This is a genomic window from Roseovarius bejariae, from assembly GCF_009669325.1.
Taxonomy (GTDB): Bacteria; Pseudomonadota; Alphaproteobacteria; order Rhodobacterales; family Rhodobacteraceae; genus Roseovarius; species Roseovarius bejariae.
Window position 1 is genome coordinate 1 of sequence record NZ_SZWE01000001.1, and the last position, 56,917, is coordinate 56,917.

Sequence of the window (56,917 nt, forward strand, 5' to 3'; positions counted from 1 at the left end):
GTGACGGCCTGGACGAGATCCTTCCATCCCGATCCCATCTGTGAGAAGCGCTCGACACCCGTTCCGGGGTGGTTCAGGAAGCGAAGCACCTCGTTGAGAAGGAATGTTTGTTCGCGATCCTCGACAGCTTTTTGGACGGCCAATATCTCGCATTGTGTCGCAAGCCAGGTCCAGGACCAGTGGTATAAATCAGTCTTGCGGAGAAGATTCTTCGGAATCGAAACTGGCGAATGATCAGCCCGTGCAACAAACTCGTTGGAGATGGTAATGACTGCGTCGATACCATTGGCTTTTGCCATCTCGACATAACGCTGCACCTGATCCGCCCCGAGCTTTGATTTGCCGATCTTCGCCTCGATCAATGCACTCCAGGTTGTTTTTCCAGTGGAGACGATCAGGANTTTTTGGACGGCCAATATCTCGCATTGTGTCGCAAGCCAGGTCCAGGACCAGTGGTATAAATCAGTCTTGCGGAGAAGATTCTTCGGAATCGAAACTGGCGAATGATCAGCCCGTGCAACAAACTCGTTGGAGATGGTAATGACGGCGTCGATACCATTGGCTTTTGCCATCTCGACATAACGCTGCACCTGATCCGCCCCGAGCTTTGATTTGCCGATCTTCGCCTCGATCAATGCACTCCAGGTTGTTTTTCCAGTGGAGACGATCAGGAGACCATCAGGACGATCGTTCGTGTCACTTCCTTCCTTGAGAACAACCTCTGTGAATGCTTCGATCGTGGTTCTCTTTCCGACCCTCATACCGACGGTGCTCAAGACCGCCGTTGCCAAGGGCGGAATCTGGGGGAGAAGCGAGAGAAAAATGGATGCTATCCTTTTCTCGCGACTGGTGTCGGCCAGGACCGGGAAGAGGCGCGCAGGTTCCCCTTGCTTCAAAAAATCAGGTAAATCGGCCATTTTTATCTCCTAAAGGTTGTTTTGACCCTAAATAGACAAACGGTCGTGCGTCAACAAAGCCGCGGAAGCTGAAGGTGTCGACATGGCGTTTGGAACGCACCGCTATGTCTGTGAAAGCCTGATCCGGAGCGCTAAGCTGCGTAGCGTGGATACCTACTTCCACAAATTCAGGCCCGATGTCTGGTTTGCATCGCGTCCGGCTATCTCGAGCGGGAATTTATGCAGGCATTAGCGCTACCAACGGGAGCGGCGCCAGTTAAAAGGGTCTCCTGTACCCTCTGGGATTTCCATGTAGAAGTGATCCTGGTGCTCAAGTAGGTATTCCCAGACTGTCTGCTGGACCATGTATGGCCATTGCAGAGCGCTATGCGTGCCGCTCAGTTTTATGACCAGACCCTTCGACTCGAGCGGAGCAAGTCTCTGATCATTGAACTCGGCTGCGAAAGCTTGGCGCCGGGACGAAACAAGATATGCCAGGATTGCGCGCTCCTCTTCGGGCGCTTCCTCGACATTTCGGATCAGCCGCTCGCGCCGCGCCTTTTGCGCCTTACGCTTCTTTAGGATAGCCCACACCTTGACGGGCACGTATGCGATATTCGCCGTCAAAATGCTGAAGGAAAACACGCTTGTTACAACTGCCGCTGTCAAAACGATATCCGGGGTTGCGCTTAGATATGGCAGATCATAGAAGTCTCCGGCGATAATAATAGAGCAGCCGACCAGCGCCGCGAGCGCGGGGAACCAGCCCGCTTGCATTGCTGCGACAAAATCCTTGAGTGAAGGCATAGGGAGTCCTTGCAGCCGTAGGCGATTAGACTCAGGAATTAGGTCCATCTAACACCACAGGGAAAGCCCAACGTGCATCGCCGCGTGCTTTCAACATTTGCCGTAAGGAGTTTGTGGGGCGTTGCGCAGACTATCGCAGCACGATTCTTTGTTGATTTCTTTGCTTTCATACCATTTAAGCAGTGAAGGGCGACAGACCGGCTGAAACAGCGTCCACCCACCTCTACGGTTTTCGCGCGAGCGGATGGCAAGTGGCAAGTCGGATCCCAGGACTGCCTTCGGTCAGCCCTCTAATTTTTCAGATTCGTTTTTTGAGACATCTCAGCGGTTTGCGAAGACCAGCGGCCGCTCCATGAAAACCGTCTGGATCAGAACAGGGAAACGAACCCTATTCGGTCTGTTGGGAGGAGCGTAGGGAGATTCTTCCATGTCGCAAACGCCGCCGTCGAGACCATCCGCTGTTTAGAACGAGATCCCCATCGCCTCTAACGTTGCGCGGTCCGGCGCGCCGGTCGCGGGCAGATCGTTGGCTTCCTGGAACGCCTTCATCGCGCTCTGACTACCGGATCCCCAGACGCCGTCAGGCGTACCGGCATTGAAACCAGCATTGTTCAGAAGCGTCTGGATGGCGCGATAGTCATCGCGATCGAGATCCAACAGCGATACACCGCACGCCGCCGCGACCGCTTCGGCCGACGCCCTTACGCCGGCCAGATCGAAACGCGCGTCATATTCCCGACCACGTTTACCCTCGGCACGAAGAAAGAGTGTCTCGGCGTCGTAGAGACTGCGAATGAAGCGCAGACCGCGCTCGCCGAAAAGACCGCCGCCCTTGTTGTTGGTCAGTTGGCTCCAACTCTGGTTTTCAGCGGCGGCATCATCAATTCGGACAACCACCGGGATCGTGTTGCTCTGGAAGTCCGAAAGGATGATGTCGCCGGTGTCGTAGACGACCGAGGGAGTTCCCTCGACGCATTGCAGAAGAAGGCGCCTCTGGCCGGAGAAGGCTTTGGTGTCGAAAGCGGAGAAGTTGATAGCGAGAACCTTGGGTGAGTCATCGACAGCCGCGCGTGTCTCCTTGATGGCAAACCAACCCTTGAAGCGGAAATCACTCTCGGCGAGGGATGGAAACGGCTCGGCGGCGTAATCGATCTCGGGATGATCCGGGTCGGCCCAGGGCACATCGGACGCTACTCCGGCATCACCATCTTCGGGCGTGCTGTCCGGGCTCGCCACCTCCGGCGGTGCGCCTGCCGTGATTTGTGGCGTTGCGATACCGTATTGTGCCTGAAGCCATGCCAGCCGCAGCTGTGCAAGCGTCAGTTTTTCGGTTTCGAGGCGCGACAGGGCAAGGGCCTGAACAAGGCCGCCGGAGGTTTCTGCCTCGCGCCGCGCCGTCTTGATAGCACGCTGCTGGTTTTCGATGTCAGCAAGAATCTCCGCAGCCCGATCAGGGTCGGGTTCCACGGAAGGAACGACCAGCTCGGGCGTAAGACCTGCCGCATCGCCGAGGGCGCGATTCTCGATCAAGGCACGGTTCAGCCGAAGAACTTCAAGGCGGTATTGCGCCAAGGATTGAATGGCACCGCCGTCAAACTGAGCGATGGTTTGCTGTGCTTCCGCGATCCGATCTTCGATCGCGGGTAGCTCGGAAACGGGATCTGCCTGTTGCGCGAATGCGGGCAGGGACGCAATCGCTGATGTAAGGACCAGTGCTCCAAGGCAGCGACGGTGTTTTCGTATAGTCATCCTGTCCCCAATTGATTGCCGATGTGAACACGTTTCTTAAAACACAGCTCACACGTGCATTCAAAGGCTCATAAACACGCAAGCCAGAGCGGGAAAAGAAATTCGGCATTTGAGTGCGATTCCGCGCGTTGGTTTTTCCACGCGAGAGATAAGGCCCGGCGCTCCCACCCAAGTGACAGGCTCTCCAAACCATACGCATCAGACATTCTCAGAACATCAGGCTCAATTCGCGTGGCGCGGACCTCCTGCATGCGGTCGTTGGCAGCTGCCAACGGCAGGAAACTGAGGGTTCAGCTTTCCATCGTCGCGACCAGTTCGCGTAGTTGCGGTAGGGAGGCTGGATACTCCGGGGCAACCAGGTCGGATCGGATCTCGCGAACAACGCCACGCAGAACCTGGGTTTTCTTCAGCCCCGAGATCTTCGCGAATGCGGCGAACTCCTCCTCGAAATCATGGGATACCTTGAATGACAGGCGCTTGCGGGGAACCTTCACTTTCGCTTTCGGCTTGGCTGCCTTGGCCTCCAGAAACAGTTGCTTGATCCGTTCAGCGCCCTGCGGGTCACGCGCCATCTTCCGGACGTAAAACGCCAGAAGAAATTTGCGATGCCGCACGGACGCGCGCTCGGAAATCCGGGTCGCGGCGGCGTCGAGGATCTCGATGTCCGATGCGGGCACTTGGGCCTCGAGAGAGACCTCGACCTTCTCTCGCGCACGCCGGATTGCAGGTAGGGACTGGGCGGGGATGGCCACGACCTCGCCGCAGCGATCGCAGACGGAGGCCAGGATATCCTTCACTTTTCCGGTTCCGTCATCGAAAGGGACATCACGGTAGAGGAAGGTCGTCTCGACCATGTCCTGGCAGGTCTCGCATATTGCCTTGGATTTGTCGCCGGCACTGTAGAGTTTCATGGTGTGTCACCTATGGACGCTGAGAAAGAAGGTTTCCGGATCGAGGAAGTAGAACTTGATGTACCAACCGTCCTTGCGAAGGATGTGCACATCGACCGTCTTGACCATGTGGTGCGGCTGCATCTCATGATCCTGACCGCGGCACTTAATGATGATCTCGATGACATCTTCTTCGGAAACGGTATTGCCATAGAGCAGGTTCTTGGTCTCGATCTCCTGACGCTCCTCGATCTGGTAGGTCTTGTTGCGCAGGGCTTCTATCGCGCGCCGCTTTGCCTCCTTGAATCCAACCTTCTTGGTCAATATACGAACTTCCTCGTAAAAATCAAGTTGTCAACTCGAGCAACTCTTTAACCTGCCGCGCACTTCCGCGAAAAGCATAATGATTTCCCGGACAGCCTTCGATCCTGGTCGATCGAACTCTGTGATCGCCTGGCCGGAGATCAGTGCCTGCATGAACGCCTTGCGTTGACCGAGCTGCGCCTTGGCCACCGGCACGTCCGGGTACAGGTCCTGCAGCACCGAGGTGGTGTCGTCGGCCTCCGGGCCAACGGCCGGAACCTGGCTCAAGACGAAAAGACCTGGACGTTCGGCCTGCTTCAAGATTTCCACGGTGCCATCCGCCGCTTTGATGTCGAAAGGGCCGGGCCGAATGGGAATGACCACGAGGTCCGCCGCGCGGATCGCCGCGTCGATCGTGCCGCCGGCATGGGGCGGCGTGTCGATCACCACGTAGTCGGCGCCGTCCTCCTGCGCCTGAGAGAGATAGGCAGAGAGGTTGCCGGGCATGGCTTGCAGGACGATTGGGTCCTCGAGTTCGCGGAGCTTTGCCCAATCTGCGACGGACCCCTGGGGGTCGAGATCCAGCAGGATCACCTCGGCATCCTTCTTCGACTGCATCGCCTGGACCGCAAGATGGATCGAGATCGTGCTTTTGCCGGCGCCGCCCTTCTGTGTCGCGACGGCGATGACTTTTGTTTTCCGGGTCATTCGCCCTCCTGATGGTCATTCACTGCGTCGCTGATGTCCTCGACCATGCGGTGGGACTCGTATTCCCGCAGCATCTGCACAACGAGCAACTCTCCGTTTTTGGCAAGCCAGTCGAGAAACCCGGGTTTGAGGTCCGTGCGAAGAGCCAGCTGGAGCCCGGTCCCGCCACGCTTGATCGTGCCCACGGGCCTTTCGTGGGACGGCAGGCGGACTTCCCGCGTGGCCGGTGTTGGCGTCTCCTTCCGGGCAACCTGAGGCTCGGACCGAAAGGCAGCGTCGTTGAGATGGGAGAAGCGGGCATCGGAATCGCTGAGGCTGTGCCCCTCGGTGTTGGCAGCTGCCAACGCGTCGCGCATCCGGGGCAGCGCCGTCTCGTCGGTCGCCATGTGGGCCACGAGCTTCTCCCAGCGGGGTCGTCCGATCCCGGGGGCCTTGCCCACAAAAGAGAGGATGTCGTCCGGGACGCCGCGGCCGATCTTCAGATACCGTGATCTGTCTGTCTTTCCGCAGGAAAAAGCGGCGTCGATATCTGCCGGGGATATGTCGGCCTCATCGACCATGCGCGCCGCGAGCTTCGCGCGCTCGATATAGGTCAGGTCTTCGCGCGCGATGTTTTCGATCGCCTGGCCCATTACCATGGACTTGTCGTCGAGATCCTGGATCTCGGCGCGCACGTTGATCCCGGCGTGGTGGCAGGCCGCGAGACGCCGACGACCGGCAACGATCTCGTATTCACCAGGCTTTTCGGGATGCGGCCGCACCAGGATCGGCACTTTCTGCCCGGCATTCCGCAGGCTCTCGGCCAGGGTTGCGATCTCAGCCTGACCAACATCAAGACGATCCGCGAGGCCGCCGGCATGGACCAGTCCCGGGTCAAGTTCGACGATCCGGCCAGATGCCGGGCCGGTGTTGGCAGCTGCCAACCTGGGTGTTTTCGATCGTGTGGCCAAGTCCCGTAGAGAATTCCTGCGTCGGGGCATGGGGCGTTTCCTTCTATGTTTGCAGCCGTCGCTTGGGAGGAGATCTGCGGATCATATCTTCCCTCCAATCGGTCCCGTCATTCGGGATTTCTGTTCGTAGATGTCTTTCTGGACGATCCGGCAGGACCCCGAATAAGGGCAACTCGCACAGCTCGGCTCATCCTCGCAGTAGCGCAGCGCGTGCCGGGGGTCGTCGCCAGGGTAGGGGGCCGCAACGGGCTCGCCGGCCTCGGCCTTATCCTGCAGAACACGCGCCACGAAACCCGGGCTGAGATCATACCAGCGGTTATAGCCGCCGGGCAGGCGCAGGCGCTTGCTCTCGTTGGTGCGTCGGATTTCCTGGGCGAGAAGTGTTTTCCCGATCCAGCGCGTGTCCTCGAGCACGGCCAGATCGTCGGGTTGCGCGGGCGACCCCATCATCGCCTCCGGCATCAGGGCAAGTTCCAGCCGGATTTGTTCGGCGCTGACATAATGGCGGGCGCCGCGCGCCACGGCCTCTGTCGCAGCTGCGACAAGCAGGTCGATCGGCGTGACATCTTCGGCCCGCCGCGCGCCCTGGCGCTCGATCGCCTGTTTGAGCTGTGCGGAGAAATCTTCATTGCCCGCCATCTCCGCGATCACTTCAAGCGGCGCCGCGATCTGCTTGGCGCGATCCCCGAGGGTGGCCATCCGCTCCTCGTAGATCTCCCGGGCGGTGCGGGCCTGGGCCATTCCCCAGGCGTGCAACTCCTGGCGCAGCTCGTCGCAGCGCTCGCGGTTGTGGCCCTTGATGCGGCCGGAAAGGGCGACATCGAGCGGCATCGGCCGGCAATGTATCGTGTAGGTCCGGCTTTCATTGACCGGGTCCAGCCCGGAGATATTGGTGATGACCTTGGGTCCGTAGAAGACCAAGCGCTGGTTGTTCCCGTTGGAGTCGACGATCGTCTTCACCCCGGTCTTTTTGTTGTAGGAGACCTTGAGGATCTGGTTGATGTCGTTGAACTCGGCGGCGCCCTGGCGGCCGCGCCGCTGGCCGACCTTTTCGAGATCGTCGAGCACCAGAAGGCCGCGGCCCATATCGACGAAACGGATCATCGCCTTCTCGGACCCGGCGCCGAGGACATGACCATTGTAGCTCAGATCCGCGATCGCCTCGGCCGTCGTGGATTTCCCCGATCCCTTTTCGCCGTTCATCAGGAGCATCGGGATCGCCTCGAAGGCGTTATAGACATAACTCATCGCAACATAGGCAGCCATCAACGCATAATCGGGCTCGTGGGGCAGCCAGGTGGTCGTGCGCAGGTGGTCGAGGAGATCACCCATAATCTCGCCGAAGGGGCGGTGCGGCTCCTGGTTTTCCCGGACCTTGGCGATATAGGCGTTGATGCTTTCTGTGCGCCAGGTCGCATAATCCTCCGGCCGCGGAATCGAGGTAATGATCGTGCCATCTTCCAGCGCGATGATCCGGTCCTCATCCGCCGTCCCGGCAGGCGACGGCATTTCTTTCGGGGTCAGCACATCGCCATCGGAGCGCACGATCTGCGTGACCAGGACGTGTGTCTTCTTCGGGACCTTGATCCGGCGGCCATCGGGAAGATGCTCGAGCACCTCGACGGTCTCGGTCCGGCGCACCCGGAACGGGTAGTAGAGCTGACCTTTCTGGAAGGCGCCGTTGATGTTGATCCGCTCGATGGCGTATTCGCCGTCGTCGTCCGCATCGAGCGGGCGATCCGGTTTGGCCTCCTCGATCCTTGCTTCCAGCCGTGGCGCCTCAGCGAGCAGGGCCTCGAAGTCGGTGAGCCGGGCGCCGGACTGGAAGTAATCCGTCCAATCAGCCCCCTCGACACCGGGAGGCCGCATTCGGCGCACATCGCGCATTGCCAGCCGGCGGCATTTCTGCGCCATAGCCTGGCCGGCCGGATCAGCATCCTGACCAAGAAATATCTCGTCCCAGGGCGCCCAGAACTCGGGGTCCTTCCACTCCTCGGGAATCCCGGAGCCGTGGGTCGATGTGAGCAGGGCCATTTCGCTGCCAAGCCCCGTGCCCTGGATCTCCTGGGAGAGACGCCAGAGGTCCTTCATACCTTCTGTGACAAAGAGCCGGGTCTTATGGCCGATTTTCCCGTCCCAGTAGGATTGCGGATTCCCGTGACACCAGCCCTTGGCGTCCCGGGGATTGGTGGTGAGACCGGGAATGGTGGTCTTGGGCATCCGCCCCAGGAACCGGCCCCGGCGGTCCACGATCGGGGAGGTGAGGGCACAGCGTGTCTGTTTGTCTTTCGGGGCGTCGTGAGGGTAGGGCGGCGCGATCCCGAGGCCGAAGCGCTCGATCGTACCCCGGTTCAGGCCGCGCCCTTCCAGATAAGCGATGGCCCGCGGCTCCCGGTCCAGAAGCGACTGGTAGCGTATCAGGGTCTCGGGGTTGATCGGCTGCAGGTCATCGTGGGTCTTGGATGCGGGTGGCTTTTTCGGTGTCTCCACGCTTTGCAGGCGTGGCGCTTCACCGAGAAGCGCGCCGACATGGGCCAGGGCCTCCGGGAAGGACAGGCGCCGGACTTCCATCACCGCGTCGATGAGGTCCCCGCTTTCGCGCGTGCCGCCGGGATTGAAATCCCGAAAGCGGCCGGCGTAGGTGCCGGAGAGCTGGATCTTGCAGCTTTCTCCGCTCCCCCCGAGGACATCGGCAATGGTGATCACCTTGCTGCGGGCATCATAGGCCGCATCCGGGCCATAGAGATCGTCGATCACCCGTCGGATATTGCCCTCGCTCTTGAGGAGTTGCCGGATCCGATCGGCATCGTAGTGACCGTTACCCGCCATCGAAAACACCTCCCGACACCCGGACTCGTCCGTCCGGGTTTCGTGCGAACGTCACGATCTCCATCAGTTCGCCCGTTTTCTCTTCCGGCGCCGCGGTTCGACGGGATCATCGAAGGCCTCCGAGTAACCGGCATCGGCATCCTCGAATTTCTCCTCGGCGGTGTAGTCGGCATAAGTTGTGATGATCTGCTGAACAGAATCGAACAAGCGCGCAGCGGCCGCGTCGTACTCCACGACCTTTGCGAGATGCGTGGCGACGACATGGCGTACAGATTGGATGCGATGAATCCCGAGGCCCCGGATGGCCCCGGCTCCGGTGTAGGGATTGTAGACGCCGAATTTCCGGATCGCGTCGAGGAAGAGGTTCGACAGCTCATCTGCATCGAGCGGTTCTTCCGACTTGCTGTTCGATTGGCTATTGTCCTTGACGATGAATTGCCCGTGGTCCGGCCCATCACCGAGAAGGACCTTTCGGGCCTCAACGTAGCGGTCGATGCGATCGTAGAGGTCGCGCCAATTGACCAGCGCGACATCGATATCGCTGGTGGCGGGGCTTCCGTGGTTCTTGAATACCGTCTTGGGTTGGCGGAACCGCCATTTGCCGTTTTTGAAGTAGACAACCCCGTGATTGCGCCGTGTGAGGGAGGCGAAGCTGGGAGGTGCGGCGTCTTCGTCGAGTAGGATCAGAGATGCCAAGTCCTTTCGGCGTAGAGGAAGAACCTCCAGCAGATGGATCAGCATAGACCGACGCTGGCACCGCGCCCATTCCAACTCCTGGACTGCGCGTGGCGGCGTGCGGGCGTCGATGTGCTCGACGATCATGTGATAGGCGTCCAGTGGATGGTCATCCCTGAGGATGACATCGACGGCCCTGAAGCTACTGCGTCCGGCGGTGATCTTATCCATCCACGCGCCGTGCTCAACGTATAGGCTTTCGACCGTCTGCTGACAGAACCGGGTGAGATCATCCTCCTTGGGCATCCCCGGGAACCGATCGCTGAACACCTCCCGGTGTTGGACGACGAAACCATCGTCCGGGTTGAAAAGAGCGATGAGCGCATTCAACACCGCTATGATGGTAGTGGTCGGCATACCGCGCCGCGCGACAATGAATTCAATGACCTTCCGGACCTGCGCTTCGTCGGCAGCATTGAGGAAGCTCATCATGTCGCCCGGCATATCCGGAGCCACTTGGCGCAGCGCACCGAAGAAAACCTCGAAGGCTGTGGTCCGCGCTGAGATGGTGCCGTCACGCCACGCGACCCCACGCTTTTTGCCGATGGGAGCAGGGTATGAGGTCTTGAACTCGATGAGCGCGTCGTATTCCCGCTGAAGCCCGGCAGGGGCGAGAAAGGCGCCGTCACGAACGTCTGGGGTCCCGTTCCCGCGATCGAACTTGCACCGATAGGGCGATCGGTCTCCGCCATCGTCATCCTCATCGCGCGGGATCCGCCAGATGTTATCCAGACACCAGGTGACGATCTCCTCCTGCTCGGGGCGGGATCGGGCATCGAAGTCATCTGGCAGGTGGCTGCGGACAATCGCCCAGACGTGTTTCGTAAGGCCGAAATCGCTGTAGGTGGCCGTCATGTAACGATACACGCCGTCGGTGTAGTGCAGCAGTGTTCCCTTGGGCAGCTCGAGGACCTGTTCGACCCGGGCCAAGTGGGCCACGGTATCATCGCGGCGCGGGCGGCAGTCCTTCTGAAGCCAGGTCAGGAGCGTGGTGAAGCGGACGCCGGCAGCCTGCGCGAGCCCTTTGGCCGTCCAGCCACGCAATTCGATAAAGTGCTGCAGCGCCTCCGTCAGTGTGTCGAAGCTGGGAAGCCCGGCCTGTATCTTGTCGCGTGTGCGGGGGCCATTGACCAGCAGCATCAGCGTGCCGGGAGCCACCTGGAGAGCACGCTCAAGCGCGACGAGGCGCTGCAGGTTCTGAGCCGTGGTCGGCAGGATCTCATAGTTGATCCAGCCGCGCAGCGTGTTGATGTGCAGCCCGACCTGGTTGGCCAGCTCCACGTCGGTGATCTTGCGCAGCTGCATGTGATACTTGAGCGTCTCGGCGAGTGAGGCGTAGCTGCCGGCCTTGCGTGCCAGGTCAAGCGCGATCGGGCGCACATGCTGTCGCAGCTGCGACCGCATGCCATCATGGCTGGTCTTTTTGAGCTGCCGCAGCGTGCGCCGAAGGACCCTGTCATTGGTGGGCTTGTGCAGGATCCGATCATCGAGCGGCTCGTCGATGAAGATACCGCCGGCCTCGGTGAACCTGTTGAAGGCCCAATCGAACTTCGCCAGGCCCGTGTTGATCTGCTCCGGCGTCCGTCTCGCGTGCTCGAGACCCGCGCGCCGCGCGGCTCGAGACACCTGGAACAGGCGCCCGTAGGACGGATAGATCCGATCGGTGGACCACACCGGGTCCTTTTCGACGCTTTCATTGAATATCGCTGTGTCTTTTGCACACATGACGAATCCCCCTTGAACCGGGGACACCCGGAGGGTAAGTTCGTCATCGAGATGTGGCGAATGTCTCGATGACTTTTGGGCCCTGACGAGCTGCAACTCGTCGGGGCCTTCCTATTTCAGGTGTCCTACATCAGTCGTTGTTGTTGCTCCGTTGTTCTGATCACACGCCACCCGGTGGAGGTCAGTTCAGCGTTACGGTGCTTCGCCGTCGTCTTGCGGACGAGGCTCTTGCCGATCAGTTGCCGGATATAGCCGGACATGTTCGAGCTGTTCACACCCATCGCCTTCGCGATCTCCCTTTGGCTGGGCCATTTGCCATGGGCCGCGTGGTAGTCCGCCATGAAGCCGAGAAGCTCGAGCTGCCGCTTTGTCGGTGGCACCGGATTCTGCATTTTCACGACGTCCCCCTCGTGGTCCGTGATCCTAAGTATCGGGGTTCTGCATCGCGTTTCAAGCGCGCAGTACGCATGGTGCGGTTGCGCGATTTCAGCCCAACCACAATATGTTGTGGTCGGACCCGCGGGCGGAAGTGCCCTCGGTCGGGACTGCGCGATAGGTGATCCGCCTGTTCTCAAGCGGCGCCGGCCTCGTTGTTGAAGATTACGTGCACAGAGGCGTTCTGCTGCACGGTGGGCCGGTAACTCCCTTATATCCAAGGGGTTTTCGACGTTCAATTGAATGTTCACCAATTGTTCTGTTAGACGGGTGCTGCACGCTCATCTGCACAGCTGCTGCACACCTTGCTGCACAGCCCTGTGCCGCGTGCCAATCTCTCTCTTTTTAACGAAATAATAATAGGTTACGCCGTTCAGAGCACGGCGAGACCGGCTGCGCGCCAAATACGTGCTGCACAGCGCTGCTGCACAGTCTAATGCATTGAAAAAACGCCTTTTTTAGAAGGCCTGTGCAGGTAAGGGGCTCAAAATCGCCGATTTCACAGCGTCATGGAATTGAGCCCGAAAAACGGAAAAATATCGGCTTTCCAAGCCGATGGCCCGAATTTCTTTCCAAAAACGGGCCATCGAACAGGTTAAGTTATTGAAATCGTTAAATTATTGAGCCGCTTGGCTGATAAGGTCCTGGAGCTCGGACACCCACGGTGTATTGAATTCGGTCCGTCATATGTCGATCTGGCAGCGTGGAAACCACCATATCCGGTGCCTTACAGGGAAAATCCGTGTGGGAATCCTAACAGCCTACCTGTCCTTGGCTATAAGAATTCTAACGGACAAGGAGGCTCGCACGGCATGTTCATAGGCTAAGTAACCTAACCGGTACGGCGGGGATACGGCTACAGAACGCCGCTTGGCCTCGCATTGCAGATAAAAAATCCAGTTTCGATGATGGGTTTTTGCGCTTTAGCCAAGCTTCTCTTCATGAGTACAAGCGCGACATATCCCAAGCCCTTCACCCTCGCCGAAGTTGCAGACATACTTCGTGTCGATTACCATGTAATTTACCGGGAAGTTCGTAAGAAAAGGCTTGTAGCCCAGAAGGTTGGGAAGGAGTATCAAGTGCATGTTGAAGCACTTGATAGGTATCTTCTCGAACCATGGCAAAACCCGGCCGACGATCCAAAGGACCGCACCTCTGGATGCGCAAAGACGATGAGCGGTGGCTCATCCTCGACAATGGAAAACAGATTTCCACCGGGCTACGCGGTCGGGGCAGCGAGGAAGCTGCTAAACTCGAGGTAGCGCGCTACCTCCTTCACACCCAAGCCGATGAATTTGACAGACCGGAGTCGTTGGAAGCCTTGTCGGTTCAGGGCGCCCTTGGGTACTATATCGAAAATCTGCGAACGGATATGGCCGACCCTAAGCGTCAAGGCTATGCCGTTATGGCGTTGATACAGTTTTGGGACGGGAAAACCTGTGCTGAAGTCAACGCGAGAAACTGCGAATTATATTGTAAAACAAGGCGTTCTGCGTCGACGGCCCGTCGGGAGCTCGGTGTCCTTCGGGCTGCACTGAACAAGGCACACAAAGACGGGTTCATACCCTCAGCTCCGCAGGTTCACCTGCCGCCGAAAAGCACCAAAAAGCCCGTCTCGCTGACCCGTGATGAGGTCGCGCGCGTACTCTGGCAACTGTGGAGACGAAAGCGCACCCAGCATGCGGCACGGTTCCTGGTTTGCATGTTCTACACGGGCTCGCGCCCGCGAACGATTGCCTACACAACATGGGAAGAACGTCCCGACGGTCCTTGGGTGGATCTCGAGGATGGCATCTGGTGGCGCGCAGGTGTCGAGGAACGGGAAACGGTCAAGATGCGCCGCCCTCACGGAATTCCGCGAAGGCTCGATGCGCACCTGCGTCGCTGGCGGAAAATGATGCTGCGGGAGACCGCTCAGGGGCCCGGGCGAGGCGGGAAATATGTGATCGAGTATCCATCCCGGCCCAACCAACCAGTGAAGGACATTGGAGGCTCGCTGGAGCGTGCCTGCGAGCGTGCCGGCGTTCGTCGGATTACCCCGCATGTGCTTAAACACACGGCCATAACGAACGGTATCAGGTCGGGCATGAGCATCACGGAAGCTGCGGACTACTTCTCTACGAGCACCCAGACGATCGAGGACGTCTACTGGTACCGCAGTCCACACCATCAAAAACGCGCACGGGACATCATGGATCGTTCGGGGAAATCGCAATGAAATGCAATGATATGGGCGCAAATGAGTGCAACTGAGCGCAAATAAGATCAAAGAAATTCAATAAAATAAGGGGTTTGGGCTTATCCCTGCTGCCCTCCGAAGGCAGAGGCCATAGGTTCGAATCCTATCAGGTGCGCCATTACCAATCTTGAAATTCGTAAAATTGCAGGGCCTCGATGAATGGCCCTCGGGCAACCGTGCCTTATCGGCCATCGAAGCGGTTTAGGTGATGAATCTGCAGCATTGCATTTGACGCAATGGTATTGTGCACGGATCGGAAACACTGCACCACTTGAAATGGCCATTTATCCTGTAGCGGGTTTGACAAAGAATCTCCGAGATGGTTCTGTCATGCAAGGAGGTCTCGGATTTCCATTCGGAAACACATTGGATTCTTTAGATTTACAGAAGGGGTTACCGTATGTTTCGGTCTTTGGTCTTAGGCACAGTATTGGCAATCGGCTGCTCGGCAGGTGCAAACGCCGCGGTCGTACAATCGCAGGACGTCACAGTCGACGGCGTTGAATGGCGGGTTTCGATTCAGGAGGCGGATTCGTTCCTGAATCAAAGGGGACTGCTGGAAGACCAGACATGGTGGGGCTTGGAAGCGTTGGCCTACGATTTCGCGTCCAGTTTCGGGAGCAGTGACGATCATTTGAATTCGGGTTTCGGTGCTTACTTTGCCTACGCTTATGATGAGGGTGTCAATCAGGTGTACAACCGAGCATGCAGGGGCACATATTGCTATTACACGTATTTCCAAGATTCAGGCACCGTCGATCGCTATTACGCAACTGCGGAGCAGATATCACCGGTGCCACTTCCAGCGAGTCTGCCGCTTCTTCTTGCCGGAGCTGCCGGGCTGGCAGGCATCGGTCGATTTCGCAAAAAACGAGCTGCACAGGCCTGACCGACCAAAATAACCTCGGATTCTCCTATGCATCGGGCGCTAGCAGGGGCGGCAGGCCTGTTTCAATGGTGTCGGCTGCACCTTTGAAATCGGGGCCACTGCCCTGTGCCGGATTCTCTTGTCGTATCTGGGAAACGTCGCATTGGACGGCTGTATCTGACCATGCCGGGGAGGGTTCGGAGCGCCGACTGGGTTGGTGATCCGTTCGGCGGCTGATCGTCTGGTTTATCACATATGGTCGCGCAGGCGTCTCACCCCCCTTGAATTCCAAGGGCCAGTCTATGAAAAAGCCGCGGACCGTCACGTTTTATCCAAGGCCTTGCGCGCTCATGCCATCCCATTCCGAAAGCCGCCCGCTGCCGTATTCGGCGCAACAGATGTATGACCTTGTGGCCGATGTGGGCAATTACCCCAAGTTCTTGCCATGGACGGCGGCGGCGCGGGTGCGCAAGGTGACCGATCAGGCGGATGGGTCGAAGGTGATGGAGGCCGACCTGGTGATCAGTTTCAAGGTCTTCCGCGAGCGGTTCGGAAGCCGTGTGGTCCTTTGGCCCGAGGATAGGAAGATCGAAACCGAGTATCTGGACGGGCCGTTCAAATACATGCGGTCGAACTGGCGGTTCGAAGAGGATGGCGACGGCTGTGTCGTGCATTTCGACGTGGATTTCGAGTTCAAGAACATGATCCTGCAAAAGGCCGCGGGCCTATTTTTCTACGAGGCCATGCAGCGGATCGTGCGCGCCTTCGAGAGCCGTGCGAAGGAGCTTTACGGATGACATTGGCGCGTGACATTGCGACGTTTGTGGTCAGCGCGAAACCGTCGGCGGCGGCGCGCGAAATCATGGTGCAATCGCTTTACGATTGGATGGTCTGCGGGATGGCAGGTGCGTCCGAGCCGGTGGCCGGCATCATGCGCGCGCAGGCGCTTGAGGATGGCGGCACCTCGCAGGCGGCGATGTTCGGCGGCGGGCAGGTGCCCGCGCGGGCGGCGGCGCTGGTGAATGGCACGATCAGCCATGCCCTGGATTATGACGATACGCATTTTGCCCATATCGGGCATCTGTCCGTGGGCGTTCTGCCCGCTGTCATGGCCTGCGCGCCCAATGATGGCGCGGCGCTTTTGGAGGCGGCCTGTATCGGTTTCGAAGTGGCCACGCGGGTCGGCCTTTGGCTGGGCCGGGCGCATTACCAGGCGGGGTTCCATCAGACGGCCACGGCGGGGGCCTTCGGGGCGACTGCGGCGGTGGCGCGCTTGCGGGGCTTTGATGAGGGACAGGTGGCCCATGCGCTTGGCTTGGCTGCAACGAAGGCCGCTGGCCTCAAGTCGCAGTTCGGAACCATGGGCAAGCCGATGAATGCGGGGCTGTCTGCCGAATCCGGGGTGGTCTGTGCCGATCTGGCCGCGCGTGGTTTTATCTCGAATCCGGAGGCCATTGACGGCGCGCAGGGCTTTGGCCAAACCCATGCAGGGGAGGCCGTATCCTCGGCTTGGAAGGGGTTGGGTGAAGAGTGGAAAATGCAGGAGGTTTCGCACAAGCTGCATGCCTGCTGTCATGGGCTACACGCGATGATCGAAGCCCTGTCCCCCCTCAAGGTAAACCCTGCGGAGGTGCGCGCGGTGCGCATCACCACGCATCCCCGGTGGTTGACCGTCTGCAACCAGCCCGCACCCGAGACCGGCCTTGGGGCGAAGTTTTCCTATGCGCATGTGGCGGGTATGGTTCTGCATGGCTGGAACACCGCAGATATCGGCAATTTCTCGGACGCCTGTGCGCAAGACCCTGCACTTGTGGCCTTCCGCGACAAGGTGAGCGTCACGGCCGACGACGCCCTTTCTGAGACCGAAACCCATATCGTGCTTGAGATGGCAGATGGAACGCCCCTGCAAGGCCAGCATGACCTGATGGCCGATGTGGACCCGGGTCAGAAATGGCAGGCCCTGCGCCGGAAAGGGCGGGCCCTAGTCGGAGACCGCGAGGCGCAGATCTGGCAGGCGGTGCAAACAGAAAGGGCGCCCGCCCCGGACGCCCTTTCGGAGTTGATGCAGGTTTAGGCTTCAGCTGGCGTGGTCATAGGCCCGTTCGCCGTGCAGTTCGATATCAAGGCCATTGTACTCGGCCTCTTCATCCACACGCAGCGGCACGATGGCGCGGCAGATGTAGACCAGCGCGATGCTGATCACCAAGGTGAAGACGCCGACGATGGCAAGACTGCCCAATTGCGCGGCCCATGATCCTGCGCCGAAGGCGGCGATCATGACGGTGCCGAAGATGCCGCCCACGCCATGCACGGCAAAGACATCCAGCGTGTCGTCGATCTTGAGCTTTTCACGGATGAGGTTCACCGCCTCCTGACAGAGGATGCCCGCCACCGCGCCGATGATCAGCGCTTCGATGGGGCCGAAAAATCCGCTGGCCGGGGTGATCGAGGCAAGGCCCGCGATGGTGCCGGTGACCAGACCCACAAGCGAGGCACGGCCGAATTTCACCCGCTCCCACAGCGCCCAGGTGAGCGAGGCCGTGGCGGCGGAGATATGCGTGACGGTCAGGGCCATGGCCGCACCCCCGTCAGCGGCTAGTTGCGAGCCGCCGTTGAAGCCGAACCAGCCGACCCAAAGCATCGCCGCACCGATCATCACGTAACCGGGGTTATGCGGCGGCGAGGTGCGGTTCTTGCGCGGGCCAAGTGCGACGGCGATCACCAGCGCGGCAAGGCCTGCTGTTTCGTGCACGACGATGCCACCGGCGAAATCCTTGACGCCGGTTTCGCCAAAAATCCCGCCATCGGCCAGGAAGCCGCCGCCCCAGATCCAGTGAACAACAGGCGCATAGCACAACAGCATCCAAAGCCCCGAGAAAAGCAGGACGAAGCCAAAGTTGATGCGCTCCACATAGGCGCCGACGATCAAGGCCGGGGTGATGATGGCGAAGGTCATCTGGAAGGCGAAGAACAGGACCTCGGGCAGGGTGCCCGACAGGCTGTCACTGGTCACGCCATTCAGGAAAGCCTTGCCCAGACCGCCCCAATAGGCCCCGCCGTCGCCAAAGGCGATGGAATAACCCAAGGCGAGCCAAAGAACGCTCATCAAACAGGCGATGGCATAGCACTGCATGAAGACGCTGAGCACATTGCGCGCCCGGACAAGGCCGCCATAGAAAAGCGCGAGGCCCGGTAGTGTCATGAAAAGGACCAGCGCCGTGGCGACGATGATCCAAGCTGTATCCGCTCCGTTCATTTTTTAACCTTTCCGTCCCGGTTTCGGGCAGAAAACGGATTCCGTATGCAAAAAGAAGCGGCATAGCGATCAAATGCCGGGCAATTTGCGGAGTGCTGGAATTATAGGCTGTTTTTGGACTTGATGCCCGCGATTTGAGCGAAGTCAGGTTAACGCGCGTTTGAGCAGGGCAAGGGCGTGATCCCGCGACAGGCGGCGCACGTTGTCGCGGCCCTGCGCGCCAAAATCCCTGGTTTCGGTGACTGTTCTGAACCCTTTGCGGGCCAGGCCGAAACAGACCCGGCCCTCGGGTTTGTGTTCAGAGGCTCCGGGCCCTGCAATGCCGGTGACAGACACGGAAAGATCCGCATGAGAGTGGGCCAGCGCGCCCTCAGCCATTTCACGGGCCACCTGTTCGGACACGGCCCCATAGGTCGAAAGGCTTTCTGGCGTTACGTCCAAATCCTCTTTTTTCGCATTGTTTGAATAGGTTACGAAGCCGCGTTCAAGTACATGAGATGAGCCGGGCATATCCGTCAGGGCCACCGCGACCATGCCGCCGGTGCAGGATTCGGCGGTGGCGATCATCACGCCCTCGGCGCGGGCGAGATCGAGGATTTCTTGTGCGCTCAAAGCCCCAGAACCCCATGCGACAGACCTGCCAATAATACCACACCGAGGCCAGCGAAGATACCGGCGATAATGTCGTCCAGCATGACGCCAAGGGCATCTCCGCGGCGGTCGGCCCAGCCGACAGGGCCGGGTTTCCAGATGTCGAAGAGGCGAAAGAGGATGAAGGCCGCAACCCAACCGGGCCAGAGGGCCGTAAGGGCGGCACCGACATGGGCGGCGCCGATGGAGACCGGCAGGAAGGCAAGCCACTGGCCCGCCACCTCGTCAATCACGATCTCGGAAGGGTCGTGATCAGATTTCCCCTTTGTTTCCAAGGACGTGGCCCACCATCCTAAAGTGAACGAAAGGATAACGCCGAGCCCGAGAAGAATTGGCCCCCCCAGCATGTGCAGGCCCCAGGCAACAGGAATGGCGGCAAGCGATCCCCAGGTGCCGGGGGCGGGGCGCAGGTGTCCGATCCAGAAAAACGTGGCAATACAATGTGTTATGGTCATGACTTCACCAAGGTTGCTGTGGCTTGGGCGGCAATGCCTTCCTCGCGGCCAGTGAAACCCAGACGTTCCGAGGTGGTGGCCTTGACGGAAATGCGGGAAGGCTCAACACCCATGATCCGCGACAGAGCCTCTTGCATGGCCTGCGCATGGGGGCCGATTTTCGGGCGCTCGCAGATAAGAGTGACGTCTACGTTGCTGATTTCAAACCCTTTTTCTCGGGCCAAATCAACCGAATGACGCAGGAAGATATGGCTTTCGGCGCCTTTCCATTGCGGATCGCTGGGGGGGAAGTGGCGGCCTATGTCACCCTGCGCCAAGGCCCCATATATAGCGTCGGTCAGGGCGTGCATCCCGACATCTGCGTCGGAGTGCCCTTGCAATCCACGGGTATGCGGGATGCTGACCCCACAGAGGACAACATGGTCACCATCGCCGAAACGATGCACGTCATAGCCATTGCCAAGGCGTATATCCATTTGATAATCCAGTATTTTTTCGGCGCGGGCAAAATCGCCGGGGTGGGTGATCTTGAGATTGTTCTCGTCGCCGTCAATGATACGAACGGACAGACCGGCAGCGCGGGCCACCTCCACGTCATCAGCGGCGGGGGCATCATGGGCGCGGTGTGCCTCCAAAATATCACCGAAAACAAAGGCTTGCGGGGTCTGCGCGCGAAAGAGGCCCGTTCGGTCGCGGGTGCCCGCGACCTCACCATCCCGCCCGATCCAAAGGGCATCGGTAACCGGCAAGGCCGGGGCGACGGCGCGCTGCGGACCGCGCGAAAGTTCGTACAAAACGTACGAAACGTACGCCGGTTTCGTACAACTTCGGGCCACATCATGGATGGCAACGTACGAGTCGTACGAAAACCCGGTCTCGGAAAGGTATTCGAGGCCCAGGCGGACCGAGTCGGCGCGTTCCGCGCCGCCGGTCGTGACCTCGACCCCGGCGGGCGGATCATAGCGATCGAGGTCGTCGGGATGCAGGACCACGACAATGCGGCTGATTTCGGGTGTGGCCTGAAACGCGGCCACGGTCCAATCGATTACACGTCGCCCGGCAAGGGGCTGCCATTGCTTTGGCTGATTTCCCCCGGCGCGGGTGCCGCGCCCGGCGGCAACGATGATGGCGGCGCTTTGCATGGGGGAAGGAATAGGCGGTGGTCACGGTAAGCGCAATCCTCGAACCATGCGCCTAAAAAATAAGCAAATACCCATATTGCGGTGCCAAAACTCCTCGCAATCGTTGTTGAATTGGGGGTAAACGCATAGAGAGAAGGCATTGCACAAGGATTAAGCACAATATGCTGCCCATCGCGGATCGCACTTTGACACCTCCGGTTCTACTGGCCCCACTTGCGGGAATCACCGATTTGCCATTTCGGAACCTCGTCGCGCGGTTCGGCGCGGGGCTTGTGGTGAGCGAAATGGTCGCCAGCCAAGAGATGGTGCAGGCCAAGCCGGGTGTGCGCGAGCGGGCCGAACTGGGCTTTGGCGTGGAAAATACCGCCGTGCAACTGGCTGGCCGGGAGGCACACTGGATGGCCGAAGCGGCGCGGATGGTCGAGGCCAATGGCGCGCGGCTGATCGATATCAACATGGGCTGCCCCGCCAAGAAGGTGACGAGCAGCAGCGGCGCGGGGGCCAGTGGCTCGGCCCTGATGAAAGACCTCGATCACGCGCTGAGCCTGATCGAGGCGGTGGTTGAGGCGGTCAAGGTGCCTGTGACGCTCAAGACCCGGCTGGGCTGGGATGACACCCTGATGAACGCGCCGGAGCTGGCGCGGCGGGCCGAGGCGGCGGGGGTTCGGTTGATCACCATTCATGGCCGCACCCGGTGCCAGTTCTACAAGGGCCACGCAGATTGGGCGGCCATTCGGGCGGTGAAAGAGGCAGTGGATATTCCCGTGGTGGCCAATGGCGATATCGTGGACCCCGAGGCGGCGAAACGGGCATTGGCGCAAAGCGGCGCCGATGGCGTGATGATTGGCCGGGGCGCGCAGGGGCGGCCGTGGCTTTTGGCGCAGGTGGCGGCGGAGCTTTGGGGCGGTGCGGCCCCGCAAGTGCCGCGCGGCGAGGATTTCATCGACATGGTGGCGGAGCACTATGAAGCGATGTTGCGGTTCTACGGGCCGGACCTGGGCAATCGGGTCTCGCGCAAGCACTTGGGATGGTACCTGGACGAGGCCGGGACCGGGGCCGAGATGCGCAAGCGGCTTTTGACCAGCCGGGACAGCGCGGAGGTTTTGCGCCTCATTCCACAAGCGATCCGCGACGGCGAAAGGATAGCGGCATGAGTGACGAAGCAATCTGGTCGTCCCTGCCGGTGCCGGCGCTGGTTCTGGACCCGATGGACCGTATCCATCGGGTGAACCCGGCGGCGGAGGGTTTCTTGAATTCCTCGTCAAAGGCCCTTGCCGGACAGCCGGTGTGGGACAAGCTGGCCGTGGATGCGCCGCTTGAAGAGGCGTTCGAGCGGGCGCGGGAGAATGACGCGCCCTTGTTCGTCAATGACGTGGACGTGGGCACCGGCGACCGGGCCCCGCTGCATTGCAACCTGCAAATCGCGCCCTTGGCGGGGGAGGCGGGGCATATGCTTCTGTTGATTTCGCCGCGTGAGCTGGCGGGCCGGGTGACGCAGGGCCAGTCGGTGAAATCGGCGGCGAAGTCGGCCATCGGCATGGCCGAGATGCTGGCCCACGAGATCAAGAACCCGCTGGCCGGGATCACCGGCGCGGCACAGCTTTTGTCGATGAACCTCGAAGCGCAGGACCTTGAGTTGACCGATTTGATCGTCAGCGAAAGCCGCCGGATCGTGAGCCTGTTGGAACAGGTGGAGCAATTCGGCAATGTCAGCGCCCCCAAGATGCAGGCGGTGAACCTGCATGACGTGCTGGACCGTGCGCGCCGGTCGGCCATCGTGGGGGTGGCCGCCGATATGACGATCATCGAGGATTACGACCCCTCGTTGCCCTTGGCGCAGGGCGACCCGGACCAGTTGTTGCAGGTCATCCAGAACCTTCTGAAGAACGCGGCGCAAGCGGCGGGCGAGGGCGGCGGGGTGATCCGCCTGCATACCTATTACGAGCAAAGCCTGCGGGTGCGGCGCGATGGTGGCGGCAAGAGCCTGCCGTTGCAGATCGAGGTGATCGACGATGGCCCGGGCCTGCCCGAGGAGATCGCCGAGGATATTTTCGACCCCTTCGTTTCGGGGCGTGAGAACGGCACGGGGCTGGGACTGGCCCTCGCGGCCAAGATCATTTCCGAGCATGACGGCTGGATTTCCGTCAACTCGGTGCCCGGGCGCACGGTGTTTCGCATCTCGCTTCCACGGGCGGGCAAGGAATTGGAGGACAGCTGATGGATGGCACGGTATTGGTCGCCGATGACGACCGCACGATCCGAACGGTTTTGACGCAGGCCCTGACGCGGGCGGGGTGCAAGGTGCATGCCACCTCGTCCTTGCATACGCTGATGCGATGGGTGGGCGAGGGTAAGGGCGATGCGGTGATCACCGACGTGATGATGCCCGATGGCAATGGCCTTGAGATGCTGCCCAAGATCGCCGCCGACCGGCCCGGCCTGCCGGTGATCGTGATCTCGGCGCAGAACACCATCATGACGGCGATTCAGGCGGAAGAGGCGGAAGCCTTCGATTACCTGCCCAAGCCCTTTGATCTGCCCGACCTGATGAAGCGGACCTCACGGGCGCTGGAAACGGGCGCGCGGCAGCCTGTGCCTGTGGCCGAGGAGGACCGGCCCGAGGAATTGCCCCTGATCGGGCGGACGCCTGCGATGCAGGGGCTTTACCGGGTGGTGGCGCGGTTGATGAACACCGATTTGCCGGTGCTGATCACTGGCGAGTCTGGGACGGGCAAAAGCCTGATTGCGCGGGCGATTCATGATTTCTCGGATCGGCGCACCTTGCCCTTTGTCACGGTGACGCCCTCGGACCTGACCGATCTGGAGGGGCCGGCCAAGGTGATGGCGCGGGCCAAGGGCGGCACCATCGTTCTGGACGAGGTGGGCGATCTGGACGCCGAGGCGCAGGCGCGCGTGGTGCGGATGATGGATGCGCCGGGGGACCACGTGCCGCGGTTCATGGCCACAAGCCAGGGCCGGTTGGCCGAAAAACTGGAGAACGAGGGTTTTCGAGAGGATCTTTATTACCGGCTGTCGGGGGCGGTGGTGGCGGTGCCGAGCCTGCGGGACCGGGTGGATGACGTGCCGCTTCTGGTGGAGCATTTCCTGCTCAGGGCCGAGCGCGAGGGGCAGCCGCCGCGGCGCCTGTCGGACGGCGCGCTGGAGTTGATGCGCGCCTATAGCTGGCCGGGGAATGTGCGGCAGTTGGAAAATGCCGTGCGCCGGATCGGGTTGACCGCGCGCAACGAGGAAGTCAGCCGTGCCGAGGTCGAGGCGGTTCTGGGCAACCAGCCCGCCGCGCAGCCGGTGCTGAGCCATGGGCAGGGAGAATCGCTTTCGGCGTCGGTGGCGCGGCACCTGCGGCGCTATTTCGACCTGCACGGCAATGCCCTGCCGCCACCGGGCCTGTATCAGCGGATTCTGCGCGAAGTCGAACTGCCCCTGATCGAAATCGCGCTGGATGCCACGGGTGGAAATCAGGCGAAATGCGCCGATCTGCTGGGCATTAACCGCAATACGTTGCGTAAGAAGATCACCGAGCTGGATATTCACGTGACACGCCGCCGCAAGTTGATGTAAAACTGCAACAACGCTGTGGCTTTTGGGGTCTGCCGCCCCGGAGAAGGCCACATATCGCGGGGGCGCCCCTGTGGCGCCACAAGCTGATGGGGGACATGGGTGGCAACCCGGACACGCATACCGGCGATTCTGAGCTGGGACGGTTTGGTCGGTCTGCGGCGCAAGCGCCGGTTTCAGACCGTTGCCACGCTGGGCCTGGTCCTGCTTGGGCCGATTCTTGCCGTTGTCACTTTCCTTGTGATGGGGCCTCTGGATCAGGGGGCATCGAGCCGCGTGCTGCGCGGTGTCATGTTGTTGGACCTGGTTTATGTGCTGATCGTTGCGGGGCTGGTCCTGCAACGGGTGGCCCGGATGGTGGCGGCGCGGCGCAGGCGGTCGGCCGGGTCGCGGTTGCACCTGCGGTTGACCGGGGTGTTCACGGTGATTGCCTTGTTGCCCACCGTGGCGGTGGCGGTTTTCGCCACGCTGTCGGTCAACATGGGGCTGGAGGCATGGTTTTCCGACCGGGTGGGCCGCGTGGTGGACAATTCCGTTGCCGCCGCGCAGGCCTATGAGGAGGAACACCGCCGCGATTTGATCACCGATGCGCGGGCGCTGGCCTCGGTCATCAATGCCACCAAGCAGGCCGCGGTTTTCATCGACGATGGCGACATCCGACAGGTTTTGTCGCGCGGCCAGCGCGAGATTCAGCGGGGCCTGCGCGAGGCCTTCGTGATCGACGGCACCGGCGATCTGCGCTCACGCGGGGAACGGTCGTATCTGTTCGATTACGAGCAGCCCACACCCGAGCAGATCGCGCAGGCGCGCGACGAGGGCATCCTTGTCATTCAGGATTGGGACAACAACGAGTTCCGCGCCCTGATGCCCCTGCGGGAAATTCCCGACCGATACCTATACGTCAGCCGGAATGTGGATGGCGATATCCTGAACCTGCTGGACGACACGCAGGAAACCGCGGATTTCTACAAGCAACGCGAAAGCGAGCGGGGCCGGGTTCTGTTTGAATTCGGTCTGCTGTATATCGGGTTTGCCCTAATCCTGATCCTGGCCTCGATCTGGCTGGGCTTGTGGTTTGCCGAGCGGCTGTCGCGGCCCGTGGGGCGCCTGACCAGTGCGGCACAGCGCGTGGGTGAGGGCGATCTGGACGTGCGGGTGCGCGAGGAGGAGGGCGACGACGAGATTGCCCAGCTTTCCACCTATTTCAACCAGATGACCCACCAGTTGAAGGGCCAGCGCGAGACGCTTCTGGCCAATACCCGGCAGATCGAACGCCGCAGGCGGCTGTTCGATTCGGTGCTTGGCTCGGTCTCGTCGGGGGTTGTGGGATTGGACGCCAAGGGCCGGGTGACCTTCGTCAACCGCTCTGCCGAGCGGCTTCTGGATTGGCACGAGGATCAGCAATCGCTGGACATCGGCGTGGCGGTGCCGGAATTCGGCGCGCTGTTCCAGCGGCTCAAGGGGGCCTCCGGCGGTTTCGTGCAGGAGGAAATTCGCGTGGCGCGGGGCGGACGGGTGGAAAACCTTCTGGTGCGCATGTCGACCCGTCATAACGAGGACGGACGGCGCGAGGGCTATGTTGTGGCCTTCGACGACGTGACCGATCTGGTGGCGGCACAACGCATGGCGGCCTGGGGCGATGTGGCGCGGCGGATTGCCCATGAAATCAAGAACCCGCTGACCCCGATCCAACTGTCGGCGGAGCGGATCAAGCGCAAGTTCGCGCGGCATCTGGAGGCCGATCAGGCGCAATCGCTTGAAGAGCTCACCGATGTGGTGGTGCGCCAGACAAACGACCTGCGCCGGATCGTCGATGAGTTTTCCAAGTTCGCCCGGATGCCCGAACCGCAGACCAAGGAAGAGGACCTTGGCCAGATCCTGCGCGAGGCCATCGTGTTGCAGGAAGCGGGCCAGCCCGAGGTGCGCTTCGAGACCGATTTGAGCCAGGCCGCGATGCCCGCGGACGTGGACGCCACGATGATTTCGCAGGCCTTGACCAACCTGATCAAGAACGCGGGTGAGGCCATCGAAAGCCTGGCCGAAAAGGGCCTGCCGGACGGTCACGCAGCGGAAATCCGGATAGACAGTGCGGTAGAGGGCGAAGCCGCCGTGATCCGCATCTGCGACAATGGAATAGGGTTGCCCGAGGATCGGACACGGCTGTTCGAGCCTTACGTGACAACGCGCGAGAAGGGCACCGGCCTTGGCCTGCCCATCGTGAAAAAGATCATTGAAGAACATGGCGGGACGCTGGAATTGAGCGATGCGCCCGTTTTTGACGGCAGTACCCATCGGGGTGCCATGGCCGTGGTGCGCTTGCCGCTGAAAGCGGCGGGTGAGCGTATGAGTGATATGGAACAACAGGCGGTATGAGGTTCACATGAGCGACATTCTGATTGTCGATGACGAGCGGGACATTCGGGAATTGATTGCCGATATCCTGGAGGATGAAGGTTTCGGCACCCGGCTTGCCGGGAATTCGGACGAGTGCATGGCGCAATTCGCCGAGGCGCCCCCCGCGCTTTTGATTCTCGATATCTGGCTGAAGGACAGCCAGATGGATGGGATCGACATCCTCAAGACCGTGAAGCGTGATTTCCCCGATGTGCCGGTGGTGATCATCTCGGGGCATGGCAACATCGAGATCGCCGTGGCCGCCATCAAGCAGGGCGCCTATGACTTCATCGAGAAGCCCTTCAATATCGACCAGCTTATGGTGGTGATCCGGCGCGGGATGGAAACCAGCCGGCTGCGCCGCGAGAATCAAAAGCTGAAACGGCGTGAGACCGGCCCGACCGAGATGTTGGGGGACAGCCCCGCCTTCCGGGCTCTCATTGCGCAGTTGGACAAGGTGACGAAATCCAACGGGCGGGTGATGCTGACCGGGCCCGCGGGATCGGGCAAGGAACTGGCCGCGCGGTATATCCATGCCAATTCCAACCGCTCGGAAGCGCCCTTTATCACGGTCAGTTCCGCCTCGGTCGAGCCGGACCGGATGGAAGAGGTTCTGTTTGGCCGCGAAAGCGAAGAGGGCGTGCAGCCCGGTCTTCTGGAAGAAGCCAACGGCGGGATTCTGTATTTCGACGAGGTGGCGGATATGCCGCTTGGCACGCAATCCAAAATCCTGCGGGTGCTGGTGGATCAGACCTTCCTGCGGGTGGGGGGCAATGCCAAGGTTCAGGTGGATCTGCGGGTAATTTCCTCGACCTCGCGGGATCTTGAGGCCGAGATTTCCGCGGATCGGTTCCGGCGTGAGTTGTATCACCGCCTCAACGTGGTGCCGATCGAGGTTCCCGGACTGGAGGAGCGGCGCGAGGATATTCCCGCACTGGCCGCCCATTTCATCGAGGGGCTGAACCGGACGCAGGGCCTGCCGCTCAGGGAATTGAGCGACGAGGCGGCGGCGCTTTTGCAGACCATGGGCTGGCCCGGCAATGTGCGCCAGTTGCGCAACGTGATCGAGCGGGTGCTGATCCTTGGCGATGCCAGCGGCGAGATCGAGGCGCGCGAATTGCCCGGCGAGAGCGAAGGCGCGCCCGCCGAGGAGGGGCGCGTGGTGCTGTCGGGAACGGTGGCCACCATGCCCCTGCGCGAGGCGCGCGAAGCCTTTGAGCGCGAATACCTGATGACGCAGATCAACCGATTTGGTGGAAACATCAGCCGTACGGCGGAATTCGTCGGCATGGAGCGCAGCGCGCTGCACCGCAAGCTGAAGTCGCTGGGGGTTGTGACAGGCTCCAAGGCGGGGGCGAAAAACGGGGCCGAAGACGAAGACGCCAAGGCCGGGTGACGGCGGGCCAAGAGGAGCTAGCCGACAAGTTTTTCCTGCGCGGCGAAGGGACTGAGGCCCAGCCAGCTTTGCATGGTGTCGATCAGGGGGCGGGGCCCCACCAGTACGAGTGCTTCGTGATCCATCGCGTTAGCAACACTGCGCAGGCCCATCCAGATTTCCGTCATGGTCCGCAGATCGACGGTGGCATAAAGATCGACATCGAAACCGGGGTCGATGTGGCACAGGTCGACCGTGCGGTCCGGTTCCACGATCAGCCACCATTTGCGTTGGGAGGCGGGGAGTTCGGGATAGATGAACTCGATCACCGTACGGCGCCTCGGCACCGGGTCGGTGTTCAGGTTGCGCCGCATGTCCCACATCAGAAGCTCGGGGTCGAGATTGTCGAGCGAGGGTTCGGTTTCGACCCATTTCTGCCCCCACATGCCGATGGATTCGATGACCGGCCGAAGATCGCGCCCGGCCTCGGTCAGGCGGTAGGCCTCGATTTCGGGGGGGCCGGGCAGGCGCTTGCGTTCGACGATGCCCGCGCGCTCCAGTTCGCCCAACCGTTTGGACAGAAGGGCGGGCGACATCCGCGGCACGCCCCGGCGCAATTCGTTGAACCGGGTCGATCCCGCGATCAGCTCGCGTAGCAGGATGATTGTCCACCGCGTACATAGAACCTCTGAGGCCATGGCGACCGGGCAAAACTGTTTGTAGCTGGTGTTTGTCATTGTCCCCTCCTTTCATCGAGGTGGGGCCAGTGTGCCACGCAGGGCGCGTTTGGGGCCAGTTCAGATAGTGTATCACCGCGATTCAGTTCCTGAACTGGTCCGGTCGGGGGGCTCCGTGGCACCCTTTGGGCACATCGGATGACACCGATGCTACCATTAACCCATTGAAACAAAGGGAGGGTTTCATGCCACTTGTTGATATCCAATTGATCGAGGGCGTTTTTGATGACGGCCAGAAACAAAAGATGATCCATGATGTGACCGAAGCCATGGTAAGGATCGAGGGCGAACCCATGCGCGGTGTGACCTGGGTCAGGGTCCATGAAGTGGCCAGTGGCGAATGGGCCATCGGCGGCAAATCCTTGACCGCTGCCGATGTGAAAGCGGTGCAATCCGAGCCCGCGTGACCTGCCCGCTCTTGGCCGAACCAGTAGCATCAGAAAGGAGGGCGAGATGTCCCAATCACTGGCACATGACCTCAACACCGTAACCTTGTTCGAAAGACTTGGCGGCGCCGCCGGAATCCGGCGGATCGTCGATGGCACCGTGGCCGCGCATATGTGCAACCCGGTGATCAAGGCGCGCTTCCAGCCCTACGAGGACCAACCCGAGCGTGTCGAGGAGATCAAGCAGCACACCTGCGATTTCTTTGCCGCCGGCAGTGGCGGGCCGGACCAGTACCAGGGGCGCAGCATGGCCGAAGCGCATCGCGACATGGACATAGCCGCCGAGGAATACGAGGCGGCAGCCGACGACATCATGACGACGATGACGGCGCTGAACTATGACGCGGCCCTGCGGGACGAGGTGTACGGAATCCTGCAATCGCTGAAGGATGAGATCATCCACAAGTAACCCGGCACAGGGGGTATGGGCGCGTCACTCTGCCCCCGGGGTCACGATCTTCCAGCGGCCTGATTTCAGGCGGATGGCACAGGAGTTTTCGGTCAGCGGCGGGAAGGTTTGCGTGGCGCTCAAGGGGCGGGCCGCCTCGATCTGATCGGGGTCACATTCCTTGATGCTGACCTTTTCAAACCCCGCGCCCGCCATGCAAAGCCGCGCGGTTTTCTCGCGCAGGCCCTCATCCGCGTCATAGCGTTCAAACCGCCCGGGCGTGATGGTGCGGTAATAGGTGTAACAATTGCCGTTCGCATCGCAATGGGTGTAGGGGGCGGTCGTTGGCGGGATATACCGGGTCAGGATACGCGGTGGCACCTTGCGCAGGGCCTCGACCTCGCATTGATTGAGGGTTTGTTCCATCGCGGCGACGGAGGCCCCTTGCTTGTAATACACCGTCAGCGGGGCACAGGCCGCCAGAACGGTCAGCGCAGTCATCAGCAAGGCAGGGCGAAAACGGAATGCAACTGTCATGCCCGCATGCTACCGCGAGTCGGCCACGGGGACAAAGCAATTGACCAACCATAGCCAACCTGTCATGCAACGTCTTCGAGACAAGACGAGGCGTAGGGGCCGATGAAAGTCATCATCTGCGGGGCCGGTCAGGTTGGCTGGCAGATCGCGCGCCACCTGTCGGGCGAAAAGAACGACGTGACCGTGGTGGACAACAACCCCGATCTGGTACGGCGGGCGACCGATACGCTGGATGTGCAGGGGCTGGCGGGGTTTGCCAGTTATCCCGACATCCTTGACCGGGCAGGCGCGCGCGATGCCGATATGATCATTGCCGCCACCTATTCGGACGAGGTGAACATGGTCACCTGCCAGGTGGCGCATTCGGTCTTTGCCATTCCACGCAAGATCGCCCGGTTGCGCAGCCAGTCCTATCTGGATGCGATCTATTCCGATCTTTACCGGCGCGATCACATGCCCATCGACGTGGTGATCAGCCCTGAACGCGAGGTGGCCGAGGCCGCATTGCAGCGTTTGGCGGCCCCCGCCGCCTTCGATACCGAGCAATTCCTTGGCGGGCGGGCGCAGCTTATGGGCCTGCGGCTGGACGAGGATTGCCCGGTGGTCAACACGCCGCTTCGGCAATTGAGCGACCTGTTTTCGACGCTGCGGGTCGTTGTGCTGGGCATTCGCCGCGAGGGTCGGTTGTTCGCGCCCGAGGCGGGGGATCAGTTGTTCGTGGGGGACGAAGCCTATGTCTTTGCCCCGCGCGAGGATATTCCCCGCACGCTGGAGGTTTTCGGCAAGCGGCAGGATAAACAGGAGCGGTTGGTGATCGTCGGGGGCGGCAACATCGGCCTTGCGGTGGCGAAAACGCTGGAAGAACATCGCACCGGCACCCGCACCAAGATGATCGAACGCGAACGGCGCTGTGCTGAGCGCGCGGCCGATGCGCTTGAGCGGACCATCGTTTTGAATGGCGATGGTCTTGAGACCAGCCTGCTGAACGAGGCCGGGATTGCCCGCGCCGATGCGGTGCTCTGTGTGACCGACGACGACAAGACCAACATGCTGGCCGCCGTACGGGCCAAGGCGGCGGGGTGCCCCTATGCCATTGCCCTGATCAACGATCCGACGCTGGCCGCCCTGATGGAGCCGCTGGGGATTGATGCCTATATCAACCCCCGCGCCACCACCGTCAGTTCGATCCTGCGCCACATCCGCCATGGGCGGGTGAAATCGGTCTATTCCATCGGTGACGCCGAGGCCGAAGTGATCGAGGCCGAGATCATGTCGACCTCGTCCATCGCGGGCAAGGCCATTCGCGACATCGACTTTCCCGAAGGCGTTCTGGTGGGGGCGGTGCGCAAAGGGGGCGAGATCCGCAAACCCACGGGGGGCCTGAAGATCGAGGCGGGCGACGTGGTGGTCCTGTTCGCGCTGGCGGCGGACGTGGGCCGGGTGGAGCAATTGCTTCAGGTCTCGATCGATTTCTTCTGAGCCATGATCGCGCGGCTTCTCAAATTTCCATTGATCCTCGTGCTGGCCGGGCTTGCCGCGCTGGCGATGCTTTTGCCGGCGCTACATGCCTTCATGCTGGAGGATCACAGCGTCGCGCGGGCGTTTTTCTATTCCAGCGTTCTGGGGCTGGCCTTCGTGGCGATCACCGGGTTGGCGATGTCGGGGCGGCAAACCGAGGGGGCCTCGGATATTCAGCACCTTGGCGCGTTGTTCCTGGCCTATACCGCGCTGCCGCTGTTCCTGGCGCTGCCGTTTTACGAAGGGTTGGAGACCACCCGCTATCTCAATGCCTATTTCGAGATGGTCTCGTCGCTGACCACCACCGGGGCCACATTGTTCGACACTCCGGGGCGCATCCCTGAACCGCTGCACCTGTGGCGCGGATTGGTGGGATGGTTCGGGGGGCTGATGATCTGGATCGCGGCCTCGGCCATTCTGGCGCCGCTGAATCTTGGCGGTTTCGAAGTAACGGCCAGCGCCGAGCCGGGGCAAGAGGCCACCGGGTTCCAAAGGTTCGAGCGGGCCAGTGCCACGAAGCGCCTGCAACAGGTGACCGGCGCGCTGGCACCGATCTACCTGGGGCTGACCGCGCTTTTGTGCCTGTTCCTCATGATCAATGGAGAGCGTGCTTTCGTCGCTCTGATCCACGCCATGTCGACCATGGCCACCAGCGGCATTTCCCCGATTGGCGGGGTGCAGAATGGCGCCGCGGGCTATGGCGGTGAGATTGTCTTGTTCCTGTTCATGTTGTTTGCGCTGTCGCGGCTCACCTTCTCGACCGACACCTTGACCACAGGGCGGCACAGCCTGCGGGACGATCCCGAATTTCGGCTTGGGGTGGTTCTGGTTCTCGGTGTTCCGTTGCTCTTGTTCTCCCGGCACTTCGTGGGGGCTTTCGACGTGGACGAGATGGAAAATTTCGGCCAGGCGGCGGGGGCGCTTTGGGGCGGCATGTTCACCGTTCTGTCGTTCCTGTCGACCACCGGATTCGAAAGCACCGCCTGGGAGGCCGCGCGCGGCTGGTCCGGCCTTGGCACGCCGGGACTGATCCTGTTGGGGCTGGCGCTTGTCGGGGGCGGTGTGGCGACCACGGCGGGGGGCGTGAAGCTTCTGCGGGTTTATGCCCTTTACCTCAATGGACGCCGCGAATTGGAGCGGCTTGTTCACCCCTCGTCCGTTGGCCGCGCCACGGCGGGCAGTCGGCGCTTGCGCCGACAAGGGGCCTTCATCGCGTGGGTGTTCTTCATGCTTTTCGCGCTGTCGCTGGCATGTGTGACCGTATTGATGTCGGCATTGGGGCAAAGCTTTCAGAACTCCATTATCCTTTCGATTGCCGCGCTCAGCACCACCGGCCCGCTGACGCAGATCGCCGCCGAGGTGCCGATTGACCTTTTGTCGATGGAGCCGCTGGCCAAGTTGGTTCTTTGTGCGGCAATGGTTCTGGGGCGGCTTGAAACGCTGGCGATCATCGCATTGGCAAATCCGGCGCTTTGGAGAGATTAACCCCGCTATATTGACAGCCTGCAAGGATTTGATTTTTGGGGTGGAAATGCGCGCGCGACCGCTTCATACTCGGCCTGAGGGAGACACCGTGCCGATCCGCGGCCAACGCAAGAACAAAGGTTTTCATTACCATGGCATCAGACCGACAAAATCTTCAGGACGCATTTCTCAATCAGGTCCGCAAGACCAAGATTCCGGTGACGATCTTCCTGATCAACGGTGTGAAATTGCAAGGTGTCATCACCTGGTTCGACAATTTCTGTATCCTTCTGCGCCGTGATGGCCAGTCGCAGCTTGTCTACAAGCACGCGATTTCCACCATCATGCCGTCACAGCCCGTCAGCCTTTATGAAGGCGACGACCAAGGGTGACGACCCCCACGACGACGGAACGCGAAGACACCCGGGCCTGGGTGTTGCATCCCGACATTCGCGGCCACGAGGCGGCGCGCGATGCCGATCTCGCCTTGGAGGAGGCGATTTCGCTGGCGCATGCGCTGCCCGGTCTGAACGTGGTCGGCAGCGAAGTCGTGCGCCTGCCGCGCCCACACCCGGGGATGCTGTTTGGCAAGGGCAAGCTGGAAGAGCTGAAAGAGCGGATGGAGGCCAACGACGTGGGCCTTGTGCTGGTGGACGGCCCGGTCAGCCCCGTGCAGCAGCGCAACCTTGAGAAGGCCCTTGGGGTGAAGTTGCTGGACCGGACCGGCCTGATCCTTGAGATTTTCAGCGAACGCGCCGCCACCCGCGAAGGTGTGTTGCAGGTGGAAATGGCCGCGCTCAGCTATCAGCGCACGCGTCTGGTACGGGCATGGACCCACCTTGAACGGCAACGCGGCGGGTTGGGCTTTGTCGGCGGCCCGGGCGAGACCCAGATCGAGGCCGACCGCCGCGCCATCGACGAACAACTGGTGCGCCTGCGGCGGCAGTTGGACAAGGTTGTGAAAACCCGCGAGTTGCACCGCGCCTCACGGGCCAAGGTGCCGTTTCCCATCGTTGCCCTGGTGGGCTACACCAACGCGGGCAAATCGACGCTGTTCAACCGGATGACCGGCGCCAAGGTCATGGCCAAGGACATGCTGTTTGCCACGCTGGACCCCACCATGCGGCGGATCGAACTGCCCGGTGGCGGGCCCGAGGTGATCCTGTCGGACACGGTGGGCTTCATCAGCGATTTGCCGACCGAACTGGTTGCCGCGTTTCGCGCCACGCTGGAAGAGGTGCTGGCCGCCGATCTGATCGTGCATGTGCGGGATATTTCCCACCCCGAAACCGAGGAACAGGCCGAGGATGTGCACGCCATTCTGGACAGCCTCGGTGTGACGGAGGACACGCCGCAAATCGAAGTCTGGAACAAGATCGACCGGCTTGACCCCGGCGCGCGCGAGGCGATTGTGACCCGGGCGGCGCGTCTGGACAATGTGCAGGCCTTGTCGGCCTGGACGGGGGAGGGGATGGAGGCGCTGATCGAGGCGATCACCGCCGGCATCACCGAAGCGACGCATGAAACCACCCTGACGCTTGGCTTTGACGAGGGGCGCAAGCGCGCGTGGCTGTTCGAAAAGGGCGTGGTCGAGGGCGAGGAGCAAGGCGAGGACGGTTTTACCCTGACCGTGCGTTGGAGCGCGAGGCAACAGGCGCAGTTCGAACAGCTTTGACGGCACGTCGGAAGACGGGATTGCGGGACGAAGCAGACATTGAAATAGCCGCGCATCGGCGGGCCGCGGTGCGGCGATCCAACGATTGGTTTATGGCACTTTATCTCAGCCAAGTCCGAAAAACCTATGAGCGGAGTGCTTAGCTTTGCCAAATCGCCGTGCCGGGGGGCGGCCCGGCGATGCGCGGCGGCCTGCGGCCTTGATTCCGCGCTGGAGCTTCGCGATCGAATGTCCAACAAGGGCTCGAACCGGTCGTTCACTCCTGTGAGACTCAAGCTTAACTCTTCGCCAGCCCCCTCAATGCGGGGTGGTGTCTGAAAACAGTTGGATCACCACGATCCCGCCAAGGATCATGCCGGTTCCGATGATGGCGGGGGTGTCCAGTTTCTGGCCGAACATCGCGAAACCGATCATCGCGATAAACACGATCCCCAGCCCCGACCAGACCGCATATGCGATGCCCACCGGGATATACTTGAGCGTCAGCCCCAGCAGGTAAAGCGCCACGGCATAGCCCACGACCGCCAGAAGAGTCGGTCCTGCCTTGGTGAATTGCTGGCTGGCCTGCAAGGCACTGGTCGCCACGGTTTCGGCGGCGATGGCAAAGATCAACAGGATATAAACCTTGGTCATGACTGGGCCTTGATTGCGCGTTTCATGGCCTTGCTACGCGGTTTGGCAGGACGGGGCAAACCGGAAAACCTCAGGCGTATTCCTCGGCGCGGTGCAGGCGCACCATGAGGTAACGCGCCACGCTGACCGCCACCAGAACCCCGGTGAGCAAGGGCAGGGGCGTGCCATCAAAGGCCAGTCCCACGGGGATCGTCAGGATCACCGACCCGACGGTCGCCAGCGCGCCCACCACACTGGCCGCCATGCCCGCCACATGGCCCAGCGGCTCCATCGCCAGGGCGTTGATATTGCCCAGCGTCAGCGCCGCCTGGAAAAAGATCGTGGTTTGCCAGACAAGGTAAACCGGAAAGCGCAGCCCCTCGGGCAGGCCGATCAGGAAAAGCGCCAGCACGATTGATGTCAGCCCGATTTGCAGGGCAAGCGTCGCCGAGATCATCCGGCGCATCCCGAGGCGCATGACCAGAGAGGCATTCAGGAAGCTGCCCGTCCCGGCACAGATCGCCATCATGAAGAACCATAACGGGAACTGATCGGCCCGGTGGAAGGTTACTTCGAACAATTGCTGAATCGAACTGATCGAACTGAACAGCGTCGTCAGGCACAGGGTTTGCACCGCAATGGCGATACGCACCACAGGCGGGGCCAGCACCGCACGCAAAGCTTCTTTCAGGGCCGAGGCACTGAAGGGGCGGCGTGCCTCGCGCGGGAGAGGTTCGGCCAGCCGAAGGGTCAGCCAAAGACTGCTTATGGTGGCGAAGAGGATGAAACTTCCGAATATCCCGCGCCAGCCGGCGAGAACGATAATGCCGCTGCCCACCAGCGGCGCGACAGCCGGGGCGAGGGTAAAGACCATCATCACGAAACTGACGATGCGGGCCATCTCGCGGCCTGAATAGAGGTCCCGGATGATGGCAAGTGGCACCACCCGCGCCGTGGCCGCCCCAAGCCCTTGCAGGACCCGCGCGGCCAGGATCAATTCCAAGGTGGGCGCCATCGCCGCCAGCGCCGCCCCGGCCATGTAAACCGCGGCCCCGCAGAGGATCACGCGTTTACGCCCGAAACTGTCAGACAACGGCCCGGTGAAAAAGGTCCCCACACCCAGCCCGAGGATAAAGGAGGTGACGATCAATTGTGCCCGGTTCAGGGCCTCGGGGGTCAACTCCTGCCCGATACGGGGCAGGGCGGGGAGCATGGCATCGATGGAAAAGGCCACTGTGGCCACAAGCATCGCCATGAGCGCCACGAATTCCACGCGCCCCGGCGTGCCCGCCCTCATCGTTCGCCACTTTCGGGGGTGTCGGGATCGTTGGCCGCCTCGGGTTCTTCCTGATCATTTGGATGGCGATGCCCCAGTCGCGCGATCAGCCATTCAGTGTGTTCCTCGCGTTTCTTGACCGCGAAGGCACCGAATTGCTGGATCGCCACGGCAAAGATGCCAAGGCCCACAAGGATGAAAACCGTGGTGCCGATCTTGCCCATGGGGGTGGCGGGGACCAACTCGCCATACCCCACAGTGGAGAGGGTCACGACGGTAAAGAAATAACTATCGAGCCACGACCAGCCCTCGACACGGTGAAAGAACACCGTGCCGCCCGCGATGATAAGCAAAAGCATCGCCAGAAGGGTCAGGGCCTTGGCACCACGCATGGATCAACCCTCACCCGCGGACAGTTGCCCGGTGATCTCGTCGATCACCCTGACCCACAACTCGGGCGGTTGCGCGCCGGGGACGGCGTGCTCTCCGTTGACGATGAAGGTCGGGACCGAGGTGATGCCCATCTCGCGGAACTGCTTGTCGCGTTCAATGATCGCCGCCTCATCCGCGTCACTGTCCAGCAGGCGGCGCACCACGGCGGCGTCCATCTCAAGGCTGTCGGCCAGATCGGCCAGAACCTCGCGGTCGCCGATGTCGCGGCCGTCTTCGAAATAGGCTTTGAACAGGGCCACGGCCATGGCCATCTGCCGGTCTTCGATCCCCGCCCAATGGATCAGGCGGTGGGCATCCAGCGTGTTGGGCGTCCGTTCGATGGCTTCGAAGTTGATATTCAGCCCAGCCTCCCGGGCCTTTTCCACCACTGGCAAATAGGCCTGCACCGCGCCTTCCTGACCGCCGAACTTGGCCTCAAGATATGCGCGGCGGTCCATGCCCTCGCGCGGCATGTCGGGATTGAGCTGGAACGGATGCCAGTTGATCGAGAACGGGTGGTTCGGGCGCTCGGCAAGCGCCTGATCCAGAAGGGTTTTCCCGATGTAGCACCAGGGGCAGATCGGGTCAGAAATGATATCAAGCTTGACCATGATGGGCCTTGTAGATCGGCCGCAATTCGCGACGCAGGATTTTCCCGTTGGCGCCACTGGGCAGCGCATCGAGGTGGTAAAAGCCGCGCGGGCGTTTGTAGGCGGCAAGGTTTTCGGTCACGTAAGCCTCAAGCGCTTCGGGATCAACCGGCGCGGGCCCGGTATAGAAGGCCATGATGACCCGTGCGTCTTTCTTGACCTCGATGTCGGTGACGGCGGATTGCGTGATACCGGGAAAGGCATTGAGCACCGCTTCGACCTCCATGGGCGACACACGAAAGCCGCCCGCGTTCATCATGTCATCGGCGCGGCCCAGATAGGTGATGTCGCCTGCGGCATCCATCATGCCCTGATCGCCTGTCAAAAACCATTCGCCCTGATACTTGTCGCGCGTGGCGGATTCGGCCTTGAGATAGCCCAGCATCAGGCCCGGGTCGCTTTCATGCACCGCAATCGTGCCTTCCTCGCCGATCCCGACCGGGCCATCGGGGCCAATCACCGCCACACGCCGCCCCGGTTGCGGGCGGCCCAATGTGCCGGGGGTCGCCGGGTGGTCGGGGCTGGCCGAGATGAAGGTGGAGCATTCGGACATGCCGTAAGCCTCGTGGATGGCCGTCCCCGTGGCCTCCTCCCAAGCTTGCCGGATGGTGTCCGAGAGTTTCTCACCCGCCGCCAGACCGTGCCGCAGCTTGGGCAGCGATAGCGCCTCGCCAGTCAGCATCTTGCGGTAAACCCCCGGTGCCGCGGCAAAGATCGTCGCGTCATGCCGCTTGAGCAAAAGCGGCAGTTGCGCCGGTTCGATCCCCGCCTCGGGGATCAGGGCCGTGGCCCCCATGGTCCATGGGTCCATCAGGCCCGTGCCAAGGGTATAGGTCCAGTTGAAGGCCCCCGCGTGCAACAGCCGGTCGTCGGCGTGCAATCCGTACCAGCCCTGCATCATCATCTGCCGCGCCCAGATCGCGCGGTGCGCATGGCACACGGCACGCGGTACGCCCGAAGTGCCCGAGGTATAGATGATATAGGCAAGGCGGTTCGGGTCGCCCATGTCGAAACCGGCCGGGGGCAGGTCGCGCATCGCCTCAAGGTCCGGTTGGTCCAACACCGGCACATCCGTGTCCGGGCAGGTAATGCCGGTGCCACGCAGGATCAGCGAAGGGTCCAGCGTGTCGATCATCTTGGCCACTTCCGGCGAGGTCAACTGGCTTGAGGTGGGGACCGGCAGAAGGCCCACGGCAATCGCCCCGAGGTAGGCGATGGGAAACTCCACCGTATTGCCAAGTCGCATCAACACCCGGTCGCCGGGGGTCAGACCCGCCTGCAAAAGCCCCGTGCCGGTGCCAAGTACCGCCGCCTTGAGGCGCGCATAACTCCAGCGTTCCGACCCGCTCAGGCGCAGAACGGCCAGGGCGATCTTGTCGGGGGTGTCTTCGGCATGGTCCAGCACATGCGCCGCCAGATTGAAGGGCGCGGGGCAGGGGGTGACGGTCTGGGGATGGGTTTCTGCTCGCATACTCACCGATTAGGCCGCGCGACGGTCAGTTGCAAGTGGTCCGCCCGCTGCGTATAGGAGGGTTTATGCAAAAAACGACCCCTGAAAACCTGATCCGCGTGGCCCGCGAAAATGGCCAGCAGGAGGAGGCAGAGCCGCTGAACCTTGGCGAACGCGTGCGCGAATTGCGCACCGCGCGGGGCTGGACGCTGGAACAGGCGGCCAAACAGGCGGGGCTGGCGCGCTCGACCCTGTCGAAAATCGAGAACGGGCAGATGTCGCCAACCTACGATGCCTTGAAGAAGCTGGCCGTGGGTCTGGAAATTTCCGTGCCACAGCTGTTCACCCCGCCACAGCGTGAACAGGTCAATGGCCGGATGTCGGTGACCAAGGCAGGCGAGGGCACCCATCAGGCCACCGCCACCTATGAGCACGAATTGCTGGGCGAAGCGCTGACCAAGAAGCAAATGCTGCCCTATCGCGCCCGCATCCGGGCCCGCGACATATCCGAATTCGACGGTTGGGTCCGCCATGACGGCGAGGAATTCCTGTATGTCCTCACCGGGGTCGTGCGGCTTTATACCGAGTTTTACGAACCCCTTGAGATGCGCCGCGGCGACAGCGCCTATTACGACGCGACCATGGGCCATAACGTCATATCGATCAGCGACGAGGATGCAACGATCCTCTGGGTGACGTCGCTGGCTTGAATGCCGCGACGGCCCACCCCTGGCCTGTCCCGGGACTTCGGGACCGTGCCCGATTTATCTCCCCGGGATCAACCCGCGCGGGCTGAACCGCAGCACCAGTAGCAGGATCACCCCCATGGTCAGCAGGCGCATGTGCGCCGCACTTCCCAGAAGATGCTCTTTCAAGGCGCTGCCATCGGCCATGGGGGCGGTCACGATCTGCATGACCCAATGGCCCATCGGCTCCACCTGCACCCAGAGGAACCAGATCAGGAAACCACCCAAAACGGCGCCGAAATTGTTGCCCGAGCCGCCCACGATCACCATCACCCAGATCAGGAAGGTAAAGCGCAGCGGCTGGTACGCGGTCGGAATGAACTGACCGTCCAGCGTGGTCATCATCGCCCCGGCAATCCCGCACACCGCGCTGCCAAGGATGAAGACCTGCAAATGCCGGCGCGTCACGTCCTTGCCCATGGCGCGGGCGGCGGTTTCGTTGTCGCGAATGGCGCGCATCATCCGGCCCCACGGGCTGTTGAGTGCCAGTTGCGCCAGTGTCAGGATCAGCACCAGAACCACGGCGAAAAGCCCGGCATAGCCCAGCTTGACCGTCAGCGAGGAGGCCGTCACCGGATCGAGGCCAAGGGCGCTGACCTGCTCCACGAAACCCGGGTCATTCTGCAAATCCACCTCATAGGGCACCGGGCGCGGCAAGCCGTTGACATTCTTCACGCCCCGCGCCAGCCAATCTTCGTTCTTGAGAACCGCGAGGATGATCTCGGCAATGCCCAGCGTCGCAATGGCCAGGTAATCACTGCGCAGGCCCAGGGCCGTCTTGCCGATCAGCCACGCGGCCCCGGCCGCCAGAATGCCACCGACAGGCCAGGCCAGAACAATGGGCAGGCCCAGCCCGCCAAGGTATCCGGTGGCCGCCGGGTTCACGTCTTCCACCGCCTCGACACCGGCGTCGAATACCGCGCGGAAGGCGAAAAAGCCGCCAACGAGGATCACCAGCATGGCCAGAACACGCATCGGCCCGCGTCCCATGCGATTGAACACCACGGCGGCCACCACGATCACCGCGGCACCAAGGACAAGCCCGGCAATCACGCCGACACCGCCCGCGGCCCAGGCCTCGGGCACCGGCGGCATCCCCACCAGAACGCCCGCCAGCCCGCCAAGCGCCACGAAACCCATGACGCCCACGTTGAACAGCCCCGCAAACCCCCATTGCAGGTTCAGCCCCAGCGACATGACCGCCGAAATCAGCCCCATGTTCAGGATCAAAAGGGCGGTGTTCCAGCTTTGCACGAAACCCGTGCCAAGGATCAACACGGCAACAAGGACGAAAAGCCCGGTGTTCTTGACCATTTCGCTCATACCGCTTTCCCCCGGAAAAGGCCCGTCGGGCGGAACAGAAGCACGATCAGCAGGATCACGAAACTGACCGCGAATTTATAATTGGTCGACAGAAGCTGGACCAAGCCGTCGGGTTCCAATGCCTCGGGTGTGAGATAGGTCAGCACCTTTTTCCACGCGTAGGTGATCATCACCTCGGAAAAGGCGATCACATATCCCCCCGCAATGGCCCCCAGAGGGCTGCCAAGGCCGCCGACGATGGCGGCGGCAAAGACCGGCAGCAGAAGCTGGAAATAGGTGAAGGGCTTGAAGCTCTTGTCGAGGCCGTAAAGCGTGCCCGCGACCGTGGCCAGCGCCGCCACGATCAGCCATGTCACCATGACCACCCGGTCGGGATTGATCCCCGACAACAGCGCCAGATCCTCGTTATCGGAATAGGCGCGCATGCTCTTGCCCGTGCGGGTGCGGTTGAGAAACCAGAACAAAAGCGCCACGACGATCACCGCCGTCACCACGGTAATGCCCTGCGTGGTCTTCAGGGCCAGCCCCTCGCGCAATCCCGTCAACTCCTTGAAATCCCGTGCCGAGATGATGAAGCGCTCGCCATCGGCAAAGCGTTGGTCGCCCGGCCCGATGATGAACCGCACCAGCCCGTTCATGATGAACATCACCCCGATCGAGACGATGACGAAGATCACCGGCTTCGCTTTCTGCTCCCGGTAGAAGCGATACACCATGCGGTCGGTCACCAGAACCAGAGCCATGCAGGCCACGATCCCGAAGGGCAGGGCCAGAAGGGCCGTGGGCAGCGGCCCGAAACCGACGCCCGCAGCCTGCAACCCCCATGTCACGAGGATGGTGACCATGGTGCCAAAGGCCATGGTGTCGCCATGGGCGAAATTGGAAAACCGCAGGATGCCGTAAATCAACGTCACGCCAAGGGCCCCAAGCGCCAACTGGCTACCATAAGTCACCGCCGGGACCAGCACAAAGTTCGAAAGCGCCACGATGGCGTTCAGAAAGTCGATCATGCACCGCACTCCCCATGGTTCGGCATCTTCTTCTTGGCGAAAATACTCACGTCATGCCCCCTCATCCGCCCAGGAAACTCTGCCGAACCTCGGCATCGGCCAGCAACTCCTTGCCCGTGCCGGTATGTGCATTGCGCCCCTGCACCAGAACATAGCCCTTGTCGGCGATCTCCAATGCCTGGCGCGCGTTCTGCTCGACCATCAGCACCGGAAGCCCGGTGCGCGCCACCTCGATGATCCGGTCGAATAGCTCATCCATCACGATGGGGCTGACCCCCGCCGTCGGCTCGTCCAGCATCAGGACCTTTGGCTGCGTCATCAAGGCGCGGCCCACCGCCACCTGCTGCCGCTGGCCGCCCGACAACTCACCGGCGGCCTGCAACCGCTTGTCGCGCAGGATCGGGAACAGCTCATAGACCTGCTCCATGGTCCCCGAAATATCATCGTCACGAATGAACGCGCCCATCTCAAGGTTTTCCTCCACCGTCATCGAGGTGAAGATGTTGTTGGTCTGCGGCACGAACCCCATGCCGTGGCGCACCCGCTCCTGCGGCGATAAGCCGGTGATGTCCTGCCCATCCAACCGCACCTGACCCTGCCGCAAATCGAGCATCCCGAAAACCGCCTTCATCGCGGTGGATTTGCCCGCGCCGTTGGGCCCGACGATCACGGCGATCTCACCTCGATCCACCGCAATGGTACAGTCATGCAGGATATCCGGGCCCCCACGGCCATAGCCGCCGGTCATGGCCTCACCGATCAAAAACGGGTCACTCATCCGCCCACCCCTTTTCATCTTTTTCATCTTTCCCGAAATACTCCGGGGGGCACGTTGAAAATCCCTGATTTTCAACGTGGGGGGCAGCGCCCCCAAGGCCTGCGTGGCCCGAACGCATCTCAACCTGTGTGGCGCAGCCACGCCTTTGGATCACACCGCTCACGCGCCCACCTGTTCCTTGTTCTTCAATCCCGTGCCCAGATAGGCCTCGATCACCGCCTCGTTGGCTTTGATCTCGTCCAGCGTGCCTTCGGCCAGAACCTTGCCCTCGGCCATGCAGATCACCGGGTCGCAAAGCCGCCCGATGAAATCCATGTCGTGCTCGATCACCACGAAGGTGTAGCCGCGCTCGCGGTTCAACTGCTGGATCGCCTCGCCGATGGTCTTCAACAATGTGCGGTTCACCCCCGCGCCCACCTCGTCCAGAAACACGATCCGCGCGTCCACCATCATCGTGCGGCCCAGTTCCAGCAGCTTCTTCTGACCGCCCGAGACCTCTCCGGCGCGTTGGTTGGCCAGGTGTTCGATGGTCAAAAACTCCAGCACCTCGTCGGCCTTGGCGCGCAGCGCGCGTTCCTCGTCGGCAATCCGCTTGCGCCCGAACCACGTATTCCAAAGCCGCTCACCCGATTGACCGCCCGGTACCATCATCAGGTTCTCCCGGCAGGTCATCGAAGAAAACTCATGCGCAATCTGGAACGTCCGCAGCAATCCCTTGTGAAACAGCTCATGCGGCGGCAACCCGGTAATGTCCTCGCCCGCCATGGTCACCCGCCCCGAAGTGGGCGGCAAGACACCGGCAATCACGTTGAACAGGGTCGTCTTGCCCGCCCCGTTGGGGCCGATCAACCCGGTTATCGTACCTTCCGCGATGCTCAGGCTTGCGCCATCCACGGCGTGAAACCCGCCGAAATGCTTGTGCAGATCCTCGACGACGATCATGCAAGTCCCCCCGAAACGGCCTCAGTCGACCGCCTAGTTATTGTTGGAGCGGCCCCGTGCCATCCACGGGACCGCCCGTTACCCTAGTCGGACAGTCGGATCAACGGTATTCGACCGTCTCGATCTTGCCATCCTCGAAGATGATCTCGCGGTAGCTGCCCGCCGATTCACCCGGCCCGATCAGTTCGACGGCGGTGGCGCCGACGTAATCCACGTCACCGCCCCCGGCGATGATCTCCAGCGCCTTGCCCAGCTCACCGGGATAGATCTTTTCGCCCGGCGCATTGGCCACGTCCATCACGTGATCCTTGTAATCGCCCGGCTCGACCGATTCCGCCGCCTGCATCGCCAGAAGCATCAGCGCCGCCGCGTCATAGCTTTCCGGCGCGAAGGGCGAGGTGGCTTCGAAACTGTCTCCCACCATCTCCTGGAACTTGGCCACGCCGGGGCTGTCTGTGCCCGGGTGCTGGCCGGTCGATCCGTCGATCTCGTCGCCGAAGTTCTCCTCCAGCGCCGTGCCGATCATCCCGTCGGGGAAGTGGAAGGTGTCAAACGCCCCCGAATCCAGCGCCGAGCGCACGATGCCGCTGCCGCCCTGGTCCACGTAACCGGCCACGACCAGAAGGTCACCGCCCCCCGAGGCCAGCGCGCCCACTTCCGCCGAATAGTCGGCCTTGCCGTCTTCATGCGCCGCGTTGATGGTGATCGTGCCGCCCATATCCTCGTAGGCCTTGGCGAAACTGTCGGCTAGCCCCTTGCCATAGTCGTTGTTGGTATAGGTCAGGGCGACCTCCTCGTTGCCGCGATCCATCAGGATCTTGGCCATGATCTCGCCCTGGCGCGCATCCGATGGCGCGGTGCGGAAGAACAAACCGTTGTCCTCGGCTGAGGACAGCGCCGGCGAGGTCGCCGATGGCGAAATCATCACCACGCCGTTGGGCACCGCGACGTTGCTCAGAACGGCCCCAGTCACGCCCGAGCAATCCGCCCCCATGATCCCCTTGACCCCCTCCGAGGTGATCAGGCGTTCGGCCGCGGCACTCGCCGCCCCGGCATCGATACAGGTGCTGTCGGCACGCACCGGCTCAACGCTCATCCCATCCAGAAGCTTGCCGCTTTCGGTGACTTCGCCCATCGCCATTTCGGCGCCTGCCGCCATATGTGGCGTCAGCGACTCGATCGGCCCGGTAAAGCCAAGGATCACGCCGATTTTCACCGCGTGATTATCGGCCTGTGCCCCCCCGGCCAGAAGCGCGGCAGCGGCGGTTGCGGTCAGAAATCTCTTCATGTCTTTGTCTCCCTGTGGAACGCTTTTCCAAGCGCGAGGTTATGGGTTACGCGCCAAAACGCAAGCGGTTTCAGGGGCGCGGCAGGGCAAGCCGGGATTTGACCTTGGGTCACGTCACACCCATCTTCCTGACACAGGCACCACGACAACAGGAGACCGCCATGCCCCGTCTTGCCCCTCTCGTCGGCTTCGCCCTTGCCCTGACATTCAGTCAATCGGCACAGGCCATGGACAGCAGCGCAGGCCGCCTGGACGTCACACCCATCGTCACCGGCCTCGACACCCCGTGGGCGGTTGACACATTGCCAAACGGGACGATCCTGATCACGGAAAGGCGCGGGCGCCTCCTGGCGGTCGATGAAGGGGGGGCACGGGACATTTCCGGTGTCGGTCAGGTGGCCGCACGCGGGCAGGGCGGGTTGCTCGACATCCTCGTCCCGCGCGACTTCGCGCAAAGCCGTGAACTTCTGTTCACCTATTCCAAACCTCAACCGGGCGGGACCGGCACGGCGCTGGCCCGGGCCACCCTCTCCGAGGGCCTCGACCGCCTCACCGATTGGCGCGTGCTGTGGGAACTCACCCCCGGCTCCACCGGCGGGCGGCACTTCGGCTCCCGCCTCGTGGAGGCCCCCGATGGCACGATCTTCCTCACCGTTGGGGACCGTGGCGACCGCCCCTCGGCCCAGGATCTCGGCCGCGAAAACGGTTCGGTCCTGCGGCTCAACCGCGATGGCACCATCCCCGCCGACAACCCCTTTGCCGGCCAACAAGACGTCCGGCCTGAAATCTGGTCCTATGGGCACCGCAATCCGCAGGGGGCGGCGCTAGACCCCAAGGGACAACTCTACACGGTCGAACACGGCGCGCGCGGCGGCGACGAGGTCAACCGGATTGCCAAAGGGGCCAACTATGGCTGGCCCGTCATCTCCTATGGGCGCCATTACTCGGGCGCCAAGATCGGCGACGGCACCGCGAAACCGGGGATGGAGCAGCCCGTCCATTACTGGGACCCCTCCATCGCCCCATCCGGCATGATGTTCCATGATGGCAAGGAAATTCCGGAATGGCGCGGCAATGCCTTTGTCGGCTCGTTGAAATTCAACCATATCGCGCGGCTTGCCGGCACCCCCTTACGTGAGGTCGAGCGCCTCGACTCTCCCGAAACCCTGCGCGTCCGCGACGTGATCCAGGGCCCCGATGGCGCCATCTGGTTCCTGTCCGAAGGGCGCGGGGCACTCTACCGGATCACCAAACCCTGATCCGGCCTTTTTCTTGGTTCAAATACCCCGGGGGAGACGTTGAAAATCAGCGATTTTCAACGTCGGGGGCAGCGCCCCCACAGCGATCGGGGCCGCGGCGGTCAGACCGACAGTCGCGCCGCCTGTGCACCCCGTTCACGGTAAGGTGTGGTGTCGTAATGCGCCCGGTAGCATTTCGAGAAATGCGACGGCGAGGCAAAGCCACAGGCCAGCGCCACGTTGATCACCGTCATGTCGGTCTGCATCAACAGGTTGCGGGCCTTTTGCAGGCGCAGTTCCATGTAATACCGCTTGGGGCTGCGGTTGAGGTACCGCCGGAACAGCCGCTCCAGCTGCCGCGTGGACATGCCCACATCCTTGGCCAGAACCGAAGGGCTGATCGGCTCTTCGATGTTGGCCTCCATCATCTGGATGACCTGGCTCAGTTTCGGGTGCCGTACGCCGATCCGGGTGGGCACCGACAAGCGCTGCGTATCCTGATCGGTGCGGATCGAGGAATAGATCAACTGGTCGGCCACCGCATTGGCCAGCTTCTCGCCGTGATCGTCGGCAATCAGCTTGAGCATCAGGTCGATCGAGGAGGTGCCCCCGGCGGTGGTCATCCGGTTTCCGTCCACCACGAAAACCGACTTGGTCAGGTCCACCTCGTCGAATTCCTCGGTGAAACTGTCGTGGTTCTCCCAATGGATCGTTGCCCGCTTGCCCTCCAGCAGCCCGGCCCGCGCCAGCGTATAGGCCGCCGTGCACAGCCCGCCAAGGCGCAGGCCGCGCCGCGCCTCGCGGCGAATCCAGTTCAGCAGTTTCTTGGTGCTGGCCTTCTGCACGTCCGACCCACCGCACAGCAAAACCACGTCATCGCGGTTCAACTCGCCCAGCGGGGCATCCACCTTGAAACGCGATCCGCTGGAGCATGACACCATACCCTCATCGTCCGCATCGCCGGTAATCAGCCATTCATACAGCGTTTGCCCGGACATGCGGTTGGCAATCCGCAAACTGTCGATAGCCGAAGCAAAGCTCAGAAGAGTGAAATTCTCGAGCAATACAAAGACAAAGCGTTTGGGCGCGCCTTGCGCCTGAACCGCGACTTTTGATGTCGGCGTGGTCATCTCAAGCAACTCCCGACCATGGCAGACCAAATTCCCTAGCGGAAAGCCTCTTCCACGATCTCCTTGTTTTGGCAAGAGATAACACTGAAAAACCCGAAATTCGATGAACTCGACATATGGCCTCTTGCATCATGGTTTAGTATAGACACATTTCGACTGTCTTTAAGCGGAGAATGACAATGAGCACTTGGCAAAAATCCGACTGGCGCAAGAAACCTCGCGTTCAGATGCCGGATTATACCGACGCGGCCGCGTTGGCAAAGGTCGAAGAACGCCTGTCGCACTATCCTCCGCTGGTCTTTGCGGGCGAGGCGCGCAAGCTGAAACGCCAACTCGGCGCGGCCTCGCGTGGTGAGGCCTTCCTGCTTCAAGGCGGCGATTGCGCCGAGGCCTTCGACCAGTTCAGCGCCGACGCCATTCGCGATACCTTCAAGGTCATGCTGCAAATGGCCATGGTCCTGACCTATGGCGCCAAGGTGCCGGTGGTGAAAGTGGGCCGCATGGCGGGCCAGTTCGCCAAACCGCGCAGCGCACCGACGGAAACCGTCGACGGGGTGGAACTGCCCAGCTACCGGGGCGACATCATCAACGAGTTGGACTTCACGCCCGAGGCGCGCATCCCCAACCCCGAAAAGATGTTGCAGGCCTACACGCAGGCGGCGGCCACGCTGAACCTGCTGCGCGCCTTTTCCACGGGCGGCTATGCCGATGTGCACCAGGTGCACCAATGGACCCTTGGCTTCACCGAAGGCGAAAAGGCCGAACGCTACCGTGATCTGGCCAACCGGATCACCGATACGCTGGACTTCATGAAGGCCGCCGGTGTCGAAAGCGATCAGGCCCATACCCTGCAATCGGTCGATTTCTACACCAGCCACGAGGCCCTGCTACTGGAATACGAAGAGGCGCTCTGCCGCCTCGATTCCACCTCCGGAAAATGGCTGGCCGGGTCTGGCCACATGGTCTGGATCGGCGACCGCACGCGGCAGCCCGACGGCGCGCATGTGGAATTCGCCCGCGGCGTGCTCAACCCCATCGGGTTGAAATGCGGCCCCAGCATGGAGCCCGAGGACCTCAAGCGCCTGATGGCCACCCTCAACCCCGAGAACGAGGCCGGGCGCCTGACGCTCATTGCCCGCTTCGGCGCGGGCAAGGTGGGCGACCACCTGCCGCGTCTCATCCGCACGGTCAAAGAGGAAGGCGCCAACGTGGTCTGGGTTTGCGACCCGATGCACGGCAACACCATCAAATCCGCCACCGGCTTCAAGACCCGCCCCTTCGACAGCGTGCTGCGCGAGGTGCAGGATTTCTTCGCCGTTCACCGCGCCGAAGGCACCACCCCGGGCGGGGTGCACTTCGAGATGACCGGGCAGGACGTGACCGAATGCACCGGCGGGATGCGCGCGGTCAGCGAGGAAAACCTCTCGGATCGCTACCACACGGCTTGCGATCCGCGCCTCAACGCCAGCCAGTCTCTGGAACTGGCCTTCCTCGTGGCCGAGGAACTGTCGAACCTGCGCGACAGCCGCGCCGCCGCCGCACAGGCGGGCTAAGCCGCGCAAAGCATGTCACAACCAAAGGCCGCGCCCCAAGCGCGGCCTTTTTCTATTTCACCACCCGAAGATAGGGGCGCTCGGACGGGTGCATCACGACAGGCTTCGGCCCGCCCTGCGCAAGAACCGCCGAGACCTCAAGCGAGGTGATCCGAAACCGCCGGGGCGTGCGCCCGATGGGCCCCTGTGTCACAAGGCAGCCCAGCGCGCGGCTGATGTCGCCCAGATCGCTGCGCAGGGGCAGCAAAAGCATCTGCCCTGTCAGAGCAGGGCGGCCCAAGCCCCCCTCGGCCTCCAGCGTCACCCGAAGTTTCGCGGGCCGGTCGAACAGCTCCACCAGCGCTTCGGCAAACCTGTCCCGGTCCCCCGGCGCAATCAGGCAGGACAGCGGCATCGCCCGCACCTCCATGCCCATGACATCCGAAAGATGCATCCCGGCAATCCTGAGCCGCGCCATGCCCGGGGCGATGCGCTCGGCCACGAAGGCATTGGACAGGACGGCTTCGATCCCGCGCGGATCGATTTGCGACCGCCGGGGAATATCGCCGTCGGGCGCCGTGCTGGCCCAATAGGACTCGAAGGCGGTCAGGTCCTCGACACGACCGCCGGTCTTGCCCCGCCGCGGAGAGGTCACCGCACTCAGGCTGCGGAACCTGTGTTTCACATCGTCCACCATGATATCACCCTCGCCCCCACATCACGCCCCGCCACGGGACAGGTCTCTGCTTGACCATGGTTTTGCCATATTCCGGTCAGAATTCCTCAAACAAACTGAACAAATGGTTAATACCGCCGCGCCTTGCCAGCCTGCCCCAGACCCACTAGGACAAGGCAAACCAAGGCCCCGGAGGACCCCGAATGCTCAGATCCATGACCGCTTTCGCCAGCGCCAAAGGCAGCCATGAGGCACATGGCTGGACATGGGAATTGCGCAGCGTGAACGGCAAGGGGCTGGACCTGCGCCTGCGCACGCCCGACTGGATCGAGGGGCTCGAGGCGGCGCTGCGCGCGCGGCTGTCCAAGGCACTGGCCCGCGGGAACGTGTCCCTGGCCCTGCGGGTGCAGGCCGAGGACGAGGCCGGACGACTGGCCTTGAACGCCGGCCAGTTGCACGACGTCCTGACCGCCATGGCCGAGGTCGAGGCGCAGGCCATGGACCGCGGAATATCGCTGGCCCCGGCGACCGCCGCCGATGTCATCGGAGTGCGCGGGGTGCTGGATGCCGGGGCAGGGGCGCAGGACACCACCGCCCTGCGAAAGGCGTTGCTGGAGGATTTCGAGGCCCTGCTTGCTGCCTTCCTGGAGATGCGCGAGGCCGAGGGGCGGGCGCTGAACGATGTGCTGAGCGACCAATTGGACCAGATCGCGCGCCTGACCGAGGCCGCGGCGCAGGCCGCCGAGGCCCGCCGCCCCGAGATGCAGGCCGCCACCCGCGCCGCCCTTGCGCGGGTCATGGACAACACCGACGGCGCCGACGAGGCCCGCGTGGCCCAGGAACTGGCGCTGATTGCCGTGAAGGCGGATGTGACCGAAGAGATCGACCGGCTGCGCGCCCATGTCGGGGCCGCCCGTGATCTTCTGGCGCAAGGCTCACCTATCGGACGAAAACTCGATTTCCTGTCACAAGAGTTTAACCGCGAGGCGAATACATTGTGCTCCAAGGCGCAAAACAGCGGCCTGACCGCCGTGGGCCTCGACCTCAAGGCGGTGATCGACCAGATGCGCGAGCAGGTACAGAACGTGGAATAAAGCCTCTCCGTGGCACCACGGGGTTCCACCCCCGGACCCCCGGGGGTATTTAGGCCAAGAAAAAGCAGGGAAGATAAGACTGATATGACGCGCCGCGGCCTTTTGATCATCCTCAGTTCGCCTTCGGGGGCGGGCAAATCCACCCTGACACGCCGCTTGCGCGACTGGGACTCGTCCTTGAGCTTTTCGGTTTCGGCCACCACCCGCACCCCGCGTGAGGGCGAGGTGGATGGCAAGGATTATCATTTCATGAGCGAGGCGGAATTCCAGCGGCAGGTGGCGAATGGCGGCATGTTGGAACACGCGCATGTTTTCGGCAATTTCTACGGATCGCCGCGCGGCCCGGTGGAAGAGGCGATCAACGAGGGCAACGACGTGCTGTTCGACATCGACTGGCAGGGGGCACAGCAAATCCAGAACTCCGCCTTGGGGCAACATACCCTGTCGATCTTCATTCTGCCGCCGTCGATCCGTGAATTGCATCGTCGGCTGGTCACGCGCGGGCAGGACAGCGACGAGGTGATCGCCAAGCGGATGCGCAAAAGCTGGGACGAGATCAGCCATTGGGCGGAATACGATTATGTGCTGGTCAATGACGATCTTGAGGAAACCGATAAACGGTTGAAAACCATCGTCGAGGCCGCGCGCCTCAAGCGCTTGCAACAACCGGGGCTGAATGCCCATGTCAAAGCCCTGCACGCCGAATTCGAGGAGACCCAATGACCCTTTACATGCTCGATGGCCACAGCCCCAAAATCGCCCGCGACACATGGATCGCCCCCGATGCCAACCTGATTGGAAAGGTGGTGCTGGAGGAGGCGGCCTCGGTCTGGTTCGGCTGCACCCTGCGCGGCGACAACGAGGAAATCCTGATCGGGGCCGGCAGCAACGTGCAGGAAAACTGCGTCATGCATACCGATATGGGGTATCCGCTGGTGATCGGGGCGGGCTGTACCATCGGCCACAAGGCGATGCTGCATGGCTGTACCCTTGGTGAAAACACCCTGATCGGCATGGGGGCCACGGTGCTCAATGGCGCGAAGATCGGCAAGAACTGCCTGATCGGGGCAGGGGCCCTCGTGACCGAAGGCAAGGAGATTCCCGACGGCAGTCTCGTGATGGGCGCGCCCGGCAAGGTGGTGCGCGAACTGGACGACAAGGCGATTCAAGGCCTGCGCGCCTCGGCCCTGCATTACCAGCAGAACATGCGCCGCTTCCGCGACGGCTTGCAGGCGATCTGACGCGGCGATGGAGCAATCCACCATCCCCGCGCTGTTGCAGGCGATTCCGCTGCCCTCGGTGCTGATCGGGCGGGGGGAACGGATTTTGGGCGCCAACGAGGCCGCGCTGACCCTATTGGGCAAGGGCATCGTCGGGCGGCATTTCATCACCGCGATCCGCCAGCCCAATGTGCTGGACGCGATTGAAACCACCCTGCGCGAACGCGGCCAGCGCAAGGCGCGCTACCTCGGCAGCGATGGCGATCAGGACACCACCTTCGATGTGACCTGCTCCAAGGTGCAAACCGATCTGGGCACTGGTGTGCTGGTCTGCTTCGAGGATGTGACCCATCTTGAGAAAGCCGGGCAGATGCGCCGCGATTTCGTGGCCAACGTCAGCCACGAGTTGCGCACGCCGCTGACCGCGCTGATGGGCTTTATCGAAACCCTGCAAGGCCCCGCCAAGGGCGATCCGGCCGCGACCGAACGGTTTCTCGGCATCATGGCGGGGGAGGCGGCGCGCATGGAGCGGCTGGTGCAGGATCTTCTGTCGCTCAGCCGGGTGGAGGCTGATGAACGCGTGCGCCCGACCGAGCCGCTTGATCTCGGGGCGCTCTTGAAGTCGGTGGTGCATTCCATCCGCCCCTTGGCCGAGGAAGCCAGCGTCGAGATCGCCATGACCCTTCCCGAGGAGGGGGTCACGATCCCCGCCGATGACGATCAGGTCCGGCAGGTCTTCACCAACCTGATCGAGAACGCCATCAAATACGGCGGCGCGGATAAAACGGTGCATGTCACCCTGCGCACGCAGGATCACGCGCCATCCCTGCGCGGCCCCGGCGCGGTGGTCGAGGTGCGCGACGAAGGCCCCGGCATCGACGCCATTCACATCCCGCGCCTGACCGAACGCTTCTATCGCGTCGACAGCCATCGCTCGCGCGAGATGGGCGGCACGGGACTGGGCCTTGCCATCGTCAAGCACATCGTCAGCCGCCACCGCGGCCGTTTGCGCATCGAATCAGAGCCGGGTCAGGGCAGCACATTTCGGGTGATTCTGCCGCGCTTGCCACAAACGTGACAGGCCTGTTACAAAGCCCACGAATTTTCTCTCGTTTCGCCACCCCGAAAACCCCTTGAAACACAGGGTTTTGGCGCATCGCCCCGCGGCCTGTCATGAAACCGTTACAAATCTTTAACAAAAGGGTCGCGGAACGGCCCTAGCAGGCAGGGCGAGGCCATCACGACGATGGCTGAAACCAGAAAAACTCAGGAGCTCTATATGTCCTTTCTGAAACTCACCGCGTCCGCGACTGCCATCGCAGCGCTCTCCACCACTGCCGCTTTCGCCCGCGACAACGTGCAGGTCGCCGGCTCGTCCACGGTTCTGCCCTACGCCTCGATCGTGGCCGAACTCTTCGGCGACAACACCGACTTCCCGACCCCGGTCGTCGAATCGGGCGGCTCCTCGGCGGGCCTCAAGCGCTTCTGCGAAGGCGTGGGCGAAAACACCATTGACGTCGCCAACGCCTCGCGCGCCATCCGCGAAAAGGAAATCAAGGCCTGCGCCGAAGCGGGTGTCACCGACATCATCGAAGTGCGCATCGGCTATGACGGCATCGTTTTCGCCAGCCAGCAGTCGGGCCCGGCCTACACCGCCTTCCAACCCGCCGACATCTTCAACGCCATCGGCGCCACCGTCCTGAAAGACGGCGAACTGGTCGAGAACCCCCACAACAGCTGGGCCGAGTTCAACGCAGACCTGCCTGATGCCGAGATCGCCATGTTCATCCCCGGCACCAAGCACGGCACCCGCGAAGTCTTTGAAGACAAGGTTCTTCTGAAAGGCTGCGAAGCCACCGGCGCCATGGACGCCATGATGGAAAGCGGCATGGACGAAGACGCGGCCGAAGACGCCTGCCTCGACGTGCGCCAGGACGGCAAGTCGGTCGACATCGACGGCGACTACACCGAAACCCTCGCTCGCATCGACGCCAACACCAACGGCATCGGCGTGTTCGGTCTGGCCTTCTACGAGAACAACACCGACAAGCTGAAGGTTGCGACCATGGGCGGCGTGTCGCCCTCGACCGAAACCATCGCCTCGGGCGAATACCCGGTGTCGCGCCCGCTGTTCTTCTACGTGAAGAAAGCCCACATCGGCGTGATCCCCGGCCTGAAAGAATACGCTCAGTTCTTCGTGGCTGACGAGATCGCAGGCCCCGGTGGCCCGCTGTCGAACTACGGCCTCGTGGCTGACCCCGAACTGGCCGACACCCAAGCCAAGGTTGCTGACGAAGTGACCATGGGCGAAGGCATGTAATCCTTCACAGGATGACAAACAGGGGGCGGCATATTCCGCCGCCCCCTTTTCCTTTTAGGACCTTTTAAATTTGCACGCGGGGGGCACATGCCACTGTTCTGGCTCATCATGATCGTGCTGGCGATTGCCACGGCGGGCTTCATGCTCGGGCGGCAACGCAGCTTGGCTACTGCGGGTGGCGATAACCGCAAACTGCATTCCTTGCCCTCTTACTATGGTTGGAACGTCGCGCTGAAAGCCGCCGTTCCGGCCCTGCTTGTCGTTATCGTCTGGCTTCTGGCGCAACCGCTTTACGTCGGCTCCACGGTGGCCTCGATGATCCCCGATCAGGCGATCCCCGAGAATGCCTCGCGCGGGTTGGTCATGGCCGAGGTACGGCGCACCGCCGAAGGCCTCGACAACGCCGTCGCCGAAGGCCTCATGACCGAGGATTTCGCCCGCGACCTGCGCGCCGACATCACCGATGTCACCCAACGCCTCAAGGATGCCGGCCAGATCGTCACCTCCGAAGTGACGCAACCGATCCTCAACGCGGCCCAGAAGTACCGGGTGATGAACGCCACCGGCAACCTGTGGATGACCATCGTGGTGATCGCACTGTCGCTTGCCGGCTGCCTCTGGGGCCTCAAGGAAACGCATTTCGATTTCCGCGCCCGCAACGTGGTGGAGCAGGGCATTCGTGCCATTCTCGTCGGTGCGGCCTCCATCGCGATCCTGACCACCGTGGGCATCGTCCTCAGCCTTGTCTTCAACACCATCGAGTTCTTCCGCCTCTACCCGGCATGGGATTTCTTTACCGGCACAAGCTGGGCCCCCAGTTTCTCGGGCCGGGGCGGCAGTTCGGAACTCGGTGTTCTGCCGCTTCTCTGGGGCACCTTCTATATCTCCATCGTGGCGCTCGCCGTAGCCGTGCCCATCGGCCTGTTCTCTGCCGTGTACCTCTCGGAATACGCAAGCCCCCGGGTCCGCGCCTTCGCCAAGCCGATGCTCGAAGTGCTGGCCGGTATCCCGACCATCGTCTACGGTCTCTTTGCCCTGCTGACGGTTGGCCCGCTTCTCCTGTCGCTCTTTGGCCGCGATGGCCTGGACTGGATGCAGGCGGGCACCGCCGTCATGACCGCGGGCCTTGTCATGGGAATCATGCTCATCCCGTTTGTCAGCTCCCTCAGCGACGACATCATCAACGCCGTACCGCAGGCCATGCGCGATGGCTCCTATGGCCTCGGTGCGACCAAATCGGAAACCATCCGCCAGGTGGTACTGCCCGCCGCGCTGCCCGGCATCGTGGGGGCCATCCTTCTGGCCGCCAGCCGCGCCATCGGTGAGACCATGATCGTGGTACTGGGGGCAGGGGCCGCGGCCAAGCTCAGCCTCAACCCCTTCGAGGCGATGACCACCGTCACCGCCAAGATCGTCAGCCAGCTGACCGGCGACGCCGATTTCGCCTCGCCCGAGGCACTCGTCGCCTTCGCCCTTGGCATGACCCTTTTCGTGATCACGCTGGGCCTCAATATCTTCGCCCTCTACATCGTGCGCAAATACCGGGAGCAGTACGAATGACCGACGCATCGCTCAATCCTTCGGCCGCCCCGCGCAAGGGCTCGCTCCACCAACAGGACGCCAATACCAAGCGCCGCAATCGCGCCGAGGCCCGGTTCAAGGGCTATGGCATCGCGGCAATTCTCGTGGGCCTGTTCTTCCTCGTGGTGCTTGCGGTCTCGATCATCCGCTCCGGCGCGCCCGCCTTCACCCGCACCGTGGTGGATGTCGATTTCACCATGAGCGCGGCACAGGTACAGGCCGCCGAAGGGGAGCTTTTCAAGACCAAGGCCTATCAAACGTCATTCATCGACTCGCTGAAATCCCAGCTTGATACACGGGGCATGGCGGTCAATGTCGACAACGCCGCCATCGAACGCCTTCTGGGCAAGATCGGTGGCGATCTGCGGACCTACTACAAGGAAAATCCCGACCAGATCGGCAAAGAGGTCTCGTTCCAGCTTCCGGCCTCGTCGCGGGTTGACCGCTACCTGAATGGTGACATCACCCGCGACAGCATTGAAGACAGCCGCTTCCTGATGAAATCCGACCTTGATCTTGTGGATGCGCTACAAGGGGCCGGGATCATCCGCGGTGCCTTCAACTGGACCTTCATCACCGGCACCGACTCAGGCGTGGACAACCCCGGCGGCGCAGGGCTTGGCGCCTCGGTGATCGGCTCGTTTTTCATGATGCTGGTGGTGCTGGCGCTGTCCCTGCCCATCGGCGTGGCCGCATCGATCTACCTTGAGGAATTCGCCCCGCAAAACAAGATCACCGACCTGATCGAGGTGAACATCTCGAACCTCGCCGCCGTGCCCTCGATCGTCTTCGGTATCCTCGGCCTCGCTGTCTTCATCCAGTTCATGCACCTGCCGCAGTCCGCGCCGCTGGTCGGTGGCCTCGTGCTGAC

General features: G+C 61.9%; 53 protein-coding genes (1 of these 53 cut by a window edge). 26 read left to right on the forward strand and 27 right to left on the reverse strand.

Features of this window, described 5'->3' with window-relative positions; translation table 11 throughout:
* Positions 1-1,151: 1,151 nt before the first annotated feature.
* The 9 genes from FDP25_RS00010 to FDP25_RS00050 all read right to left on the reverse strand — a co-directional run bounded on the left by FDP25_RS00010 (position 1,152) and on the right by FDP25_RS00050 (position 11,984).
* The gene (locus FDP25_RS00010; RefSeq protein WP_172982710.1) at positions 1,152-1,703 is read right to left on the reverse strand and encodes a super-infection exclusion protein B; all 552 of its coding nucleotides are present in this window, start codon (positions 1,701-1,703) and stop codon (positions 1,152-1,154) included.
* Between the two features lie 462 nt (positions 1,704-2,165).
* Complete coding sequence (locus FDP25_RS00015; RefSeq protein ID WP_154148144.1) at positions 2,166-3,452, reverse strand: peptidoglycan-binding domain-containing protein; 1,287 nt, start codon at positions 3,450-3,452, stop codon at positions 2,166-2,168.
* Between the two features lie 290 nt (positions 3,453-3,742).
* Positions 3,743-4,363 (reverse strand): hypothetical protein, encoded by a 621-nt coding sequence (locus tag FDP25_RS00020; protein ID WP_154148145.1) that lies wholly within the window; start codon positions 4,361-4,363, stop codon positions 3,743-3,745.
* 6 nt (positions 4,364-4,369) lie between these two features.
* The gene (locus FDP25_RS00025; RefSeq protein WP_154148146.1) at positions 4,370-4,666 is read right to left on the reverse strand and encodes a hypothetical protein; all 297 of its coding nucleotides are present in this window, start codon (positions 4,664-4,666) and stop codon (positions 4,370-4,372) included.
* Positions 4,667-4,696: 30 nt separating this feature from the next.
* A complete protein-coding gene (locus FDP25_RS00030) occupies positions 4,697-5,353 on the reverse strand; it encodes an AAA family ATPase (RefSeq protein ID WP_154148147.1) in 657 nt (218 codons plus the stop codon).
* Positions 5,350-6,333, reverse strand: coding sequence for a plasmid partitioning protein RepB (gene repB / locus FDP25_RS00035; protein ID WP_154148148.1), 984 nt, complete (start codon positions 6,331-6,333; stop codon positions 5,350-5,352). The genes FDP25_RS00030 and repB overlap by 4 nt, the downstream gene beginning before the upstream one ends.
* Before the next feature lie 51 nt (positions 6,334-6,384).
* Complete coding sequence (locus FDP25_RS00040; protein ID WP_154148149.1) at positions 6,385-9,132, reverse strand: DUF3631 domain-containing protein; 2,748 nt, start codon at positions 9,130-9,132, stop codon at positions 6,385-6,387.
* Positions 9,133-9,195: 63 nt separating this feature from the next.
* The gene (locus FDP25_RS00045; protein WP_154148150.1) at positions 9,196-11,592 is read right to left on the reverse strand and encodes a helix-turn-helix domain-containing protein; all 2,397 of its coding nucleotides are present in this window, start codon (positions 11,590-11,592) and stop codon (positions 9,196-9,198) included.
* Positions 11,593-11,717: 125 nt separating this feature from the next.
* Complete coding sequence (locus FDP25_RS00050; RefSeq protein WP_113258291.1) at positions 11,718-11,984, reverse strand: LexA family protein; 267 nt, start codon at positions 11,982-11,984, stop codon at positions 11,718-11,720.
* Positions 11,985-12,968: 984 nt separating this feature from the next.
* Between FDP25_RS00050 and FDP25_RS17430 the strand changes: the two genes are divergently transcribed.
* The 5 genes from FDP25_RS17430 (at position 12,969) to FDP25_RS00075 (ending at position 17,208) form a co-directional block, all read left to right on the forward strand.
* Entirely contained in the window at positions 12,969-13,289 is a 321-nt protein-coding gene (locus tag FDP25_RS17430; protein WP_172982712.1) for a helix-turn-helix domain-containing protein, read from the forward strand.
* Positions 13,187-14,245, forward strand: coding sequence for a tyrosine-type recombinase/integrase (locus FDP25_RS00060; protein ID WP_172982713.1), 1,059 nt, complete (start codon positions 13,187-13,189; stop codon positions 14,243-14,245). Before FDP25_RS17430 ends, FDP25_RS00060 begins: the two co-directional genes overlap by 103 nt.
* Positions 14,246-14,666: 421 nt before the next feature.
* Positions 14,667-15,155 carry a VPLPA-CTERM sorting domain-containing protein gene (locus FDP25_RS00065; RefSeq protein ID WP_154148153.1) on the forward strand — a complete coding sequence of 163 codons (489 nt, stop codon included), beginning with the start codon at positions 14,667-14,669 and terminating at the stop codon, positions 15,153-15,155.
* A 329-nt stretch (positions 15,156-15,484) separates the two neighbouring features.
* Entirely contained in the window at positions 15,485-15,931 is a 447-nt protein-coding gene (locus FDP25_RS00070; RefSeq protein WP_154148154.1) for a type II toxin-antitoxin system RatA family toxin, read from the forward strand.
* Entirely contained in the window at positions 15,928-17,208 is a 1,281-nt protein-coding gene (locus tag FDP25_RS00075) for an MmgE/PrpD family protein (protein ID WP_154148155.1), read from the forward strand. Before FDP25_RS00070 ends, FDP25_RS00075 begins: the two co-directional genes overlap by 4 nt.
* 3 nt (positions 17,209-17,211) lie before the next feature.
* Here FDP25_RS00075 and FDP25_RS00080 read toward each other — a convergent pair whose 3' ends face one another.
* From FDP25_RS00080 to FDP25_RS00095, 4 genes are all read right to left on the reverse strand, one after another.
* A complete protein-coding gene (locus FDP25_RS00080; protein ID WP_154148156.1) occupies positions 17,212-18,390 on the reverse strand; it encodes an ammonium transporter in 1,179 nt (392 codons plus the stop codon).
* A 144-nt stretch (positions 18,391-18,534) separates the two neighbouring features.
* On the reverse strand, positions 18,535-19,002 hold the full coding sequence (locus FDP25_RS00085) for a CinA family protein (protein WP_154148157.1): 468 nt from the start codon (positions 19,000-19,002) through the stop codon (positions 18,535-18,537).
* On the reverse strand, positions 18,999-19,496 hold the full coding sequence (locus tag FDP25_RS00090) for a phosphatidylglycerophosphatase A family protein (RefSeq protein WP_154148158.1): 498 nt from the start codon (positions 19,494-19,496) through the stop codon (positions 18,999-19,001). Before FDP25_RS00090 ends, FDP25_RS00085 begins: the two co-directional genes overlap by 4 nt.
* Positions 19,493-20,638, reverse strand: coding sequence for a bifunctional 2-C-methyl-D-erythritol 4-phosphate cytidylyltransferase/2-C-methyl-D-erythritol 2,4-cyclodiphosphate synthase (locus FDP25_RS00095; protein WP_154148159.1), 1,146 nt, complete (start codon positions 20,636-20,638; stop codon positions 19,493-19,495). Before FDP25_RS00095 ends, FDP25_RS00090 begins: the two co-directional genes overlap by 4 nt.
* A 161-nt stretch (positions 20,639-20,799) precedes the next feature.
* On the opposite strand from FDP25_RS00095, the gene dusB reads away from it, so the two are divergent.
* From dusB to ntrX, 5 genes are all read left to right on the forward strand, one after another.
* Positions 20,800-21,792, forward strand: coding sequence for a tRNA dihydrouridine synthase DusB (gene dusB / locus FDP25_RS00100; protein ID WP_154148160.1), 993 nt, complete (start codon positions 20,800-20,802; stop codon positions 21,790-21,792).
* Positions 21,789-22,856, forward strand: coding sequence for a two-component system sensor histidine kinase NtrB (locus FDP25_RS00105; RefSeq protein WP_154148161.1), 1,068 nt, complete (start codon positions 21,789-21,791; stop codon positions 22,854-22,856). The genes dusB and FDP25_RS00105 overlap by 4 nt, the downstream gene beginning before the upstream one ends.
* Positions 22,856-24,217 carry a response regulator gene (locus FDP25_RS00110; RefSeq protein ID WP_154148162.1) on the forward strand — a complete coding sequence of 454 codons (1,362 nt, stop codon included), beginning with the start codon at positions 22,856-22,858 and terminating at the stop codon, positions 24,215-24,217. Before FDP25_RS00105 ends, FDP25_RS00110 begins: the two co-directional genes overlap by 1 nt.
* A 99-nt stretch (positions 24,218-24,316) precedes the next feature.
* A complete protein-coding gene (locus FDP25_RS00115) occupies positions 24,317-26,587 on the forward strand; it encodes a sensor histidine kinase NtrY-like (RefSeq protein ID WP_425500494.1) in 2,271 nt (756 codons plus the stop codon).
* A 7-nt stretch (positions 26,588-26,594) separates the two neighbouring features.
* Positions 26,595-28,004: a nitrogen assimilation response regulator NtrX gene (gene ntrX / locus FDP25_RS00120; protein WP_154148163.1), complete on the forward strand. Its 1,410-nt coding sequence runs from the start codon at positions 26,595-26,597 to the stop codon at positions 28,002-28,004.
* 17 nt (positions 28,005-28,021) lie between these two features.
* On the opposite strand, the gene FDP25_RS00125 is transcribed toward ntrX, so the two are convergent.
* On the reverse strand, positions 28,022-28,720 hold the full coding sequence (locus FDP25_RS00125; protein WP_154148164.1) for a winged helix-turn-helix transcriptional regulator: 699 nt from the start codon (positions 28,718-28,720) through the stop codon (positions 28,022-28,024).
* Between the two features lie 185 nt (positions 28,721-28,905).
* Here FDP25_RS00125 and FDP25_RS00130 point away from each other — a divergent pair, with 185 nt between their 5' ends.
* A complete protein-coding gene (locus FDP25_RS00130; RefSeq protein WP_154148165.1) occupies positions 28,906-29,127 on the forward strand; it encodes a tautomerase family protein in 222 nt (73 codons plus the stop codon).
* Positions 29,128-29,173: 46 nt separating this feature from the next.
* Positions 29,174-29,575: a group I truncated hemoglobin gene (locus tag FDP25_RS00135; RefSeq protein ID WP_154148166.1), complete on the forward strand. Its 402-nt coding sequence runs from the start codon at positions 29,174-29,176 to the stop codon at positions 29,573-29,575.
* A gap of 24 nt (positions 29,576-29,599) precedes the next feature.
* Here the strand turns inward: FDP25_RS00135 and FDP25_RS00140 are convergent, their stop codons facing one another.
* Entirely contained in the window at positions 29,600-30,055 is a 456-nt protein-coding gene (locus FDP25_RS00140) for a hypothetical protein (RefSeq protein ID WP_172982714.1), read from the reverse strand.
* A gap of 138 nt (positions 30,056-30,193) precedes the next feature.
* Here FDP25_RS00140 and trkA point away from each other — a divergent pair, with 138 nt between their 5' ends.
* The 4 genes from trkA (at position 30,194) to hflX (ending at position 34,748) form a co-directional block, all read left to right on the forward strand.
* Positions 30,194-31,570, forward strand: a complete 1,377-nt coding sequence (gene trkA, locus FDP25_RS00145; RefSeq protein ID WP_154148168.1) for a Trk system potassium transporter TrkA — start codon at positions 30,194-30,196, stop codon at positions 31,568-31,570.
* Positions 31,571-31,573: 3 nt separating this feature from the next.
* Positions 31,574-33,094, forward strand: coding sequence for a TrkH family potassium uptake protein (locus FDP25_RS00150; protein ID WP_154148169.1), 1,521 nt, complete (start codon positions 31,574-31,576; stop codon positions 33,092-33,094).
* 131 nt (positions 33,095-33,225) lie between these two features.
* Entirely contained in the window at positions 33,226-33,465 is a 240-nt protein-coding gene (gene hfq, locus FDP25_RS00155) for an RNA chaperone Hfq (RefSeq protein ID WP_154148170.1), read from the forward strand.
* Complete coding sequence (gene hflX, locus FDP25_RS00160) at positions 33,462-34,748, forward strand: GTPase HflX (RefSeq protein ID WP_343031919.1); 1,287 nt, start codon at positions 33,462-33,464, stop codon at positions 34,746-34,748. The genes hfq and hflX overlap by 4 nt, the downstream gene beginning before the upstream one ends.
* A gap of 297 nt (positions 34,749-35,045) precedes the next feature.
* On the opposite strand, the gene FDP25_RS00165 is transcribed toward hflX, so the two are convergent.
* The 5 genes from FDP25_RS00165 to FDP25_RS00185 all read right to left on the reverse strand — a co-directional run bounded on the left by FDP25_RS00165 (position 35,046) and on the right by FDP25_RS00185 (position 39,189).
* Complete coding sequence (locus FDP25_RS00165) at positions 35,046-35,381, reverse strand: DMT family transporter (protein ID WP_154148171.1); 336 nt, start codon at positions 35,379-35,381, stop codon at positions 35,046-35,048.
* Positions 35,382-35,451: 70 nt separating this feature from the next.
* Entirely contained in the window at positions 35,452-36,657 is a 1,206-nt protein-coding gene (locus FDP25_RS00170; protein WP_154148172.1) for an MFS transporter, read from the reverse strand.
* Entirely contained in the window at positions 36,654-37,028 is a 375-nt protein-coding gene (locus FDP25_RS00175; protein WP_154148173.1) for a potassium channel family protein, read from the reverse strand. The genes FDP25_RS00170 and FDP25_RS00175 overlap by 4 nt, the downstream gene beginning before the upstream one ends.
* A gap of 3 nt (positions 37,029-37,031) precedes the next feature.
* Positions 37,032-37,679: a DsbA family oxidoreductase gene (locus FDP25_RS00180; protein ID WP_154148174.1), complete on the reverse strand. Its 648-nt coding sequence runs from the start codon at positions 37,677-37,679 to the stop codon at positions 37,032-37,034.
* Entirely contained in the window at positions 37,666-39,189 is a 1,524-nt protein-coding gene (locus tag FDP25_RS00185) for a class I adenylate-forming enzyme family protein (protein WP_154148175.1), read from the reverse strand. Before FDP25_RS00185 ends, FDP25_RS00180 begins: the two co-directional genes overlap by 14 nt.
* Positions 39,190-39,254: 65 nt before the next feature.
* On the opposite strand from FDP25_RS00185, the gene FDP25_RS00190 reads away from it, so the two are divergent.
* Complete coding sequence (locus tag FDP25_RS00190; protein WP_154148176.1) at positions 39,255-39,878, forward strand: helix-turn-helix domain-containing protein; 624 nt, start codon at positions 39,255-39,257, stop codon at positions 39,876-39,878.
* Between the two features lie 54 nt (positions 39,879-39,932).
* Here the strand turns inward: FDP25_RS00190 and FDP25_RS00195 are convergent, their stop codons facing one another.
* The 5 genes from FDP25_RS00195 to FDP25_RS00215 form a co-directional block, all read right to left on the reverse strand.
* Positions 39,933-41,237, reverse strand: a complete 1,305-nt coding sequence (locus FDP25_RS00195) for a branched-chain amino acid ABC transporter permease (protein WP_154148177.1) — start codon at positions 41,235-41,237, stop codon at positions 39,933-39,935.
* Complete coding sequence (locus tag FDP25_RS00200) at positions 41,234-42,244, reverse strand: branched-chain amino acid ABC transporter permease (RefSeq protein WP_343032060.1); 1,011 nt, start codon at positions 42,242-42,244, stop codon at positions 41,234-41,236. Before FDP25_RS00200 ends, FDP25_RS00195 begins: the two co-directional genes overlap by 4 nt.
* 64 nt (positions 42,245-42,308) lie before the next feature.
* The gene (locus FDP25_RS00205) at positions 42,309-43,025 is read right to left on the reverse strand and encodes an ABC transporter ATP-binding protein (RefSeq protein ID WP_154148179.1); all 717 of its coding nucleotides are present in this window, start codon (positions 43,023-43,025) and stop codon (positions 42,309-42,311) included.
* A gap of 159 nt (positions 43,026-43,184) precedes the next feature.
* Positions 43,185-43,967: an ABC transporter ATP-binding protein gene (locus FDP25_RS00210; RefSeq protein ID WP_154148180.1), complete on the reverse strand. Its 783-nt coding sequence runs from the start codon at positions 43,965-43,967 to the stop codon at positions 43,185-43,187.
* A gap of 100 nt (positions 43,968-44,067) precedes the next feature.
* Positions 44,068-45,255 (reverse strand): ABC transporter substrate-binding protein, encoded by a 1,188-nt coding sequence (locus FDP25_RS00215; RefSeq protein ID WP_154148181.1) that lies wholly within the window; start codon positions 45,253-45,255, stop codon positions 44,068-44,070.
* A 161-nt stretch (positions 45,256-45,416) separates the two neighbouring features.
* Between FDP25_RS00215 and FDP25_RS00220 the strand changes: the two genes are divergently transcribed.
* Complete coding sequence (locus FDP25_RS00220; RefSeq protein WP_154148182.1) at positions 45,417-46,514, forward strand: PQQ-dependent sugar dehydrogenase; 1,098 nt, start codon at positions 45,417-45,419, stop codon at positions 46,512-46,514.
* Between the two features lie 101 nt (positions 46,515-46,615).
* Here the strand turns inward: FDP25_RS00220 and FDP25_RS00225 are convergent, their stop codons facing one another.
* On the reverse strand, positions 46,616-47,623 hold the full coding sequence (locus FDP25_RS00225; RefSeq protein WP_154148183.1) for a GlxA family transcriptional regulator: 1,008 nt from the start codon (positions 47,621-47,623) through the stop codon (positions 46,616-46,618).
* Between the two features lie 179 nt (positions 47,624-47,802).
* On the opposite strand from FDP25_RS00225, the gene FDP25_RS00230 reads away from it, so the two are divergent.
* On the forward strand, positions 47,803-49,176 hold the full coding sequence (locus tag FDP25_RS00230) for a class II 3-deoxy-7-phosphoheptulonate synthase (RefSeq protein ID WP_154148184.1): 1,374 nt from the start codon (positions 47,803-47,805) through the stop codon (positions 49,174-49,176).
* A gap of 52 nt (positions 49,177-49,228) precedes the next feature.
* On the opposite strand, the gene FDP25_RS00235 is transcribed toward FDP25_RS00230, so the two are convergent.
* A complete protein-coding gene (locus FDP25_RS00235) occupies positions 49,229-49,852 on the reverse strand; it encodes a PAS domain-containing protein (RefSeq protein WP_154148185.1) in 624 nt (207 codons plus the stop codon).
* A gap of 182 nt (positions 49,853-50,034) precedes the next feature.
* On the opposite strand from FDP25_RS00235, the gene FDP25_RS00240 reads away from it, so the two are divergent.
* From FDP25_RS00240 to pstA, 7 genes are all read left to right on the forward strand, one after another.
* A complete protein-coding gene (locus FDP25_RS00240) occupies positions 50,035-50,925 on the forward strand; it encodes a YicC/YloC family endoribonuclease (protein ID WP_154148186.1) in 891 nt (296 codons plus the stop codon).
* An 84-nt stretch (positions 50,926-51,009) separates the two neighbouring features.
* Complete coding sequence (gene gmk / locus FDP25_RS00245) at positions 51,010-51,648, forward strand: guanylate kinase (RefSeq protein WP_154148187.1); 639 nt, start codon at positions 51,010-51,012, stop codon at positions 51,646-51,648.
* Positions 51,645-52,166, forward strand: coding sequence for a gamma carbonic anhydrase family protein (locus FDP25_RS00250; RefSeq protein ID WP_154148188.1), 522 nt, complete (start codon positions 51,645-51,647; stop codon positions 52,164-52,166). Before gmk ends, FDP25_RS00250 begins: the two co-directional genes overlap by 4 nt.
* Positions 52,167-52,173: 7 nt before the next feature.
* Positions 52,174-53,223, forward strand: a complete 1,050-nt coding sequence (locus FDP25_RS00255; protein ID WP_154148189.1) for a sensor histidine kinase — start codon at positions 52,174-52,176, stop codon at positions 53,221-53,223.
* Positions 53,224-53,424: 201 nt separating this feature from the next.
* Positions 53,425-54,465, forward strand: coding sequence for a substrate-binding domain-containing protein (locus tag FDP25_RS00260; RefSeq protein WP_154148190.1), 1,041 nt, complete (start codon positions 53,425-53,427; stop codon positions 54,463-54,465).
* 87 nt (positions 54,466-54,552) lie between these two features.
* Positions 54,553-56,025 carry a phosphate ABC transporter permease subunit PstC gene (pstC, locus tag FDP25_RS00265; RefSeq protein ID WP_154148191.1) on the forward strand — a complete coding sequence of 491 codons (1,473 nt, stop codon included), beginning with the start codon at positions 54,553-54,555 and terminating at the stop codon, positions 56,023-56,025.
* On the forward strand, positions 56,022-56,917 hold the 5' portion of the coding sequence (gene pstA, locus FDP25_RS00270) for a phosphate ABC transporter permease PstA (RefSeq protein WP_154148192.1). The gene runs 433 nt beyond the window's last position; only the first 896 of its 1,329 coding nucleotides appear in the window; it begins with the start codon at positions 56,022-56,024; its stop codon lies off the right edge, out of view. The genes pstC and pstA overlap by 4 nt, the downstream gene beginning before the upstream one ends.

Excerpts from the sequence above, each read along its gene's own strand:
- FDP25_RS00010 (WP_172982710.1), bottom strand. The coding sequence starts at position 1,703 with ATGCCTTCACTCAAGGATTTTGTCGCAGCAATGCAAGCGGGCTGGTTC.
- FDP25_RS00015 (WP_154148144.1), bottom strand. The coding sequence starts at position 3,452 with ATGACTATACGAAAACACCGTCGCTGCCTTGGAGCACTGGTCCTTACA.
- FDP25_RS00020 (WP_154148145.1), bottom strand. The coding sequence starts at position 4,363 with ATGAAACTCTACAGTGCCGGCGACAAATCCAAGGCAATATGCGAGACC.
- FDP25_RS00030 (WP_154148147.1), bottom strand. The coding sequence starts at position 5,353 with ATGACCCGGAAAACAAAAGTCATCGCCGTCGCGACACAGAAGGGCGGC.
- repB (WP_154148148.1), bottom strand. The coding sequence starts at position 6,333 with ATGCCCCGACGCAGGAATTCTCTACGGGACTTGGCCACACGATCGAAA.
- FDP25_RS00040 (WP_154148149.1), bottom strand. The coding sequence starts at position 9,132 with ATGGCGGGTAACGGTCACTACGATGCCGATCGGATCCGGCAACTCCTC.
- FDP25_RS00045 (WP_154148150.1), bottom strand. The coding sequence starts at position 11,592 with ATGTGTGCAAAAGACACAGCGATATTCAATGAAAGCGTCGAAAAGGAC.
- FDP25_RS00050 (WP_113258291.1), bottom strand. The coding sequence starts at position 11,984 with ATGCAGAATCCGGTGCCACCGACAAAGCGGCAGCTCGAGCTTCTCGGC.
- FDP25_RS17430 (WP_172982712.1), top strand. The coding sequence starts at position 12,969 with ATGAGTACAAGCGCGACATATCCCAAGCCCTTCACCCTCGCCGAAGTT.
- FDP25_RS00060 (WP_172982713.1), top strand. The coding sequence starts at position 13,187 with ATGCGCAAAGACGATGAGCGGTGGCTCATCCTCGACAATGGAAAACAG.
- FDP25_RS00065 (WP_154148153.1), top strand. The coding sequence starts at position 14,667 with ATGTTTCGGTCTTTGGTCTTAGGCACAGTATTGGCAATCGGCTGCTCG.
- FDP25_RS00070 (WP_154148154.1), top strand. The coding sequence starts at position 15,485 with ATGCCATCCCATTCCGAAAGCCGCCCGCTGCCGTATTCGGCGCAACAG.
- FDP25_RS00075 (WP_154148155.1), top strand. The coding sequence starts at position 15,928 with ATGACATTGGCGCGTGACATTGCGACGTTTGTGGTCAGCGCGAAACCG.
- FDP25_RS00080 (WP_154148156.1), bottom strand. The coding sequence starts at position 18,390 with ATGAACGGAGCGGATACAGCTTGGATCATCGTCGCCACGGCGCTGGTC.
- FDP25_RS00090 (WP_154148158.1), bottom strand. The coding sequence starts at position 19,496 with ATGACCATAACACATTGTATTGCCACGTTTTTCTGGATCGGACACCTG.
- FDP25_RS00095 (WP_154148159.1), bottom strand. The coding sequence starts at position 20,638 with ATGCAAAGCGCCGCCATCATCGTTGCCGCCGGGCGCGGCACCCGCGCC.
- dusB (WP_154148160.1), top strand. The coding sequence starts at position 20,800 with ATGCTGCCCATCGCGGATCGCACTTTGACACCTCCGGTTCTACTGGCC.
- FDP25_RS00105 (WP_154148161.1), top strand. The coding sequence starts at position 21,789 with ATGAGTGACGAAGCAATCTGGTCGTCCCTGCCGGTGCCGGCGCTGGTT.
- FDP25_RS00110 (WP_154148162.1), top strand. The coding sequence starts at position 22,856 with ATGGATGGCACGGTATTGGTCGCCGATGACGACCGCACGATCCGAACG.
- ntrX (WP_154148163.1), top strand. The coding sequence starts at position 26,595 with ATGAGCGACATTCTGATTGTCGATGACGAGCGGGACATTCGGGAATTG.
- FDP25_RS00125 (WP_154148164.1), bottom strand. The coding sequence starts at position 28,720 with ATGACAAACACCAGCTACAAACAGTTTTGCCCGGTCGCCATGGCCTCA.
- FDP25_RS00130 (WP_154148165.1), top strand. The coding sequence starts at position 28,906 with ATGCCACTTGTTGATATCCAATTGATCGAGGGCGTTTTTGATGACGGC.
- FDP25_RS00135 (WP_154148166.1), top strand. The coding sequence starts at position 29,174 with ATGTCCCAATCACTGGCACATGACCTCAACACCGTAACCTTGTTCGAA.
- FDP25_RS00140 (WP_172982714.1), bottom strand. The coding sequence starts at position 30,055 with ATGACTGCGCTGACCGTTCTGGCGGCCTGTGCCCCGCTGACGGTGTAT.
- trkA (WP_154148168.1), top strand. The coding sequence starts at position 30,194 with ATGAAAGTCATCATCTGCGGGGCCGGTCAGGTTGGCTGGCAGATCGCG.
- FDP25_RS00150 (WP_154148169.1), top strand. The coding sequence starts at position 31,574 with ATGATCGCGCGGCTTCTCAAATTTCCATTGATCCTCGTGCTGGCCGGG.
- hfq (WP_154148170.1), top strand. The coding sequence starts at position 33,226 with ATGGCATCAGACCGACAAAATCTTCAGGACGCATTTCTCAATCAGGTC.
- FDP25_RS00165 (WP_154148171.1), bottom strand. The coding sequence starts at position 35,381 with ATGACCAAGGTTTATATCCTGTTGATCTTTGCCATCGCCGCCGAAACC.
- FDP25_RS00170 (WP_154148172.1), bottom strand. The coding sequence starts at position 36,657 with ATGAGGGCGGGCACGCCGGGGCGCGTGGAATTCGTGGCGCTCATGGCG.
- FDP25_RS00175 (WP_154148173.1), bottom strand. The coding sequence starts at position 37,028 with ATGCGTGGTGCCAAGGCCCTGACCCTTCTGGCGATGCTTTTGCTTATC.
- FDP25_RS00180 (WP_154148174.1), bottom strand. The coding sequence starts at position 37,679 with ATGGTCAAGCTTGATATCATTTCTGACCCGATCTGCCCCTGGTGCTAC.
- FDP25_RS00185 (WP_154148175.1), bottom strand. The coding sequence starts at position 39,189 with ATGCGAGCAGAAACCCATCCCCAGACCGTCACCCCCTGCCCCGCGCCC.
- FDP25_RS00190 (WP_154148176.1), top strand. The coding sequence starts at position 39,255 with ATGCAAAAAACGACCCCTGAAAACCTGATCCGCGTGGCCCGCGAAAAT.
- FDP25_RS00195 (WP_154148177.1), bottom strand. The coding sequence starts at position 41,237 with ATGAGCGAAATGGTCAAGAACACCGGGCTTTTCGTCCTTGTTGCCGTG.
- FDP25_RS00205 (WP_154148179.1), bottom strand. The coding sequence starts at position 43,025 with ATGAGTGACCCGTTTTTGATCGGTGAGGCCATGACCGGCGGCTATGGC.
- FDP25_RS00210 (WP_154148180.1), bottom strand. The coding sequence starts at position 43,967 with ATGATCGTCGTCGAGGATCTGCACAAGCATTTCGGCGGGTTTCACGCC.
- FDP25_RS00215 (WP_154148181.1), bottom strand. The coding sequence starts at position 45,255 with ATGAAGAGATTTCTGACCGCAACCGCCGCTGCCGCGCTTCTGGCCGGG.
- FDP25_RS00220 (WP_154148182.1), top strand. The coding sequence starts at position 45,417 with ATGCCCCGTCTTGCCCCTCTCGTCGGCTTCGCCCTTGCCCTGACATTC.
- FDP25_RS00225 (WP_154148183.1), bottom strand. The coding sequence starts at position 47,623 with ATGACCACGCCGACATCAAAAGTCGCGGTTCAGGCGCAAGGCGCGCCC.
- FDP25_RS00230 (WP_154148184.1), top strand. The coding sequence starts at position 47,803 with ATGAGCACTTGGCAAAAATCCGACTGGCGCAAGAAACCTCGCGTTCAG.
- FDP25_RS00235 (WP_154148185.1), bottom strand. The coding sequence starts at position 49,852 with ATGGTGGACGATGTGAAACACAGGTTCCGCAGCCTGAGTGCGGTGACC.
- FDP25_RS00240 (WP_154148186.1), top strand. The coding sequence starts at position 50,035 with ATGCTCAGATCCATGACCGCTTTCGCCAGCGCCAAAGGCAGCCATGAG.
- gmk (WP_154148187.1), top strand. The coding sequence starts at position 51,010 with ATGACGCGCCGCGGCCTTTTGATCATCCTCAGTTCGCCTTCGGGGGCG.
- FDP25_RS00250 (WP_154148188.1), top strand. The coding sequence starts at position 51,645 with ATGACCCTTTACATGCTCGATGGCCACAGCCCCAAAATCGCCCGCGAC.
- FDP25_RS00255 (WP_154148189.1), top strand. The coding sequence starts at position 52,174 with ATGGAGCAATCCACCATCCCCGCGCTGTTGCAGGCGATTCCGCTGCCC.
- FDP25_RS00260 (WP_154148190.1), top strand. The coding sequence starts at position 53,425 with ATGTCCTTTCTGAAACTCACCGCGTCCGCGACTGCCATCGCAGCGCTC.
- pstC (WP_154148191.1), top strand. The coding sequence starts at position 54,553 with ATGCCACTGTTCTGGCTCATCATGATCGTGCTGGCGATTGCCACGGCG.